Origin of the sequence: Pseudomonas sp. zbq_18 (genome assembly GCF_043102245.1) — a bacterium.
GTDB lineage: Bacteria > Pseudomonadota > Gammaproteobacteria > Pseudomonadales > Pseudomonadaceae > Aquipseudomonas.
Genome location: NZ_JBICIT010000005.1, coordinates 1 through 55,027 on the forward strand (window position 1 = coordinate 1; position 55,027 = coordinate 55,027).

The window sequence follows — 55,027 nt, forward strand, 5'->3', positions numbered from 1 at the left end:
ATTGGCGGGCTTTTTCTTACAGCTCGGCTCAGCGTTGATCACCACGCAACTGCGCCACCTGCTCCTGCAGTACCAGCCTGCCGGTGTCCGGCGGCAGCGGCTGGCCAGCGATCAGGTTGATCCGCGACCAGAAGCGCTTGAACAGGCCCTTGTGCGGAGCACGGCTGAAGAAGCTGCCCCACAACCCCTGCAACGCCATCGGGATCACCGGTACCGGGTTGGCCGCGAGGATGCGCTCGACCCCGGCCTTGAACTCGTCGATCTCGCCATTGGTGGTCAGCTTGCCCTCGGGGAAGATGCACACCACCTCGCCCTCCTCCAGGTACCTGGCAATACGCGCGAAGGCCGCCTCGAACACCTGCGGGTCTTCGTTGCGTCCGGCGATGGGCACGGTGCCGGCGGTGCGGAACACGAAGTTGAGCACCGGCAGGTTGTAGATCTTGTAGTACATGACGAAGCGCACCGGCCGGCGCACTGCGCCGCCGATCAGCAGTGCATCGACGAAGGACACGTGGTTGCACACCAGCACCGCAGCCCCCTCGTCCGGGATCACGTCCAGATTCTCGTGGCGCACCCGGTACATCGAGTGGCTGAGCATCCAGATCAGGAAGCGCATGGTGAACTCGGGCACGACCTTGAAGATGTACAGGTTCACCGCGATGTTCATCAGCGAGATGGCCAGGAACAGCTGCGGGATGGTCAGCTCGGCCACGCTCAGGAACAGAATCGAAACAATGGCCGCCGCCACCATGAACAGCGCATTGAGGATGTTGTTGGCAGCAATCACCCGCGCCCGCTCATGCTCCTCGGTGCGCGACTGGATCAGGGCGTACAGCGGCACGATGTAGAAGCCACCAAACATACCGATACCGAGAATGCAGCCAAGTACCCACCACGCCTGCCCCACGCCGAGCAGGCTGAGCCAATCGTAGCTGGCCGCCGCTGGCGGAAAGCCGCTGGAACATGCCCACAGCAGGATACCGAACAGGCTCAACCCCGCCGAGCCGAACGGCACCAGACCGATCTCCACCTTGTGCCCGCTCATCCGCTCGCACAGCACCGAGCCCAGGCCAATACCCACCGAAAACACCGCGAGAATCAGTGTCACCACGCTCTCGTCACCGTGCAGCAGCTCCTTGGCAAAGGCCGGAATCTGCGTCAGGTACACCGCGCCGAGAAACCAGAACCACGAGTTGCCCACCAGCGAGCGCGACACCGCCGGACGCTGCCCCAGGCCCAGGCGCATGATCTGCCAGGTCTGGCGGAAGATGTTCCAGTCCAGCTGCAGACCGGGCAGCCCCGCCGCCGCCGCCGGGATGGCGCGGCTGGCCAGGTAGCCGAGCACCGCTACCAGCACCACGCTCCCCGCCACCAAGGAGGCATAGCTGTCACTGGCCAGCAACACGCCGGCGCCGATGGTGCCGGCGAGAATCGCCAGAAAAGTGCCCATCTCCACCAGGGCGTTGCCGCCGACCAGCTCGTGCTCTTCCAGCGCAGCCGGCAGGATCGAATACTTCACCGGGCCGAACAGCGCCGACTGGGTGCCCATGGCGAACAGCGTGGCCAGCAGCAGCGGCAGGCTGCCGAGCAGAAAACCGGCCGCACCGAGCAGCATGATCAACACCTCGGCCAGCTTGATCTGGCGGATCAGACGGTCCTTGGCGAACTTCTCGCCGAACTGGCCGCCCAGCGCCGAGAACAGGAAGAACGGCAGGATGAACAGCAGTGCACAGAGGTTCACCAGCAGGTCGCGGTCGGCAAAGTCGATCAGCGACTGGCTGTCTTCTTCGAGGCTGAGGCGGAACAGAATCGCGAGGATCAACCCCTGCTTGAACACGTTGTCGTTGAACGCGCCGAGCAGCTGAGTAATGAAGAATGGCAGGAAGCGCCGGGTGCCGAGCAGGGCGAATTGCGAGTGTTGGGTCATCGTCCTTGTACCTGTCTGAGGCCAAACGGCCGTCCTGCATTGGACTCCATCTGGCCTGCGCAAAGCCACACCCGAATGCAGCTTTTGCGCAGTGACAGGCTCAGATCGGCAGCTGCCCCAGTGCCCAGCGCAGCAGGAAGAACACCAGCAGACCGCCGCCGATGGTGGCCAGTAGATGACGGGTCAGCGCCGCGATGGCGATGGTCGCCAGGCCAGCCAGCAGGTAGGCGTTGTCCAGGCTCAACGCCCAGTGCTGGCCGTCCGGCAGGAACATGCCGGGCACCACAATGGCGGTCAGCACGGCGGTCGGCACATAGTGCAGGCCCTGGCGCACCAACGGTGGGAAGCGCAGGTCAGGGAAGGCGAACAGGCTGTAGCGGGTGGTGAAGGTGATCGCCAACATGCCCAGGATCAGTATCCAATTGTCCATCACAGCTCCTTGTCCAGCAGCAGGCGATAGCGCTGTTCCAGCACCACGCCGACAATAATTCCGGCCGCCGCCGCAGCCATCAGGCCGAGCTTGTACGGCAAGCCATGGCAAACCAACGCTACCGCACCCGCCACCAGCGCCGCCGCAATCTGCGGGCGATTGCGCAGCATGGGCACGACGATGCCGATGAAGGTCGCAAGCATGGCGAAATCCAGCCCCCAGGCGCCGATGTTCGGCACCGCCTGGCCAAACAACAGGCCGATCAGGGTGCAGGCCAGCCAGTTGCTGTACATGGCCAGACCGGCGCCGAGGAAATACCAGTGCTTGTAGGGCGACGCATCGGTCTCGGCATAGCGGTGCTGGACCACGGCAAACGCCTCGTCGGTCAGCCAGAAGGCCAACGGCACGCGCCAGCGCTTGGGCAGGTGGCGCACGAAAGGCTGCAGGGTGGCGCTATACAGCGCATGGCGCAGGTTGACCACCAGCGTGGTCAGCCACAGCACCAGCAGCGTGGCACCGCCACTGAGCAGGCTGATGGCAATGAACTGGGCGGAGCCGGCGAACACCAGCACCGACATGCCGAGGGTCTGCCAGGGCGTAAGGCCAGCAGCGCCGGCCAGGCTGCCATAGATGATGCCGAACGGCATGGCGCCGAGCAGCATCGGCAGCATGTCGCGCAGGCCTTGGAAAAACTCGTGTTGACGGGACATGTAACCTCCTTGAGCCGCGGAGGTTAACCAATAGGTCAGGTTGGGTCTTGAACAATCTTGCGCATATTAAGAACGCCTGCCGAGGACAGCGGCAGGATGGCGTTGCGTTTCAGCGGAATGAGCTGCAAGGAGTCGCGGTTAAGCCGCACACAAAAGCATGGCCCACATGATCCGCTCCGCGACCAAGGCCCCTCCTAGCAGTTATCTCTAGCTTGAGTGGGAGCGGTTGGGCGGCACTCCGCTTCGGCCGCGATTTAGGTGAGGCTTGATGAAGATAGGTACCCGCGCGGCTGAGTCATCAACCTGCACAGGCGCTGCGATACTCGCCCGGCGCCACGCCATAGGCCTGCTTGAACTGGCGGGTGAGATGGCTCTGGTCGGCATACCCCAGTTGCAGGGCCACGTTCAACGGCGTGCAGCCACTTTTCAGCAGCGCCCGCGCCTGCTCCAGGCGGCGTTGTTTGAGCCAGGCATGCGGCGGTAACCCCGTAGCGCGGCGGAACACTCTGGCGAAGTGGAAGGGCGACAGATTGACCCCCGCCGCCAGCGCTTCGAGCGATGGCGGCTCGGCCAGGCTGGCCGCCAGCAGCTCCTTGGCCCGCACCACCGCGCCCGGCTCTCTTCCGGCCGGGCGCGTCGAGGGCACCCGGGCATAGCGCTGCAACAGAAGCAGCATGGCCTCGCGCCAGAACGTCTGGCGCTGCAGCGCCGAGCTGTCCGGGCTCTCCAGCAGGCGGTGCAACTGAATCAGCAGCGCCACCAGCTCGGCGTCACGATGCACGCTGTCAGCGAACATGGGCACGGAGCCATGAGGCAGTTCGAGCTCCGCCAACAATTCGCAGAACTGCTCCGCACGTGGATAGTAGACACGATAGCGCCAGCCCTGGTCGCTGGCCTTGGAGCCGGTATGCACCTCGCCCGGGTTAAGCAGGGCGATACTGCCCGCCGCCGCCAGGTGCTCGGCGCCACGGTAGCGATAGCGCTCGGCACCCTCCTCCAGCACGGCAATGGCGTAGCCTTCGTGCAGATGAGGGTCGAAGCTGTGCTCGATGAAGTGTGCGGAGAGCAGCTCCAGCCCCTGCAGATCGGTTACTGAACTGAAACGAGACTGTTCGCCGGTCATGCGGCTCAGGCGCCGAAGCGCACTTCCAGGCCCAGTTTCACCTGCGGCCACTCGCCATCGGTGATGCTGAACATCACGCTGTCATCGAGACGGCCGTCGGCCAGGCGCCGGTGGTTGCGCAGAACGCCTTCGCGTGTCGCGCCGAGCTTGGCGATGGCGGCCTGGGAGCGCAGGTTGCTGCCGGCGGTTTTCAGCTGCACGCGTACCAGCTGCCACTCCTCGAAGGCGTGGCGCAGCATCAGGTACTTGATCATCAGGTTCAGGCCGCTGCCGTGTTGGCGTGCATCGAGCCAGGTGTAGCCGATCTCGGCAGCCGGCAGCACCGGGTTGAAATCGAAGAAGCGCGTGGTGCCGACCAGCTCGCCAGCCAGGCGAATGGCGAACACCACGGCGCGACCCTCGCGCTGATCGAGCAGTGCGGCGCGATACCAGTCCGGGCGCTGGGTACCGCTCATGTACTGCTGGTTGTCCCGGTTGACCTCGGCCAGTTCCAGCAAGGTCGGAAGATCCGCCTCGGTCAATGGTTCCAGACGCAGCGCGCCGTGCTGCAGGGTGATGGGGAGGGGCTGGAACATCGGAACAGCTCTTCTTGAAACGAAAACGGCCAACCACGCTATCAGCCCGCAGCGCCCGTCTCAAGCGTCCTGCGACCTTGGTCGCCCCTGACGAACGGCACGCTCCGTGCGAGACTTAGCACAAGCTGCCCCCACTGTTGGAGCCCGCATGTCGCTGTCCGGCGGATTGATCGCCTTTGTCGCCCTGGTCTACATGGCCATTCTGTTTGCCATCGCCTTCTACGGCGACCGCCGCCGTGCGCCGCTGCCGCCACGGATGCGCGCCTGGGTGTACAGCCTGTCGCTGGCGGTGTACTGCACCAGCTGGACCTTCTTCGGCGCGGTAGGCCAGGCCGCTGGAGAACTGTGGTCGTTCCTGCCGATCTACCTGGGGCCGATCATTGTCCTGCTCTTCGCGCCCTGGGTGCTGGAGAAGATGGTGATCATCAGCAAGCAGGAAAACATCACCTCCATCGCCGACTTCATCGCCGCCCGCTACGGCAAGTCACAGAGCCTGGCGGTGGCGGTGGCGCTGATCTGCCTGGTCGGCGTACTGCCCTACATCGCCCTGCAGCTCAAGGGCATCGTCCTCGGCGTCAACCTGCTGATCGGTGCCTCGCCCAGCCTCAAGGGTCAGGACACCGCCCTGATCGTGTCGCTGATACTGGCCGTATTCACCGTGCTGTTCGGCACCCGCAACCTGGATGTTACCGAGCACCACCGTGGCATGGTTCTGGCGATTGCCTTCGAGTCGCTGGTCAAGCTGCTGGCCTTCCTGGCCGTCGGCGTCTTCGTCACCTGGGGCCTGTATGACGGCTTCGGCGAGCTGTGGAGCGAGGCCCGCCAGACCCCGGAACTCAACGAGTTCTGGGCACATACCGTGAGCTGGCCAGCCATGCTGGTACAGACCGGCCTGGCGATGGCGGCCATCGTCTGCCTGCCGCGCCAGTTCCATGTCAGCGTGGTGGAAAACAACGACCTCAGCGATCTGCGTCTGGCGCGCTGGGTGTTTCCCGCCTACCTGCTGCTGGCCGCACTGTTCGTGGTGCCTATCGCCCTGGCTGGCCAGCTGCACCTGCCCCGAGGCGTGCTGCCGGACTCCTTCGTGATCAGCCTGCCGCTGGCCGAAGCACACCCGGCACTGGCCATGCTGGCATTCATCGGCGGCGCCTCGGCCGCTACCGGCATGGTCATCGTCGCCTCGGTGGCGCTGTCGACCATGATTTCCAATGACATGCTGCTGCCGCTGCTACTGCGCCGGCAGAGCACCGAGCGCCCCTTCGAGGCCTTCCGCCACTGGATGCTCAGCGCCCGCCGGGTAAGCATCCTGATCATCCTGCTGCTGGCCTATGTCTGCTACCGCCTGCTCGGCACCAACGCCAGCCTGGCCACCATCGGCCAACTGTCGTTCGCGGCCATCGCCCAGCTCGGCCCAGCCATGTTCGGCGCACTGGTATGGAAGCACGCCAACCGTCGCGGCGTGTTCGCCGGCCTCGGCGCCGGCAGCCTGGTGTGGTTCTACACCCTGGTACTGCCGCTGATGGCCGGCGGCATGCGCTGGTCGCTGGACCGCTTCCCGCTGCTGCCGGAGCTGCTGTATTACCCGGTCGGCATCGAGATCGACCCGCTGACCCGCGGTGTACTGCTGTCGTTGGCGGCCAACTGGGCGATCTTCGCCCTGGTGTCCTGGTTCTCCCGAACCCGCGTCTCCGAGCACTGGCAAGCCGGCCGCTTCATTGGCCAGGACTTCGGCAGCCGCCCCGGCGGACGCAGCCAGCTGGCCGTACAGGTGGCAGACCTGATGGAACTGGCAGCCCGTTTCGTCGGCGAAGAGCGTGCCCGGCAGAGTTTCGTGCGTTTCTCCTATCAACAGGACAAGCCCTTCAACCCCAGCCAGAATGCCGACAGCGAGTGGATCGCCCATACCGAGCGCCTGCTCGCTGGCGTGCTCGGTGCCTCCAGCACCCGCGCCGTGGTCCGTGCCGCCATCGAAGGCCGCGAGATGCAGGTCGAGGACGTGGTACGCATCGTCGACGAAGCCTCGGAAGTGCTGCAGTTCAACCGTGCCCTGCTGCAGGGCGCGATCGAGAACATCACCCAGGGCATCAGCGTGGTCGACCAGAACTTGCGACTGGTGGCCTGGAACCACCGTTACCTGGAGTTGTTCGAGTACCCCGAAGGCCTGATCGGCGTCGGCCGGCCGATTGCCGACATCATTCGCCACAATGCCGAACGCGGCCTGTGCGGCCCGGGCGAAGTGGAAAGCCACGTGACCCGCCGCCTGCACTGGATGCGCCAGGGCAACGCGCACACCTCCGAACGCCTGTTCCCCAACGGCCGGGTCATCGAGCTGATCGGCAATCCCATGCCCGGCGGCGGCTTCGTCATGAGCTTCACCGACATCACCGCGTTCCGCCAGGCCGAGCGCGACCTCAAGGACGCCAACGAAGGCCTGGAGCAACGGGTCGCCGAACGCACCCAGGAGCTGTCGCAGCTGAACCAGGCGCTGAGCGATGCCAAGGCCAACGCCGAAGCGGCCAACGCCTCCAAGACCCGCTTCCTGGCCGCCGTCAGCCACGACCTGATGCAGCCGCTGAACGCCGCCCGCCTGTTCTCCGCCTCCCTCGCCCACCAGCAGGAGGCCCTGCCGCGCGAGGCCCGCGAGCTGGTGCGCCACCTGGACAGCTCGTTGCGCTCGGCAGAAGACCTGATCACCGACCTGCTGGACATCTCGCGCCTGGAAAGCGGGCGCATCACCCCGGAGCGCCACGTCTTCCCGCTCGGCCAGCTGATCGACGCCCTGGGCGCCGAATTCAAGGTGCTGGCCCAGGAACAGGGCGTGGATTTTCGTCTGGTCAGCAGCCAGCAACGCATCGACAGCGACCCGCGCCTGCTGCGTCGGGTACTGCAGAACTTCCTCACCAACGCCTTCCGCTACGCCAGGGGCCATGTGCTGCTCGGCGCCCGCCGCGAAGGCCAGTACCTGCGCCTGGAAGTCTGGGACCGCGGGCCCGGGATTCCCGAGGACAAGCGCAAGGTGATCTTCGAAGAGTTCAAACGCCTGGACAGCCACCAGACCCGCGCCGAGAAGGGACTGGGCCTGGGCCTGGCGATTGCCGACGGCCTGTGCCGGGTGCTCGACCACCGCCTGGAAGTGCGCTCCTGGCCCGGCAAGGGCAGCGTGTTCAGCGTGCGCGTGCCGCTGGTGCGCGGACCTGCCCCGCAACCTCAGCCGGTGCTCTCCGCCAGCGAGGTCAATGGCCACAGCCTGGGCGGCGCCCAAGTGCTGTGCATCGACAACGAGGACAGCATCCTCACCGGCATGCACAGCCTGCTGTCGCGCTGGGGCTGCCAGGTGTGGACGGCGCGCAACCGCCTGGAATGCGAGCATCTGCTGGACGAGGCGGTGCAGCCGCAGCTGGCCCTGGTCGACTACCACCTGGACGAGGGTGACACCGGCACAGAGCTGATGGCCTGGCTGCGCACACGCATGGGCCAGCCGCTGCCCGGCGTGGTGATCAGCGCCGACGGCCGCCCCGAACTGGTGGCCGCCGTTCATGCGGCGGGCCTGGACTTCCTGGCCAAACCGGTCAAGCCTGCGGCCTTGCGCGCACTGATCAGCCGCCACCTGCCACTCAGCTAGGCTCAACCCAACGCACAAATAATTTATTTAGTCGATATTAATGGCCGGTTTTTTGCGCTTTTTATCAGCAATAAATCGATAGATCATCCCCTCCACATCCTGCGGCGCACTCTGGCGCCCAGGCCACGGAGCCATCAACATGATCGACGTACGCCCCTTCGCCTCCCTCGGCCACGCCGACCACGGCTGGCTGAATGCCCGCCATCATTTCTCCTTCGCCGAATATCGCGACCCGGAGCGAGTCAACTGGGGACGCCTGCGCGTCTGGAACGATGACGAAATCGCCGCCGGCTCGGGTTTTCCGCCGCACCCGCACCATGACATGGAAATCATCACCTACGTCCGCGAAGGCGCCATCAGCCACCGCGACAACCTGGGCAACCAGGGCCGCACCGAGGCCGGTGACGTACAGGTGATGAGTGCCGGTACCGGCATCGCCCACTCCGAGTACAACCTGGAAGCGGTGACCAGCAAGATCTTCCAGATCTGGATCATCCCGGATCAGCAGGGCGAAGCACCGTCCTGGGGCGCCAAGCCGTTTCCCAAGGGCGAACGTGCCGGCCAGTTCGTCATCCTGGCCAGCGGCCACGGGAGTGACGAAGATGCCCTGCGCATCCGCGCCGATGCGCGCCTGGCCGCCGCCACCCTGAATGCCGGGCAAAGCGCCGAGTATCCGCTGGGCCATCTGCGCAAGGGCTACCTGGTGGCCGCCAAGGGCCGCATCGAGGTCAACGGCGTGGCGGCCGACGAGCGCGACGGCGTGGCCATTGCCGATGAGGCGGTGGTACGCGTGACCGCCCTCGAAGACAGCGAGGTGGTGCTGGTCGACGTGGCTTGACCTGGAGCAAGCGGCAGGACGCCGCGAGCGGCTAGACTGCGCCCATCGGCCAGCCGAAGGAACGACCATGCCAGCCAGTCTCGAACTTGTCCTCGATATTGCCACCGCACTGGCTGCCGGCCTGCTGATTGGCGCTGAGCGGGGTTGGCGCGCTCGCGCCAGTGACGACACCCATCTGGTCGCCGGCATCCGCACCTTCGGCCTGGTCGGCCTGCTGGGCGGCCTGGCCGCCCTGCTCGGCCAGCAGTTCGGCATAGCCAGCTGGATCGCCGTTCTGGTGGTGGTCGGCCTGCTGGCGCTGGCCGGCTACCTCGGTGAGGTCAAGCGCAGCGGCGACCTGGGGCTGACCAGCGAGATCGCCCTGCTGGTCACCTTCCTTCTCGGCAGCCTGGCGCTGGTCCACGAGCGCAGCCTGACAGCAGGCATCGCCGTGGCAGTGGCCCTGTTGCTGAGCCTCAAGGAGCCCCTGCACAGCGGTTTGCGTCGGCTCTCCGAGGCGGAGCTGTCCGGCGCACTAAAACTGCTGTTCATCTCCCTGGTTCTGCTGCCGGTGCTGCCCAATCAGGGCTATGGCCCCTGGCAGGCCTTCAACCCCTACGCGGTGTGGTGGATGGTGGTGCTGATCGCCGCCATCGGCTTTGCCGCCTATGTGGCCATCCGCGTCATTGGCACTCGCCACGGCATGCTGGTCACCGCGCTGCTCGGCGGCATCGTCTCGTCTACCGCCATGACCATGACCCTGTCGCGCCTGCATGACGGCCGACAGCTGCGCGCCCTGCTGGCCTGCGCGCTGCTGGCCACCTCGGCGCTGATGTTCCCTCGGGTGCTGCTCGAAGTCGGGGTGGTCAACCCGGAGTTGCTGCCCTCCCTGCTACTGCCGCTGAGCCTGGCCGGACTGGTGTATGCGGCCGGCGCCCTGGTGTTCTATCGGATTGCCGACGGCGAGCTGCGCGAAGCGATCGAGCCACCGCTGAAAAACCCTTTTGAGTTGGGCCCGGCGCTGCGTTTCGCCGCCCTGCTGGCCGTGATCCTGCTGCTGATCGAGGCCGCACGGACCTGGTTTGGCGACGCCGGGGTGTGGGGCGTAGCCATCCTCTCCGGTCTGACCGACGTGGATGCCATCACCCTGTCACTGGCCCGCAGCGCCAAGACAGACATGGCCGCCGAGCTGGCCGTGCAGGGCATTTACCTGGCCGCTTTCAGCAACAGCCTGGTCAAGGCTGGGCTGATCGCCCTGATCGGTGGCCGCGAGCTGGCCCTGCGCACACTGCCGGTGATGGGCCTCGGCCTGCTGCTCGGCCTCGGCGCGCTGTTGGCACTCTGAGGCAGGTCCCACATGCGCCTGAAGCTCGAGCAGATGCCGAAGGAGCCCTGGCCGCGACGCTTTTGCGCGGTCTGAGTCGCCGCCAAGGCCGCTCCTACAAGCTGTACATTTTTTGTGGGAGCGGCTAGCGCGCGAAACCCACCACCCCTCGCCCCCGCGGTCTCGCCCAGCAGACCGCCTACTCCTCAGCCTCGTCCAGTTGCGGCACGCCGGCGGCACGCTCGATCAGCTCCGGCGGCAGGCTCTTGCTGGCACGGGCGCCAAGCAGCTTGAGATTCTCGACCCGGTTGATCAGGTTGCCGCGCCCTTCGCAGAGCTTGTTGCGCGCCGCATCGTAGGCCTTGTCCAGCTGCTTGAGGCGGCTGCCGACCTCGTCCAGGTCGCCGATGAAGGCAACGAACTTGTCGTACAGCTGGCCGGCACGCTCGGCGATATCGCGGGCGTTCTGGCTTTGGCGCTCCTGCCGCCACAGGCTGTCGATCACCCGCAGGGTGGCCAGCAGGGTGGTCGGACTGACGATCACGATGTGCTGCTCGAAGGCCTCCTGGAACAGGCCCGGGTCGGCCTGCAGGGCGGCGGCGAAGGCTGCCTCGATGGGCACGAAGAGCAGCACGAAATCCAGGCTGTGCAGACCCTCCAGGCGCTGGTAGTCCTTCACCGAGAGGCCCTTGAGGTGGCTGCGCAGGCTCAGCACATGCTGCTTGAGCGCCGCGGCGCGGGCGTCTTCGTCCTCGGCGGCGAGCAGCGCCTGGTAGGCAGTAAGGCTGACCTTGGCGTCGACCACCACCTGCTTGTCGCCGGGCAGCTGGATCAGCACGTCCGGCTGGAAGCGCTCGCCGTCGGCACCCTTGAGGCTGACCTGGGTGTGGTACTCGCGGCCCTTCTCCAGGCCGGCGTGCTCCAGCACCCGTTCCAGCACCAGCTCACCCCAGTTACCCTGGGTTTTCTGGCCCTTGAGTGCGCGGGTCAGGTTGGTCGCTTCGTCACCCAGGCGCTGGTTCAGCTGCTGCAGACGCTCCAGCTCCTTGGCCAGGGAGAAGCGCTCGCGGGCCTCACTCTGGTAACTCTCCTCGACGCGCTTTTCGAAGGCCTGGATGCGCTCCTTGAGCGGGTCGAGCAGCTGGCCCAGGCGCTGCTGGCTGGTCTCGGCGAAGCGCTGCTCACGCTCGTCGAAGATCTTTCCGGCCAACTCGGCGAACTGCGCGCGCAGCTCGTCGCGGGCGGCCTGCAGGTCGGTCAGGCGCTGCTGGTGGTGTTCCTGCTGCTCGCGTAGCTCGGCGGCCAGGCTGGCGCGCTGGCTTTCCAGCTGGCGCAGCTGGCCTTCCTTCTGTTCACGCTCGCGACTCCAGTCCTGCGCCGCCTGCTGCGCCGTCTCGCGCTCGCGACTCAGCAACTCACGCTCACGGCGCAGCGCGGCCAGCTCGGCCTGCTGGCCGCTGTTGTCCTGCTGCAGGGCGCGCAAATCGTCCTGCAGGCCGTCGATCTGTACGCTCAGCCCCTCCTGAGCCAGGCGCGCCTGGGTCAGGCGCTCCTCCAACAGCAGGCGTTCGGCGGCCTGGGCCGCCTGCGCGCTCTGCAGACGCCAGGCCAGCGCGGCCAGGGGTACGGCGCCCAGCAACAGACCGAGTAACAGGTTGGGGAGATCAGGAGCAAAGGACAGAGGCACGGGCACACTCGCAGCGGGTTAAGAACTGTCCGGCAGTATACCCATGGGGCGCTCAGACCTCAGGGCTTGAGAAGCGAGCACTACGCACGAAAGGCCTGATAGGCCATGCAGTTTCTCTGTGAGAGCGACTTTAGTCGCGATGCCCTTGTACTGACCTGATCGCGACTGAAGTCGCTCCCACAACGCTTGTCCCGGCACAGCCCCTGCGATTAGGGGGAGCCCATCAACACATGGGACGAGCCAATAAAGACTGTGGCTGCTACGCGAGCTTAGATAGCCGGCACTCAGGGTAGGCGCTTGAGCAGACGCACGGCCTCATGGGAGCCCTGGGCAGCCGCCATCTCCAGCCAGTGGCGCGCCTGTGCGAACTCAGCCTGACGCGGCTGACTGTAATAACGCGCCAGCTCCAGCTGCGCACGCAGATCACCTGCCCGGGCAGCCTGGCGCAGCAGCTCCAGACCGATGCGACGGTCACGGGTGTTGCCGCAATCGCGGCACAGCAGTTGCCCCAGACGACTCTGTGCCACGACAACCCCCTGACGGGCAGGCTGCTTGAGCATGCGTCCGGCGATGCGTTTGACACTGGCGTGATGTCCCAGGCGTGGGCGATCGAGCAGCCACAGGGCCAGGCGGGTGGGCAGGCGAGTGCCGGCGTCGGACGGGTGCTGGGTGGCGTGGAGAGCGCGAGACTTCATGTAGGCTTTGGCTGACATCGGGGCGCGCCACTCTACTCTCTTTTTTCGCCGGGTAAAGACTTGCAAAATTCGGCGGCCTGCGTTCTAGAGCGAGGACTCTAAACAGTCCACAGAAGCTGTGGATAACTCCGTGGATAACTTGGTGAAAATCTGTCTCAACCCCCGTCCGCTGGGGTTCACAGACAAACTGTCGATTTTTTCACCAGCAATAAAAATCTATATTTTTCAATAACTTAAAAATTGAATAAGAAGAATCAAGCAGTTACGACGGATTGTGACACTAGCTTGACAAGCTGCGCCGCCAATGTGCACAAGTGCTGCGCTCGCATGGCCGCCGTGCTCCTTTTCAGAGCGCTTCGGGTGCGACATTGCGACCACCTGCGGCAAGTGACCGCACGCCCCTTGAGCTGCTAGATTTGCTCGCCATGAAGCTCAGCCCATTACATCGCGCCGCCACCGCCTGGATGCTCTATGTGTGCATCCTGAGCAACCTGCTGGCCTGCGCCATCGCCCACGGCCAAGATGCCGGGCTGCAACTGAGCGGCATAGGCGGGCTGTACTGCTCGACGAGCGGCAACGCCGGCATCGGGTTCGCCGATGACTTCAGCGGCAGCGACAGCGCCAGTATGAGCAACCCCTTCACCTGCGCTCTGGGTGCCAATGCCGTGGTCAGCCTCGGGCTGCTCTTTGTCCTCGCCTGGCTGCTACGCCCTGCCCGCACACCGCGCGCCCTGCGCGAGCAACAGAGCAAGGCCCCTCCCCGCTATTTCTGGCCCTCGGCCAATCCCCGCGCCTCTCCCCAGTTCTGATCCCGGCCGCCATCCCGGCCACTGGTAATTCATCTCTGCCATTCACGAGTGCAACGGCACGCTTGCCGTGCCTCGCCGTACCGGATCGGAACCATGACAAGAACCACAGACGTACTCCTGCGCCCTCTCTTCGTGCCCACCCTGCTCGCCCTGAGCCTGGGCTTCGCCCAGCAGACCAGCGCCGCGCACAGCCTGGAACTGGACAGCACCCATATCGAAGGCCGTCAGGCCAGTGACCCCACAGCCCCCAGCCTGGCCGAGAAACAGGCCGAGTTCGCCCACATTCCCGGCGGCGCCGAGGTGGTGGATGCCGAACGCTATAAGAATGGCCGCGCCAGCAATCTGCAGGACGCCCTCGGCCTGGCCACCGGCGTGTTCATCCAGCCACGCTTCGGCGCCGAGGAGGCACGCCTGTCGATTCGCGGCTCGGGCCTGCAACGCACCTTCCATGGCCGCGGTCTGCTGCTGATGCAGGATGGCGCACCGATCAACTCGCCCGATGGCAGCTTTGACTTCCAGAGCATCGAGCCGTTGGCCACCGACCATATCGAAGTGCTGCGTGGTGCCAACGCCTGGCGTTACGGCGCGGCCAACCTGGGGGGCGCGATCAACTTCGTCAGCCCCACCGGCAAGAGCGCACCGCCAGTCACCCTGCGCATGGAAGGCGGCAGCTTCGACTACCAGCGCCTATACGCCGCCTTCGCCCAAGACTTCGGCGCCTGGGACGCCTTCATCAGCCTCAACGACTATGCCCAGGACGGCTTTCGCGACCACGCCCACCAGGACAACCAGCGTTACTTCGCCAACCTCGGCGGGCGCATCAACGAGCGCCTGTCCACACGCTTCTACCTGACCCATGTGGAAACCGATTCGGACCTGCCGGGCAACCTGACCAAGGCCCAGCTACGCGACAATCCGGAGCAGGCTACCTCCCTGGCCCAGGACCAGCAGCGCGATTTCACCCTCAACCGCCTGGGCAATATCAGCGTGCTGGAACTGGACGGTGGCCATAGCCTCGAACTGGCCACCTACTACAGCGAGAAGTCGCTGTTTCACCCCATCTTCCAGGTACTGGACGTGGACTACGAAGACTACGGCCTGCGCCTGACCCACAAGTGGCAGAGCGACACCGGCTGGCGTTGGCAGGGTGGCCTGGACAGCAGCCACGGCCGCGCCTGGGACTCGCACTACGCCAACCTGGGCGGACACCGCGGCAACAAGCTCAATGAGCTGCACCAGACCGCGCGCAACCTCAACCTGTTCGGCGAGCTGGAAATCCCGCTAACCGAGCGTTGGGCGCTGATCACCGGTGCGGCCTGGCAGCACCAGGAGCGCGATGTGGACGACCGCTTGCGCTGCAACGCCTTCGTCACCGGTTTCTGCCTGCCGCAGGACGAATCCTTCAACAAGACCTACATCGGCCGCAGCGAGCGCATCGGCCTGCGCCATGACCTGAGCGACGAGCTGCAACTGTTCACCAACTTCAGCCAGAGCTTCGAGCCGCCGACCTTCAGCGAGCTGTCCGGCGGCGCCATCGTCAGCGAGAACGACGCACAGAAGGCCAACACCCTGGAAGCCGGTCTGCGCTGGAATCGCGACCACCTGGATATCGACCTGGCGGTCTACCGCAGCGAGATCCGCGACGAGCTGATTGGTTACACCGACCCGACTCGCCCCAGCAACGTGATCACCACCAACGCCGACCGCACCATCCACCAAGGCATCGAGCTCGGCGCGGCCTGGACCCTGGGCGACTTCGTGCTGCGCGGTCAGTACCTGTTCAACGATTTCCGCTTCGACAATGACGAAACCTACGGCGACAACCGCATCGCCGGCGTGCCGCGTCAGTTCCTCAAGGGCGAAGCGCTGTGGCAGCGCGCCGGCTGGTACGCCGGCCCGACGCTGGAATGGGTGCCAACCCACTACGCGGTGGACCATGCCGAAAGCCTGTACGCCGAAGGCTACGCCATCTGGGGCCTGAAGGGCGGTTACCGGCCAGGCGAGGGCCTGGGCTTCTTCGTCGAGGGGCGCAACCTCGCGGACAAGCGCTACATCGCCACCACCGGCGTAGTGGCCAACGCCAACGGCCAGGATGCTGCACTGTTCCTGCCCGGCGATGGCCGCAGCCTGTATGTCGGCCTGGAGTGGCGGATGTGAGCTGGCGTCAGCGACTGCTGCGGCTGATGCCGTGGCACCGACGCCTGGCACTGCTGGCCTGCGTCGGCATCTTCACCTGGGCCGTCAGCGGCATGCTGCACCCTCTGATGAGCGCACTGCAGCCACGTCCGGCGCAGGTCATGGCGCCACGCCCGGCATTGCCGCTGGAGCAGTTGCGGGCACCGGCGCAGGTGCTGGCCGACGCGGGCATCGCCACGGTGGCAGGCCTGCGCCTGCTGCTGGTGGATGGCGAGCCCTATTACCAGGCGCGCCTACCCGGCCAGGCCGAGCCACGCTACTGGCATGCTCGCAGCGGAACGCCCACCGACCTTATCGCCCGTCATGCACAGGCTCTAGCCGCTCATTATCTGAGCAGCCAGGAGCCCCTGCGCTACAGCGGTAGTCTGACAGGCTTCGACAGCGAGTATGTGTTCATCAACCACCTGCTGCCGGCAGCGCGGGTCGATAGCGCGCGCGAGGATGGCCTGAGGCTGTATGTCGATCTCTATCAGGATCGCCTCGGCAGCCTGGTGGACGACCGCAAAGCCTGGTTCAGCCTACTGTTCCAGCAACTGCACAACTTCGCCTGGCTGCAACCCCTGGAGGGCTGGCGCATCGCCTTGATGCTGCTGTTGCTGGTCTGCGTAGCCCTCACCCTGGCACTGGGTATCGCCCTGTTCCTGGCCAGGCGACGCGCACCCACCCGTCTGCGCCGCGCGCATGGCTGGGGCGGCCTGCTGCTGGCCGTCGCCGCCTTCGGCTTCCTCTTCAGCGGCACCTGGCACCTGCTGCACAAGCAGACGGCTCCGGCTGCGTTGCAGGCATTCACCGCGCAACTGGCCAGCGCCAGCCTGATCGCCGCCCCCGACGCAGGCTGGCTCCCCGCAGGCAGCAGGCTGCGGCAGCTGAGTCTGGTCGAACTGGATGGCGAGCCCGCCTGGCGCCTGCAAACAGACAGCGGCCTGCACTACCGTAGCGCCAGCGGCCAGGCGCTGGATGAGGCTGCCGCCCAGCGCTATCTGCTGCAACGCCTTGCTCACTACGCGACACAGGCTGGGCTCGGCGAACCGCTGCAAGTCAGCCTGCAGACCGGCTTCGACCACGACTACGGCTTCATCTTCAAGCGCCTGCCGGTGTTCAAGGCCAGTTATGCCGATAATGGCAACACCGCGCTGTATATCGACCCACTGGATGGTGCCCTCGCCGCCCGTGTCGACGATGCCGACCGCAGTGAAGGCGCTACCTTCGCCTACCTGCACAAATGGGAGCTGCTCGGCCATCTGAGCAAGCCCGTCAAGGACCTGGCCCTGAGCCTGGCCGCCCTGGCGCTGGTAGTCTTGGCCCTCAGCGGCCTCTGGCTGTACGCCCGGCGACCGCGCCGTGCGCCTGCCACCTCATTCACTGCCCCACAAGGAGAAACACCATGAAAGCGCACAAGCTTCTGCTGTTGGCCGGCCTGCTGGTCTCGCCGCTGCTGGCCCAGGCTCACGACTACCAAGCCGGCCAGATCGAGATCGATCACCCCTGGTCGCGCGCGATGCCGCCGAGCGCGCCCAACGCCGCCGCCTTCTTCGTTCTGCAGAATCAGGGCGATACGGCCGACCGTCTGATCTCGGCCAGCAGCCCGCAGGCGCAGAAGACCGAGATCCACGAGCACGTGCACAAGGACGGCCTGATGAAAATGCAGCAGGTGCAAGGCGTGGATGTACCTGCCGGTGGCGAGGTGAAGTTCGTGCCCATGGGCTACCACGTGATGCTGTTCGGCGTGCAGAAACAGGCCCAGGATGGAGAGCGCTTTCCGCTTACCCTGCGCTTCGAAAAGGCCGGCGAGGTGCAGGTCGAGGTTGCCGTGCAAAAGGATGCTCCGGCCAGCGAGCACCAACACTGATCAGGCGGGCTGCGGCAGGCGCCCGTCCACCAGATAGAGATCAAGGGCAAACAGGCGCGGGATATCCGGCGCCTGGGCGCTCTTGAACGCCACATAGCCTGCCGTGGTCTCGCACAGCCAGGTCTGCTGGTTGCGCGGGCGCCGCTCACTGAACGCACTCGGCGCGTACAGCGCCACGTTGCTGCCCAGCAAGGGACAGCGTGCCGATGGATACTCGAAAGCCTCCACACCTGCCTCGCGCATGGCGCTACCCAGCGCCTGAGTGGCGGCGTAATCACTGCGGTGCATCAATGCCTCGCGAAAGCGATCAAAAGGCGGCATGTGCAGCCGAATACCATGCTCGACCTGATAGCGCGCCTCGAACGACGAATGCTCTGAGACAATCCGTCCACTCGGTGGCGGCTCGACCATGCCCTGCCAGAGCACAAAGCGGTAGAAAGCCGTTTCCGCCATCGCCGTTTCCAGGCGACAGGCGGCGTAGAACAGACTCGGCTCATGGCGCCGCCCGAAACGCGAGCCCCAGCGCAGCGGCGGATAACGAAACGGCGTATGCAGCAGGTAGTGCAGCGGTTCATCGCTACGCGGCAGCGGCGGCTTGCTGGTTTCCAATAGCTGCTCGAGCAAAGCCTGCTCTTCCAGAGTGTCCACCAACTGCAAGGTGGCGACCTGCTCCTGATTCTCCACCAACCGCACCAGCCGACCACGCAACGGAATGATCTGCTCGACGCCCGCGCAGGCTTGCCAGATGTCCATATCAAAACTCGCTTAGGTCGCCCAGACCATCAGACCTTGCCACGAATGGCATCGAGATACTCGACCACCCGCACCAGGCCCTGGACCTGGTTCATCTGCTCGAGCGGCACACCGGCCAGGTGACGATTCTCGGTGCGCAGAAAATGGCGCATGTCCTGAAGATTACCGCCGAACAAGGCGAACAGGGCGCGATAGGCACGAATCAGCAGCAGGGCCAACTCTCCCGTCTTGCTCTGTGGCCGCAACCCGCCACTCTCGCTCCAGCGACTGATGGCAGAACGGTTAACGCCCACAATGGCAGCCAGCTCCTGCTGGGTCAGCCCCAATTGTTCACGGGTATTGAGCAGGGCCTTGAGCAGAACAGCCTCGGCCTCGACTCCGGGTTTGCTGAGGGCACTCATGGCAGCCTCTTAAATGTTTGTTCAGCTCAAAAATAGCAGATAAAGAGCGAAACAAACACCAATGACTCGGTGTCAGCCAATTTTCCGGGACAACAAAAAACCCCTGGAACCAGTGATTCCAGGGGTTTCCATGAATGGCGGGAAGATAGGGATTTGAACCCTAGGTGCCATTGCTGACACAACGGATTTCGAATCCGTCCCGTTCGACCACTCCGGCATCTTCCCAAAGCGGTGCGCATGATACCAGTTGGCGAAACGTAGTCCAGAAATTTTTCTTGTTTGATCAGATGCTTGCGCCGCACCCATGAAAAAGGGCGCCGCAGCGCCCTCCTTCTACAACCCAATCACTCATTGAGTCAGACGAGTGAGCGCCTCGCGGTACTTGTCGGCGGTCTTCTGGGCGACGTCAGCCGGCACGGCCGGCGCTGGCGGCTGCTTGTTCCAGCCGGTCGACTCCAGCCAGTCGCGCACGAACTGCTTGTCGAAACTCGGCGGGTTGCTGCCTTCGGCGTAGCTGTCGGCCGGCCAGAAGCGGCTAGAGTCCGGGGTCAGCGCCTCGTCCATCAAGGTCAGCGTGCCGTCTTCATCCAGGCCGAACTCGAACTTGGTGTCGGCAATGATGATGCCGCGTGTCGCTGCGTATTCGACCGCGGCGCTGTACAGGGCGATAGCGGTGTCACGCACCTTGGCGGCCAGTTCCTTGCCGATGATCGCCTCGCACTGCTCGAAGCTGATGTTTTCATCATGGTCGCCGACGGCAGCCTTGGTCGACGGCGTGAAGATCGGCTGCGGCAGCTTGGCCGCCTCTTTCAAGCCAGCCGGCAACTGGATACCACAGACGGTGCCGCTCTTCTGGTACTCCTTCCAGCCGGAGCCGACGATATAGCCACGCACGATGGCTTCCACAGCTACCGGCTTGAGGCGCTTGGCGACTACGGCACGCCCTTCGACCAGCGGCAACTCGGCTGCCGGCACCACGTCCTCGACCTTGTCACCAGTGAAGTGGTTGGGGACCAAGTGCCCCAGCTTGTCGAACCAGAAGTTGGAGATAGCAGTGAGAATCTTGCCCTTCTCCGGAATCGGCTCGTTGAGAATCACGTCGAAGGCCGACAGGCGATCCGTGGCGACCATCAGCATGCGCTTGGCGTCGATCTCGTAGAGATCACGGACTTTGCCCGAATAGATTTTCTTCAGGCTCAGGGTGCTGGGAGTTGTCATGTCGAATTTCCGCCTGGTTTAAACGAAACAGGCGAAACCCACCGGGTTTCGCCTATCGATTGGCTGCGAGCACGGCGCTCAACTCAGCCGAGGTTGTCCTTGATCAGGGTCAGCACGCGTTGCGCCGTGTCTGCCGGAGCGGCCGTGTTGATGTCCTTCTCCACCGAGACCTGGACTTCGCCATTGGCACCGCTGGTCAGGCGCACCTGATAACGTTCGGCACGGGCGTCGATCTCTTCCTGGCTCGGCTCGCTGCTGAACAGACCGCTGATAAAGCCCTTCTTCTCTTCCGGCTTCTTCGCGCCTTCGGCCATGTTGACGTAGTACACGCCCAGACTGCGGTTAATGTCATCGATGCGCACATCCCCCAACTCCAGGGCGCGACCGACGCTGGACCAGGCACGATCAAAATCGGTGCTGAGGTTGAGCACCGGGTTGCCGGCACCATCGGTGGTCAGGTTGACGCGGTTGGGGGCGTCGTAGCTGCGCGCGGCCAGCAGAGAGACCGAACCGTGCTCGGCGGTGCTGCTCAGGTCGGCGAGCATGCCATCAAGCAACGAGGCTTCCAGGCTGGCGATGCCGGTACGCGCCGGGAAGGCGACATCGGCAGTGCTGTCCTCATCACGCTCGACACTGGCCACGAAGACTTCGCTGGTGCCGCGCACGACACCCGGCTCGATACGGACACGCACGCGGACCTGGTTGTCCTCATCGGACAGCAGGCTACCGACACGGCGCCCCATGGACGGAGCCAGCTCTGCCGGGGTTTGCCACTCGGTATTGAATTCGCCGGTTTGCGGGCGCTCTTCAGCGATGCGGAAGCCGTTGTTCTCGAAGTAGGAGCGGGCAACCGGCCAGACCGCCGACGGATCACGCTGAGCGACCAGCCAACGCGAGTCGCCGCTCTTCTGCAAGCTGAACTGGCTGGCTTCACCACTCACGCCCATCGGCTGCGGACGCGGCACTTCAAATTCCTGCGGAGTCTGTGTGCTGGTCGCGACATGCGCCGGTACCGGCAGCAGTGGATCGAGACGCTTGGCATCGACATCGGCCGGCAGCTGCATCGGCGCCGTCTGACGCGCGTCGAGGTAATCGGTAGAACGATCACGGAAGTAACCTTCGTCACCCCAGAGCCAGCCGCAGCCGCTGGTGCTGGAAATGATCAGGGCAAGGGTGGAAAGACCAGCCAGTCGCTTCATGCGTATTACTTCCTCGATTAAGCCAGGACGCCGGTCTGGCGCATGGCCTGACGCAGCGGTTCGTGACAGCGCGGGCTGAGCCAGGTCAGTGGCAGACGAATACCGTCGGCCATCAAGCCCATCTCGTGCAGGGCCCACTTCACCGGAATCGGGTTGGATTCGATGAACAGATTCTTGTGCAGCGGCATCAGACGGTCGTTGATGGCGCGGGCAGTGGCGGCATCACCGGCAATCGCGGCAGCACACAACTCGGCCATGGCACGCGGGGCGACGTTGGCGGTGACCGAGATATTGCCCTTGCCGCCCATCAGCATCAGCTCGACGGCGGTCGCGTCGTCACCGGAGTAGACCAGGAAGTCGGAGCTGACCCGGTCAAGGATGTCCTTGGCACGCTGCAAATCGCCAGTGGCTTCCTTGATGCCGATGATGTTGGCGATCTTGGACAGACGCTCGACGGTCTCTGGCAGCATGTCGCACACGGTACGGCCCGGTACGTTGTAGAGAATCTGCGGGATGGCCACAGCCTCGGCAATATGGCGGAAGTGCTGGTAGAGGCCTTCCTGGGTCGGTTTGTTGTAGTACGGGGTCACCAGCAGGCAGGCATCGGCACCGACGCTCTTGGCGTTCTGGGTCAGCTCGACGGCTTCACGGGTGCTGTTGGCGCCGGTACCGGCGATCACCGGGATACGCCCTGCAACCTGATCGACCACGCGACGAATGACTTCGACATGCTCGTGCACATCCAGCGTGGCGGACTCGCCCGTGGTGCCGACGGCAACTATTGCATTGGTGCCTTCCTGCAGGTGGAAATCCACCAGTTTGTGCAGGCCATCCCAGTCCAGACCACCCTGAGAATCCATGGGCGTGACCAGTGCCACCATGCTGCCCGAAATCATGCAACCGCTCCTGCCGGAAAAAGAGAGCAGTAATGGTACTGGCGCCACCTGTGTTGCACAAGCGAACCCGCGGGGCTGCCAGCATTCCCCTGAGCGGCGCTTTTCGCTACCCTTCCGGCTTTATCCGGTGCTGCTCGGGCACCCTCTCTCCCTTTTCAGGAAGGCTGCATGTCCACCCCCTCGGTTCGCGAACAATTCCTCGTCATCAGCGCCCTCGGCGCCAACCCCATGGAGCTGACCAGCGTGCTCTGCCGCGCGACCCAGGAGAACCGTTGCGGCGTGGTTAGCAGCCGCCTCACCCGCCACGGCGAATACAGCGCCCTGACACTGCAGGTCAGCGGCAACTGGGACGCCCTGGCCCGCCTGGAAGGTGCGCTACCAAGCCTGGCCAAGCGCCACAGCTTCAGCGTTAACATGACCCGCAGTGCCGCGCTCGATGTGCGCCCCAACGCCCTGCCTTATGTGGCCTATGTCAGTTGCGCCTATCGCCCGGACATCCTCAACGAGCTGTGCCAGTTCTTCGCCGATCATCGCGTCGAGCTGGAAAACATCACCTGCGACACCTACCAGGCGCCACAGACCGGCGGCACCCTGCTGAATGTCACCATCACCGTGACGCTGCCCGCCGGCACCCAAATCAGCTGGCTGCGTGACCAGTTCCTCGACTTTGCCGATGCCCTCAACCTGGACGCCCTGATCGAACCCTGGCGCCCGCAGAATCCGTGATAGATAGAAGGAGCAGACGATGGCCGTAACCCTTGACCAACCGGTTGCCGATTTCAGCGCCGCCGCCACCAGCGGCCAGCAGGTGAGCCTGAGCGCCCTCAAGGGCCAGCAGGTCGTCATCTATTTCTACCCGAAGGACAGCACGCCAGGCTGCACCACCGAAGGCCAGGGCTTTCGCGACCACTACCCGGCGTTTCAGGCGGCCAACACTCAGGTCTTCGGGGTGTCACGCGACGGCATGAAGTCTCATGAGAACTTCAAGTGCAAGCAGGCCTTTCCCTTCGAGCTGATCAGCGACAAGGATGAAGCGCTCTGTCAGCTGTTCGATGTAATCAAACTGAAGAAGCTGTACGGCAAGGAATACCTGGGCATCGACCGCAGCACCTTCCTGATCGATGCCAAGGGCGTGCTGCGTCACGAATGGCGCGGCGTGAAAGTGCCGGGTCATGTCGAAGAAGTACTGGCAGCCGCACAAGCCCTCAACCAAGCCTGACCCACATAAAATGAAGGCCGCAACCGCGGCCTTTTTCGTCAATGGGATCAGGCTTTCTTCAGCCAATAGCGGAATACGCCCCCCTCATCCTCCTCGCGCAACAGTTCATGGCCCGCCAGCCGGGCGAAAGCACGAAAGTCACGTTGCGAGCCAGCATCGGTGGCCGTCACCTTGAGCACCGCGCCGCTGGCCAGACGATTCAGTTCCAACTTGGCCTTGAGCAGCGGTAGCGGACAGCTCAGGCCGCTGGCGTCGAGCTCGGCATCGCAGGCAGGGATATCAGTCATGGGCATCTCCTCGAAGGCCGGCAAGGATACCGCACAAGCCTGGCCAGCGGCCCACCGAGCCAGCTAGAGTAACGACTTTGTCCAAGCCAGAGCCTCTGCATGAATTTTCTGCGCCCGACCCTGCTTGCCCTTGCCTGCCTGACGCTGCCAGCAGGCGCCAGTGATCTGCCCTCATTGGGCGACGCCAGCTCCTCCATCATTTCACCCGAGCAGGAGCACCGCCTCGGCCGGGCCTGGCTCAGCATGCTGCGCGGCCAGGTCGATCAGCTGTCCGACCCACAGCTCAAAGACTTCGTGGAAACCAGTGTTTACCGCCTGGCCGAAACCAGCGAGCTACAGGACAAGCGTCTTGAGTTCGTTCTGCTCAATAGCCCGCAGATCAACGCCTTTGCCGCCCCCGGCGGCATCGTCGGAGTCAATGGTGGCCTGCTGCTCAATGCCAAAACCGAAGCCGAGTACGCTTCGGTGATGGCCCACGAACTGGCTCACCTTTCCCAGCGCCACTTCGCCCGCGGCGTGGAAGCGCAGCAGCGTATGCAGGTACCAGTCATGGCGGCCATGCTCGCCGGCATCGTCGCGGCGGCGGCCGGCGCAGGCGATGCCGGCATTGCCACCATGATGGGTGCTCAGGCTGCAGCCATTCAGGAACAGCGGCGCTTCTCTCGACAGAACGAACAGGAAGCCGACCGCATTGGCCTGCTCAACCTGGAAAGAGCCGGCTACGATCCACGCGCCATGCCGAGCATGTTCGAACTGCTGATGCGCCAGTACCGTTACGATTCGCGCCCACCGGAGTTCCTGCTGACCCACCCGGTGACCGAATCGCGTATCGCCGATACGCGCAACCGCGCCGAGCAATTCCCGGCAGGCGGTATCGTAAACAGCCTGAACTACCAGCTGATGCGTGCGCGCACCCAGTTGCTCTTCGAGGAAACACCCGGGATTGCCGCCAAGCGCTTTCGCGCCATGCTCGATACCGATCCCACACTCGAAGCCGCCCGCTATGGCCTGGCGATCGCCCTGATCAAGGGCGGCCAGCACGAGCAGGCCCGCAAAGAGCTGAACGAGTTGCTGAGTAAGTCGCCCAACAACCTGCCTTACAACCTGGCCATGGTCGATGTGGACAGCGCCACCAAACGCCTCAGCGACGCACAGCGCCGTATCGAGCGCTTAGGCGAGCTGTATCCGGAGAGCTATCCACTGGAGCAGGCACGGATCGATCTGCTGCTTAAACAAGGCCAGAACCAGCAGGCCGAAGCGGCTCTCGATCAGCTGCTCAAGCAACGTGGCAATGACCCGGACGTGTGGTATCAGGTTGCCGAAGTGCGCGGCCTGACCGGCAACATCATCGGCCTGCACCGTGCACGCGCCGAGTTCTTCGCCCTGGTTGGCGACTACGACCAGGCCCTGGAACAACTCGACCTAGCCAAGCGCCGCGCCAGCAGCAACTTCCCAATGGCCTCACGCATCGACGCTCGCCAACAGCAACTGCAGGAAGAGAAGAACGCTATCGACAAGATGATGCGCTAATAACTCGTACCATGAAAAAAGCCCGGCGCTTGGCCGGGCATTTTTTGTTTGCATGGGCAATCAGGCGTTGCCGCTCAGCTTCATCCGCGCCGCCTGTGTGAAATCCAGCATGCGCTTGAGCGGTCGCACTGCCCGCGGAATCAGCGCAGGGTCGACCAGAATCTCGTTGCTCCCCTCGCGCAGGCACTGCAGGGTGCGCTGCAGGGTGTTCATGGCCATCCAGGGGCAATGTGCGCAGCTGCGGCAAGCAGCACCATTACCCGCCGTGGGCGCCTCGATGAACGCCTTGTCCGGGCACAGCTGCTGCATCTTGTAAAAGATGCCGCGGTCAGTGGCGACGATGAAGGTCTTGTTCGGCAGGGTTTGCGCAGCCTTGATCAATTGGCTGGTGGAACCCACTGCATCGGCAAGCTCGATCACCGCCTCGGGAGACTCTGGGTGGACCAGCACGGCGGCATCCGGATAGAGCGCCTTCATGTCCTGCAACTGCTTGGCCTTGAACTCCTCGTGAACGATGCAAGCCCCGTCCCACAGCAGCATATCGGCACCGGTTTCACGCTGGATATAGCGCCCCAGATGCTGGTCCGGCGCCCAGAGAATCTTCTCGCCGTTGTCCATCAGGCTCTCGACGATCTCCAGCGCGCAGCTGGAGGTCACCACCCAGTCAGCACGCGCCTTCACTGCCGCCGAGGTATTGGCGTAAACCACCACGGTACGGTCCGGATGCTGGTCGCAAAAAGCCGAGAACTCATCCACCGGGCATCCCAGGTCCAGCGAGCAAGTGGCGTCCAGCGTCGGCATCAGCACACGCTTTTCCGGGTTGAGAATCTTCGCCGTCTCACCCATGAACTTGACGCCAGCGACCACCACGGTCTGCGCCTCGTGCTGATTGCCGAAGCGGGCCATTTCCAGGGAGTCGGATACGCAACCACCGGTTTCCTCGGCCAGCGCCTGAATGACCGGGTCACAATAATAGTGGGCCACCAACACGGCGTTCTGCTTCTTCAACTCGGCAGCGATTTCGCTGCGGTAGAAGGCTTCCTGTTCTGGCGTCAGTGCCACCGGCTGCTTGGCATCGAGATGCGCCTGAACCAGAAGGCGTTCGGAAATCTGCGTCATATCATCAAACCTGCGGGCGCTCATACGCGAGCGGCGAGTATACACCCAGGCCCCGGCAGCCGGCTGGGGAGCCGACCTGGCGGCATCTTTTCGCGGGGCAAAAAAAAGCCAGTCTTGCGACTGGCTTTGCGATCTGGTGGGTCGTGTAGGATTCGAACCTACGACCAATTGGTTAAAAGCCAACTGCTCTACCGACTGAGCTAACGACCCAACGCGGGACGTATAATACTGATTTAATTCAGGAAATCAACACCCTACGAAAAAATTAAACGTAGCGGGTCGGGTCAGCCACGCCCGCCGCGACAAAACCGGCGGCGCGCAGGCGGCAGCTGTCGCACTTGCCGCAAGCGCGCCCCTCATCATCAGCCTGGTAACAGGAAACGGTCAGGCTGTAATCCACGCCATGACGCAGCCCGACCTCGACGATCTGTGCCTTGCTCAGGTTCTGCAACGGCGCCTGGATACGGAAGCCATCGCCTTCGACACCCTCGCGAGTCGCCAGGTTGGCCATCCGCTCGAACGCTTCAATAAAAGCTGGCCGGCAATCCGGATAACCCGAATAGTCCACCGCATTGACTCCGATAAAAATGTCCCGCGCTCCCAGCACCTCGGCCCACCCCAGCGCCAGGGAGAGGAAGACCGTGTTGCGCGCCGGCACATAGGTCACCGGAATACCCTCGGTCGGGGCTTCGGGCACGGCAATGGAGGTGTCGGTCAACGCCGAACCACCAATGCCGTTGAGATTCAGACCGATCACCTTGTGCTCGACCACCCCCAGTTGCCGTGCCACTCGCTCGGCAGCCTGCAGTTCGGCACGATGACGCTGACCATAGTCGAAGCCCATGCTGTAACAGGCAAAGCCCTCGGCCTTGGCCTGCGCCAGGATGGTAGCGGAATCAAGGCCACCCGAGAGCAGCACCACGGCTTTCTTGTCGCTCATATCACTACCCTCCTCAGTGCCCTGGCTCGTCATTCCACAGAATTTTGTGTAACTGCATCTGGAAGCGTACCGGCAGATTGTCGGCAACTATCCACTCGGCCAACTCACGCGCACTCACTTGCTGGTGACTGGGCGAAAACAGCACTTCACCCACCCGCTCATCGAGACGATATTCGATCAGCTTGGAGACCGACCAGTCGTAGTCTTCACGTGAGCAGATGACGAATTTGACCTGATCATTCGCGGTAAGCGCAGCGATGTTGCTGTACAGATTTCGCGAAACCTCAGCCGAGCCCGGGGTTTTCAGATCGACCACGCGACTGACGCGCGGGTCGGTCGGTGCAATGTCCATCGCACCACTGGTTTCCAGGGAAACCCGGTAGCCGGCATCGCATAGACGCGCGAGCAAAGGGATGCAGTTCGGTTGAGCCAGCGGCTCACCACCTGTGACACAGACATAACGCGGCTTGAAACTGGCGACCCGGGCACAGATCGCCTCCAGGGTCATGATCTCGCCACCACTGAAGGCATAGGCGGTGTCGCAGTACTGGCAGCGCAGCGGGCAACCAGTCAGGCGAACGAATACCGTGGGCAGGCCACTGGTACGCGTCTCGCCCTGCAACGAGTAGAAAATCTCGGTAATGCGCAGGGTTTCTTGCATATAGGCACCGGGCGTGACGGCGAAACAGGCCATCCGCCTCCGTTGCGGTTGAATAAGGCCAGCGATAGTAACGAAAAAGCCCGCGGCGAGCGCGGGCTTTCTGGTCGACCGGGAATTCTTACTGCAAGCGCTGTAAATCGCGCTGCGCCAGCTGAGCGGCCGATGTGCCCGGGTACTGGGCAACCAACTGCTGCAAAATACCCTTGGCGTTGGCGGTATTACCCATGCGCTGCTCGACATCAGCCAGTTTAAACAGGGAGTCCGGCACCTTGGCATGGGTCGGGTAGTTGGCGCTGACCAAGGCAAAGGCACGCCCTGCAGCCTGTAGGTCACCCTTGGCCAGGTTGACTTCGCCCAGCCAGTACTGCGCGTTACCGGCGTACTGGCTTTGCGGGAATTTGCGCAGGAAACCGTCGAAAGCCTGACTGGCCTTGTCGAAGTCCTTGGCCTTGATCAGATCGAAGGCAGCGTCGTAATACAGCTTTTCCTTCGCCGGATCGGCAGGTTCATTGCTCGCCGCCGGAGCCTGCTGGCTCGGTGCGCTAGGCGTGCCGGCCGCATTGATTGCACCGGACTGAGAATTCTGGGCAGGTGCCTGAGCACCGGCAGTACCGCTTTGCAGGCGGCCATCGAGATCCTGGTAACGCGCCAGGCTTTCCTGCTTGAGGCGCTGAATCTCGTTTTGCTGCTCTTCAACCATGCCACGCAGCTGAGCAATCTCTTGCTGCATCTGCTGCAGTTGCATGAACAGCTCGCCCTGCGCCGAGGTCGGGGTTACAGCCCCGCCCCCGGCGTAGGCGCCACTCGTACCGTAACCAGCAGGTGGGTAGCTACTGCCGTAACCGGCACTGCCATCCACCACGGGAACCTCAGCCCAGGCCGCGAGCGGCAGGGCCAATACCAGAGAGGTCAGGATACGAGGGCACTTATGCATAGCGAATTACTTACGCAGTTCTACGCGGCGGTTCTGAGCCCAGGAGGACTCGTCGCTACCAGTAGCAACCGGACGCTCTTCGCCATAGGAAACCAGTTCCAGCTGAGCCGGGGAAACGCCCTGCAGTACCAGGTAGCGCTGAACGGCCTGAGCACGACGCTCGCCCAGAGCCATGTTGTACTCGCGGGTGCCGCGCTCGTCGGTGTGGCCTTCCAGAACGACGCGAGCGCCGTTGCCTTTCAGGTCCTTGGCGTGTACGTCCAGAGCGCGCATGGCTTCCGGCTTCAGGTCGGAGCTGTCGTACTCGAAGTAGAAGGTGGTGATGGCGCGCAGAGCGGCTTCTTCGCTCAGAGCACCGTCAACGCCGCTACCGCCAGCGTTGTAGCCAGCGTTCGGGTCTACAGCGCCTTCGCCGGAGGTGTCGCCGCCTTTGGAGGAGCAACCTACAGCCACGGCCAGAGCCAGGCTCAGAGCAGCAAATTTGCCGAATTTAAGCATATCCATGATGGACTCCTAATGATCCCAGGTGTGTTTAAGAAAGTGTTGGTTCTGATACCGCATCAGTTCAGGTATGGGGACCACGAAGGCTCTCGGACATCGCCTTGAGCGGTAGGAATTGGGAGCCTAACGCGCCCATTGGTGGACACGAGCATCAAGACTCCCCGGCCCTGCTGGCGGGTGGCGTAGATTAGCATGGTGCCATTTGGCGCAACAGTGGGCGAATCATCCAGACTGGTCTCGGAGAGGATGCGTAAACGACTGGTTACAAGATCCTGAGCCGCCACTTTGAAGTTGGTAAAACCATCCTGACGATGAATCATTACCAGGGTCTTCTCGTCGGCGGAAAGTTTCGGGTTGGCGTTGTAGTTGCCGGTGAAGGTTACTCGTTCGGCTCCGCCACCGATCCGCTGCTTATAGATCTGCGGCTTGCCGGCGCGGTCAGACGTGAAATACAGAGTCTGTCCATCCTTGCCCCAGAACGGTTCGGTATCGATGGCATAGTGGTTGGTCACGCGCTGCAGTTGACGAGTTCCCAGATCCATCACGTAGATCTCCGGGTTACCGTCCTTGGACAGCACGAAGGCCAGGCGGTTGCCATCCGGCGAGAAGGCCGGCGCACCGTTGAGCCCCTCGAAATTGGTGATCTGCTCGCGGCGACCGGTATCGACATGCTGAATGAAGATGCGCGGGCGACGCTGCTCGAAGGACACATAGGCGATGCGGCGACCATCTGGCGCATAACGTGGCGACAGAATCGGTTCGCGCGACTGCAGCAAGGTCACGCCACGGGCACCGTCATAGTCGGAGCGCTGCAGCGTGTAACGCGTATTGTTGACGCCAAAACGCTCGGCAGTAACGTAGAGCATCTTGGTGGAGAAAGCGCCCTTGACCCCAGTGAGTTTCTCGAAGGCCTGATCGGCAGCGTAGTGCGCCATATCACGCAGTTGATCGGTGGTACCGCCAACGGTACCCGCCATTACCTGCTGCTGAGTTGCCACGTTGAACAGGGCATATTGGGCCTGCAGGCGGGCGCCGTTGGGCACAATGCTGCCGACCATCACGTACTGGGCGCCGATGGCCTGCCAATCACGGTAGATGATCTCGGCGGCCGAGGTCGGCAGGCTGATCATGTTCTGCCTCGGAATCGGCTCGTACATCCCGGTGTTACGCAAATCGTTACCGATGATGGTGGCCAGATCCTCCGGCAATACGGTGCCGCCCTGCCAGCCAAACGGCACCACCGCGATAGGGATGGCCCGATCGGCACCACTGGTCACCAGAATGTTCTTCTCTTCGGCCATGGCCAGACTGGCAACACAGCAAAGCGTCAGCAGCAGGCCTCGAAACATAGTGATCACAGATCCAGATCCTCTGGGGTAAAGGTCATCTTGAACGAACGATAGGCATTGAAGTCACTCGGGTTCATGCCACTCATCTCCGGTATGCGGCCCACATTACGCACTGCAGTGACCGCCGAACTGTCGAAAGCGCCATCGCCACTGGAACGCGATACGGCTGCGTTGGTGATGGTGCCGTCGGGCAACATGTTGATCTGCACCACTACACTCATCCCGTTACGCGCTGATGGCGGGCGACTCCAGTTCTGCGATACCAGCTGGCGGATCAGATCATCATAGTTACCTGCCACCTGATCGCCGACCTCATCGGCCAACGCCTGCTGGCGCTCAGTGGTATCCGAGAGTAGCTCGGCCAGGGCCTGCGCCTTCTTCTCTTCCGCCGACTTGCGCGCCGCTTCGGCAGCTTTGCGCTTCTGCTCGGCTTCCGCTTTCTTCTTCGCCTCTTCAGCCTTCTTCTTGGCTTCCTCGGCTTTTTTCTTCTGCGCCTCGTAGGCCTTCTTCTTGGCCTCTTCGGCGGCTTTCTTCTTCTCTTCTTCCGCTTTCTTCTTGGCGATCTCAGCCTGCTTCTTCTGCTCGGCTTTTTTCGCTTCCTCGGCTTTCTTGGCCTCAGCCTGTTTTTTCGCTACCTCGGCCTGTTTGGCCGCCTCAGCTTTCTTTTGTTCCGCAGCCTGTTGTTTCTGCTGCTCTTCCTTCTTTGCTTCCAGCTGCTCGACCTCGAACTGGCGTGCAGCCGTTTTCTTGGCTTCGCCGGCGATTTTCTGGTTGGTCTGGGTAGTTGCCTGGCTCTGCGACTTGAGCTGGTAAAGCGTTGCCTGAACGATTGGCTTGCTCGGCGGCAGCTCTGGCGCGAAATGGAAGCTGACGAACAACATGGCGAACATCAGGGCGTGCAATGCCACAGCCCAGATGGTTGGCCAGAAGTAGCTTTCCGAAGAGGAGCGCGTGCTCTGCTGCTGCATCAGGGCGCCTCGGTGATCAGCCCGACGTTAGCCACGCCAGCCTCTTGCAGGCCGCCCATCACCGCCATCACGGAGCCGTAGTCGACCGCCTTGTCACCACGCACGAAGACCTGCACCTTCTTGCCCTGACTGGCGTTCTGATTGAGGATCGCGCCAACCGTCTGCACCAGTTGCGGCAGTGCAGTCGCGGTTTCGCTGGCCTTACCCTGGTCCGGGTCGACTTCCTCACCCATGTTCCAATAGTAGGTCTTGTCGGCCTTGATCGAGATGGTCAGCACGCGGGAGTCGTTATCCTGCGGCAACACCTCACTGGAAACCTTGGGCAGATCGACTTTCACACCCTGATTGAGCATGGGTGCGGTCACCATAAAGATCACCAGCAGCACCAGCATGACGTCGATGTAGGGCACGACGTTCATCTCGGCGACCGGTTTGCGTCTGTTGCGAATTCGGGCCATGGGCTAGATCTCAGTCGTCCGAGGTGTGGACCTTGCGGTGCAGGATCGCCTGGAATTCGTCGGCGAAGGTGTAGTAGCGACCAATCAGACGCTCGCCCTGTGCAGAGAAACGGTTGTAGGCGATCACCGCCGGAATTGCGGCGAACAGGCCAATGGCAGTGGCGATGAGTGCTTCGGCAATGCCCGGCGCCACGGTCGCCAGGGTGGCCTGCTGCACGGCGCCCAGGCCACGGAAAGAGTTCATGATGCCCCACACGGTGCCGAACAGACCGATGTACGGGCTGGTAGAACCAACAGTGGCAAGAAATGGTAGAGCGGTTTCCAGCTTTTCTTCCTCGCGAGAAATGGCCACACGCATCGCACGGGCAACGCCGTCCATCACGGCATCCGGATCGACACCGGACTGCTGACGCAGGCGGGAGAATTCCTTGAAACCGGCACGGAAGATCTGCTCCACACCGCAATCGGGGTCCGGATTGCTACCGGCCTGGCGATAGAGCTTGGACAGGTCGATGCCCGACCAGAAGCGCTCTTCGAACACCTCCAGGGACTTCTTCGCGGCACGCAGCATGGTGCTGCGCTGGAAGATCATGATCCAGGACACCACCGAAGCGGCGACCAGGCTCAGCATGACCAGTTGCACCACGAAACTGGCGTTGCTGATCAGGCTCCACATCGACATATGGTCAACGGTGTTGGCTGCTTCCACGCTTACTCTCCTACTGGAACGGAAGCCGCACCGACGAAGGCCGCACGCAGCGCCTCGGGTATGGCACGGGGTTTCAAATTGTCGGCACGTACGCAGGCCACCAAAAACTGCCCCTCGCAGAGCAGCGCCTCATCCGTCGCCCGCCTTACCTGTTGACGGAAGCGAATACTGGCACGGTTCAACTCCATCACCTCGGCACTGATAGAAATCTCGTCGTCCAGCTTGGCCGGGGCGTGATAGCGCGCCTCGGCGGAATGCACGACGAACAGCAGGTTCTCGTCGACCAGCTGCGACTGGGCGAAACCCAGGTGCCGCAAGCGCTCGGTACGAGCCCGCTCCATAAACTTGAGGTAATTGACGTAGTAGACGATGCCACCGGCGTCGGTGTCTTCGTAATACACCCGACTGCGGAGGACGAAAGGCTTGGCCTCGTTTTGTGCGCGCATACTCTAGTGCTAGCTCCATGGGTTGCCAATTGGGGTCGGCAACTATTTTTTGTTACTCGTCGCTGCCGCCGAACAAGTCGGCGGTCGGCGTATCGAGCAGGCGCTTGGGCAGATTCAAGCCGAAGTGCAAATATGCGTGTCGAGTGACCACCCTGCCCCGCGGCGTACGCATGATGTAACCCTGCTGGATCAGATAGGGCTCGAGCACATCCTCGATGGTGCCTCTCTCCTCACCGATGGCCGCCGCCAGGTTATCGATGCCGACAGGCCCGCCATCGAACTTGTCGATCATGGCCAGCAGTAGACGTCTGTCCTGGTGGTCGAAGCCACGCTCATCCACATCCAGCATGTTCAGCGCCTGATCAGCCACGGCGCGACTGATTTGCCCACCAGCACGCACCTCGGCGAAGTCGCGCACCCGGCGCAGCAGACGGTTGGCGATACGCGGCGTGCCACGGGCGCGGCGGGCGATCTCGAAAGCCCCCTCGGCATCGATGGCCAGCCCGAGAATGGCGGCGGAACGACTGACGATGGTCGCCAGATCGGCATTGGAGTAGAACTCCAGGCGCTGGACGATGCCGAAGCGGTCACGCAGCGGATTGGTCAGCATGCCCGCGCGCGTGGTCGCACCGACCAGAGTGAAGGGCGGCAGATCAAGCTTGATCGAACGCGCCGCAGGGCCCTCGCCGATCATGATGTCGAGCTGAAAGTCCTCCATGGCCGGATACAGGACCTCCTCAACCACCGGCGACAGGCGATGGATCTCATCGACGAACAGCACGTCGCCGGCTTCCAGGTTGGTCAGCAGTGCGGCCAGATCGCCCGGACGCTCCAGCACCGGGCCCGACGTACTCTTGATCGAGACGCCCATTTCCTGAGCAATGATATTGGCCAGCGTGGTCTTGCCCAGGCCCGGCGGGCCGAAGATCAGGGTGTGATCCAGTGCCTCCTGACGATTCTTGGCGGCCTGGATGAACAGCTCCATCTGCTCGCGCACCACGGGCTGGCCGATGTATTCGGCCAGCTTGAGCGGGCGAATGGCACGATCGAGTTGCTCGTCGCGGTCACGACTGCTGGCTGTGATCAGGCGGTCGGCTTCGATCATCGGGACTTACACCATTCCTTTCAGGGCGCGGCGGATCATTTCTTCGCTGCTCAACCCGTCTTCCTTGATCGCCGCCACGGCCTTGCTGGCCTCCTGCGGCTTGAAGCCGAGGGCGATCAATGCACTCAGGGCATCGCTCTCCGCGCTTGAGACTGCCACACCGGCGCGAGGTTCCACCACCAGTGGGGCGATGGTCGGCATGCTCTCCCAGGCCTTGAAGCGATCCTTGAGCTCGACCAGCAGGCGCTCGGCGGTTTTCTTGCCGACGCCCGGAATCTTCACCAGGGTCGAAGTGTCCTGGGCTTGAACGCAGCGCACCAGCTCGTCCACTTCCAGCCCGGACATCAGCGCCAGCGCCAGCTTGGGCCCGACGCCATTCAAACGGATCAGCTCGCGAAACAGTTCGCGCTCGCGCTTCTCGAAGAAGCCATAGAGCAGATGGGCGTCCTCGCGCACCACCAGGTGGGTGTGCAAGGTCACCGGCTCGCCGACCGATGGCAGGCGATAGAGGGTGGTCATCGGCACCTCCAGCTCATAGCCGACTCCATTCACATCGAGAACCAGGTGTGGCGGCTGCTTTTCCGCCAAAGTGCCTCTCAGGCGTCCGATCACGATTTCGTTTCCTTTTCTTACAAACGCAGGCGACCGCTACGACGCTTGGCGCCAAGCAGGCCGTGGGGAATCAGGCTTTGTCGGTGGTGGGCATGACAGAGGGCGATGGCCAGGGCATCGGAGGCGTCGATTTGAGGCTTCTGCACCAGCTTGAGCAGGTGCATGACCATCATCATCACCTGCTGCTTGTCGGCGCCGCCGGTGCCGGCGATGGCCTGCTTGACCTGACTGGCGGTGTATTCGCTGACCTCCAGCCCTGCCTCGATGCCGGCGACGATGGCCGCGCCACGGGCCTGACCGAGCTTGAGCGCCGAGTCGGCGTTCTTGGCCATGAACACCTGCTCGATACCCATGGTTACCGGCCCATGCAGGCGAATCACCTCGCTGACGCCACGAAATACCTTCTGCAGACGCTCCGGCAGGGCGCCCTCACCCGTGCGAATGCAACCCGAGGCGACATACTCACAGCCCCGACCGGTATCACGCACCACGCCATAGCCAGTGATGCGCGAGCCGGGGTCTATGCCGAGAATCAGGGTCATGCCGCCGTGCGCTCCATAACCGGTCAAGGCCGGCATACTGTCTATTTATCCAGCCGCGAGTATACGGAGTGGCACCGATATAAAAAAGCCGGAAGCACCTGAGGCGACTTCCGGCTTCTGAAGCACAGACGCAATCAGTCCAGCTGCTCCATGATCTCGTCCGGAATCTCGGCGTTGTGGTAGACGTTCTGCACGTCATCCAGGTCTTCCAGCATGTCGATCAGCTTGAGCACCTTCTTGGCAGTCTCCAGGTCGGCAACCGGCGCACTGATGGAAGGCACCATCGCCACCTCGGCTTCCTCACCCTTGAAACCGGCAGCGTTGAGCGCCTCGTTGACCGCCAGAAAGTCGGCGAAGCTGGTCGAGACCAGCGCCGAGCCGTCCTCACCCATCTCCACATCGTCGGCGCCGGCTTCCAGAGCCGCTTCCATGAGCGCATCTTCATCCACGCCCGGAGCGAAACTGATCTGCCCCTTGCGGTCGAACATGTAGGCCACGGACCCGTCAGTACCGAGGTTACCGCCGCACTTGGTGAAGGCATGACGCACTTCGGCCGCGGTACGGTTACGGTTATCGGTCATCGCCTCGACGATGATCGCCACGCCACTGGGCGCGTAGCCCTCATAGCTCAGCTCGGTCATGTTGTCGGCTTCGGTGTTACCGGCGCCACGGGCGATGGCGCGGTCGATTACCTCGCGGGACATGTTGGCCGTCAGCGCCTTGTCCACCGCCAGACGCAGGCGCGGATTGTCCGCCGGGACCGGGCCACCATGTTTGGCCGCCACGGTCAGCTCGCGAATCAGCTTGGTGAAGATCTTGCCGCGCTTGGCGTCCTGGCGCCCTTTGCGGTGTTTGATGTTGGCCCATTTGGAATGACCAGCCATAACTCACTCCGTCTCTTTCTACTCAGGTTTAACGGGGCATGGCCCCATAACGAAGAAGCCTGGAAATCCAGGCTTCTTGTACCGATTTACTCAGCCTTGGGCTGTTCGCGCAGGCGAATATGCAGCTCGCGCAGCGACTTGTTATCCACCTCGCCCGGCGCCTGGGTCATGACGCAGGCAGCGCTCTGGGTTTTCGGGAAGGCAATGACTTCGCGGATCGAACTGGCGCCAGTCATCAGCATCACCAGGCGATCCAGACCGAAGGCCAGACCACCATGGGGCGGCGCGCCGTACTTCAGCGCGTCAAGCAGGAAGCCGAACTTCTCCTGCTGCTCTTCTTCACTGATACCCAACACGCGGAACACGGTCTGCTGCATGGCCTTGTCGTGGATACGAATGGAACCGCCGCCCAGCTCGGTGCCATTGAGCACCATGTCGTATGCGCGCGAAAGCGCGGCCGCCGGATTGGCTTCCAGCTCGGCCGGCGTGCACTTCGGCGCGGTGAACGGATGGTGCATGGCCGTCAGGCTGCCATCGTCGTTTTCCTCGAACATCGGGAAATCGACCACCCACAGCGGCGCCCACTCGCAGGTGAGCATGTTCAGATCGTGACCGAGCTTGATACGCAGGGCGCCCAGTGCTTCGGAAACGATCTTGGCCTTGTCGGCACCGAAGAACACGATGTCGCCGTCGACCGCACCGACGCGGTCGAGAATCACGTTGATGTTGTCCAGCGGGATGTTCTTGACGATCGGCGACTGCAAACCCTCAACACCCGCGGCGCGCTCGTTGACCTTGATGTAGGCCAGGCCCTTGGCGCCGTAGATACCGACGAACTTGGTGTAGTCGTCGATCTGCTTGCGCGGCATGCTCGCCCCGCCCGGCACGCGCAGCGCGGTGACGCGGCACTTCGGATCGTTGGCGGGACCGGCAAAGACCTTGAATTCGACGTCCTTGAGCTGGTCTTCGACATCCACCAGTTCCATCGGGATACGCAGGTCGGGCTTGTCCGAGCCGAAGCGGCGCATGGCCTCGGCCAGGGTCATGTGCGGCAGCTCACCGAACTCGACACCCAGCACTTCCTTGAACAGGTTGCGCACCATGGTCTCGGTGATGTCCATGATGTCTTTTTCATCGAGGAAGCTGGTTTCGATGTCGATCTGGGTGAATTCCGGCTGACGGTCGGCGCGCAGGTCTTCGTCGCGGAAGCACTTGGCGATCTGGTAGTAGCGGTCGAAGCCGGCCACCATCAGCAGCTGCTTGAACAGCTGCGGCGACTGCGGCAGGGCGAAGAAGCTACCGGCGTGGGTGCGGCTCGGCACCAGATAGTCGCGCGCGCCTTCCGGGGTCGCGCGAGTCAGGATCGGGGTTTCCACGTCGAGGAAGCCGTTCTCGTCCAGGTAGCGGCGGATGCTCGAAGTGATGCGCGAACGCAGCTTGAGCTTCTCGGCCATTTCCGGGCGACGCAGATCGATGAAGCGGTAACGCAGGCGGGTTTCTTCGCCCACATCGGTGTATTCGTTGAGCGGGAACGGCGGGGTCTCGGCCTCGTTCAGTACTTCCAGCTCGTAACCCAGCACTTCGATGGCGCCGGACGCCATGTTGGCGTTGCGCGCGCCTTCGGGACGCAGACGCACCTTACCGGTGATCTTCACCACGTACTCGCTGCGTACGCGGTCGGCCTTGGCGAAAGTTTCGGCACGATCCGGGTCGAAGACCACCTGGGCCAGGCCTTCACGGTCGCGGATATCGAGGAAAATCACGCCACCATGGTCACGACGGCGGTGCACCCAGCCGCAAAGGGTGATTTCCTGACCGTCCAGGCTCTCGTTCAACTGGCCGCAATAGTGGCTGCGCATCATGATCGTGTTCGCTTCTCTAATCAGTCTGAATTTGGGCCCAGGCATCTTGCAGGCATTTTCTGAGAATCTGAGACGAAAATGCGCGAATACTCGATCAGCGGCGCCATAGCGCCCGACTGGCACGATGCCGTGCCCAGGACAAGGGGCGCGATTATATATGGTTAATCGCATCGACGCAGCCGCCCACCACAGCAGGGAAGCTCGACCTCTCTATACTGAGAGTCCAGCCACGCGGAGAGCTTTGCAATGGCCCTAGCACGCCCCGCCGACATCCCTCAGGATCTACTTGAGGACTTTCGCCTCGACACCCACGAGCAATTGCCGCGCTGCGAACAGCTCCTGATCGAACTGGAGCAGCACCCGGGCGACAGCGCGCGCCTGCGCGAGCTGTTCCGCCGAATTCACACCATCAAGGGCAGCCTGGGCTATGTCGGCCTGAATCAGCTACTGCCACTCCCCCAAGCGATCGAGGATGTGCTGGGCAGCCTGCGCGAAGGTGACCTGCAGTTCGACAGCCTGCTCGGTGACATTCTGCTGCTCAGCCTCGATCAACTACGCAAACTGATCGACGCCACCCTGGGCCTTGTCGAAGCCCCCTCGCCGCAGCAGATCAGCAGCCAGTGCCAAGCCCTGCAGGCACTGGCCAACGCACCCGCCTCACGCCAGAGTGAAATTCGCCGGACGCTGCTGCAGCACCTCGACCCCAGCACTCGGCTGCAGCCTGTCGCAGTCGGCAACGCCTCTCTCCAGCAGTTACTGGAGAGCCACGGCGTAGCCATGGACGCCGACCTGCTCTTTTTCAGCGAACTGATGAGCGCCGGCGAGCACCGCTCTCCCTACTGGCACGGTCGAGGCTTACGCCTGCTCGACCTGGCGCTGAGCATGAATGAAATAGCCGGCAGCCCAGTAGAACCCGAGCAATTGGCCGCAGCCGTCTGCCTGCACGACCTGGGCATGGCCTTCCTTCCGCTCGAGCTCCTGCACAAGGAGAGCGAATTGAGCCGCGAAGAACGGCGCCAGATGCAAAGCCATCCACGCCAGGCATACGAACTGCTCAAGCGCATGCCGGCATGGAACACGGCCAGCGAGATCATTCTGCAGCATCAGGAGCACGCAGATGGCAGCGGCTACCCCAAGGGCCTGAGAGAAGCGGAAATCCACCCCGGCGCCTTGCTCCTGAATGTGGCCGACACCTTCGACGCCCGCACCCATGAGCGCGCCCACCAAACCCTAAGCAAGCGCCCACGGCTACGCGCAATCCTGGAGATCAACAATCTGTCAGGCCAACAGTTCAGCCATAAATGGGTGGATATTTTCAACCAAACCCTGCAAGCCAGACCCGAACTGGCGAAACTCTAGGAAGACCAACACCCACTCATAGCCTCCAGGCATGCCCCCAATTGACACAAGACAATCCGGGCAGAAGCCCGCCTGTGATAGGCTCCGAACATCAAGGGGAGCGTCTACCCCGGCCACCTGAGAGGAGATACCGGCATGGAAATCAACATCGGCATTGCTGAGCAAGATCGCGCCGCCATTGCGGAGGGTCTGTCCCGGCTGCTAGCTGACACCTACACCCTGTACCTGAAAACCCACAATTTTCACTGGAACGTCACCGGACCAATGTTCAACACCCTGCACCTGATGTTCGAAGGGCAGTACACCGAACTGGCGCTGGCCGTGGACGCAATCGCCGAGCGCATCCGCGCCCTGGGCTTCCCTGCACCGGGCACTTACGCAGCCTACGCCCGCCTCTCTTCGATCAAGGAAGAGGAAGGCGTACCTAGCGCCGAAGAGATGATCAAGCTCCTGGTCCAAGGCCAGGAAGCCGTCGTGCGCACTGCCCGCAGTATTTTTCCGCTGCTGGACAAGGTCAGCGACGAGCCCACCGCAGACCTGCTTACCCAGCGCATGCAGGTGCACGAGAAAACCGCCTGGATGCTGCGCAGCCTGCTCGCTGCCTGAAGCGCGTCCAGCCAAGGCCCGTCCAAGACGGGCCTTTTGCTAGGCACCCGCCCTGCAACTACTCTATTCTTTGCCCATACCACCATCCGCCACAGTGATGTGCATGAGCCAGCAGCCGAAAGCCCCCTCTATCCTCGAACAGTATCCGGAAGAAACACGCGAGGCTGCAGAGCTGCTCAAGCGTGCCGTACCCCACATGGTCCGGCACGACATCCCACCGAACCCCATCCACTACGCGCTCTGGTACAACTATTGCCGGGGAGACGAACCCGAACTGAACCGTCGCCTCGACAAGATCGTCGCGGATTTCTCCAGCTTCCCACCGGAAACCGCCGCCAAACTGTTTCGTGATTACATCATTCGCGGCGAGCTTGAAGAAGCACGCTGCGGGCAGCAGCAAGTCATCGAACTGGTCGACGATATTGAGGGCGACGTACAACGCAGCGTAACCGGCAGCCAGCATTATCAGGACAGCCTCTCCCAAGGCCTGGCGGCTCTGCAGGAGCCCATCGTCGACGACCTGCCTGCGGTGCTCAACGAGCTACAACTGAGCACCCAGCAAATGCACGATCAGCAAGAGAAGTTCCTCTACCGGCTACGCGCCGCCCAGGGTGAAATCCAGAGCCTGCGCAGCCAGCTGGAACGCGCCCAGGCCGCCGCAACACTGGACAGCCTGACTCACGTGTTCAACCGTCACGCCTTCACTCGCCTGCTGGAGCAGGCACTGGCCAACGACACCGACGGCCTGGCCCTGATCATGCTGGATATCGACCACTTCAAGCAGTTCAACGACCAGTACGGCCACCCCCTGGGCGACCGGGTTTTGCAGCATGTAGGCCAACTGCTGCGCGATCTGCTGCCTGCGCGCGGCGTGGCAGCCCGTTACGGCGGCGAAGAATTCTGCATCATCCTCAAGGACTGTTTCGACCTGGCCACCGCCAGCACCTTCGCCGAACAACTACGCCTCAAGATTCAGGCCTTGCGCGTCAAGGTTCGTAGCACCGACAAGGTTCTCGACACCATCACCGCCTCCTTCGGCCTGGCACTGGCCGTACCTGGCGACACCTTCGACACCCTGGTCACCCGGGCAGACGATGCGCTGTACCAGGCCAAACGCAACGGCCGTAACCAGATCAGCCCCACCACTTCCGAGCCAGCCCTGAGCGCCTGATTTGAGCGCCCCTCCCCTTTGCGGTTAAATACGCCGGCGCTGCCCTTGTAGCGCCTGGCGGTCAGGCCGGTTATTCGAGCCCATTCATCGGGCTTGCGTCGGTGCTGCCAGCATGCTCAAGCCAAATAGTGAAATAAGTGAGCTCATTACCCATGTTGAAGATCGTCCACCTGATCACAGGCGGCGGCGCTCTGCTGCTGTCCTTCCTTCCCAGCCTACGAAACGAAGCCCTTCCCTTCCTGCAACAACCGGATGCGCTCTATCTGGCATTGTTCGGCCTTAGCAACCTGTTCATGGCCCCCCTCCCAGCCCTCCCGCAAGGCGCACGCAACCAGCTGCAAGTACTGGTCAGCGCACTCATGGTGTTTGCTACTGCACTGCAAACACTCGTGCTGCTTGCCCCGCTCCCACAGATCGGCAACCAGCCAGCAGTTTTCCTCAGCCTGATTATTCTGGTAGCAGCTGCCGTCCTGCATCTGAGCATCAGCCTGAGCAAGGCAACCTCCACCCCGCGCAGCAACCCGCCCAGCCGCACCCCGAGCGAAAACCGCGAGACCGGCACGGTCAAATGGTTCAACACCTCGAAAGGCTTCGGCTTCATCTCCCGCGACAGTGGCGATGACATCTTTGTGCACTTTCGTGCCATTCGCGGCGAAGGCCATCGCGTATTGGTAGAAGGCCAGCGTGTTGAGTTCTCCGTCATGAACAGAGACAAAGGCCTGCAGGCCGAAGACGTCATAGTCGCACTCCCCGGCTACCGCTAAACCCAAATGAAAGAAGCCCGCAAACGCGGGCTTCTTCATATTCAGTAGTGCGGTGGCAACGCATCACCTTCGGCCAAACCGAACTGATTAGCCCCCTCTTCCAAACGCCGAGCCAATTCCTTCATCTGCACCTGCATGCGCTCAATCAGCCGCTGCTGCTCCACTAGCTCATCATTCAACGCGGCAATGGTGTCGTCCTGAAACGCCAGCCGGCTTTCCAACTCCACGACCCTCTGCTCCAGATCCATATCAAACCTCCAACCACTGAAAGTCACTCGTCAACACCAGACGCAAGCGTTCACGCATGGCTCTCAGCTGCTCTTGCGAATAAGGCACTGCGGGCTGACGCCCCCAGACCGGAGCTGGCCAGGCCGCATCATCGCGATGACGCACCACCACATGCATATGCAACTGACTCACCACATTACCTAGCGTCGCAATATTCATCTTGTCAGCCACGAAGGCATCCTTGAGCGTCTCGGCCAGCAGCGTAGTCTCTCGCCAGAGTTGCTGCTGTTCATCTGCAGCCAGCTGAAATACCTCGCTAACGGCCTCGCGGCGCGGCACGAGAATGAGCCAGGGATAAGTGGAGTCATTCATCAGCAACAAACGACACAAGGCAAAATCACCCAGCCCCAGGGTGTCCTGCTGCAAACGCGGATCAAGACTGAACATTCGAACCCCTCCAGCTCAGCTCACATGATTCTTCGGGCGCGCAGCATAGCGGGAAGGCATGGGCCGCTCACCCACCAGGCCCCAAAAACAGGCATACACCCCCGACTCTTGCGCCTACAAGGAAACGAACGCCCCATAAGTGGGCAAAAAAGTGGCAGATACGCCCACAAATCGACCAAGCACACCGACAAAAGCGTTACCGCGAAGCCAGGCACGCTCGCACCATCGTACCAACCCGAATCAAAGACGCCACCCCACACACCAGAATGTACCCAACACAATGCAGAACAAGCCTCTCAGTCGCAGAGGAAACTGCCACAGAGGATTTTTCTCACTCCCCAGGCAACTTGTGCACGGAATTTGCTTTGGTACTGCCACCGTCGGCACCGCAGGGGCTTTTGGTTCAGCGCAAATGACCGCTTAACGTCGTAAGCGCTTGGATTGATAGCTTTTTCAAGGTGACTCGCACGGAGAAAGCAGCGGCAAAAACCTACATAAAAGCGACATCGCAGATGCAAATTTGCGACAAGCTCACTAACTAAAGCGTAGGGAATCAATGATATCTGTCGCCAACTTAAACCTCCGTGCTATAAGTTAGCGCCGACACAAAAAGAAAGAGCCGCCCATATAACAAAATGCTGGGCAGCACAACTCTTCTAAACCAAAGGAGCAATCACAATGCAAGTGATGAAGTGGAGCGCACTGGCCCTGGCCGTGACCGCCGCAACTACTCAACTGGCTTTCGCCAGCGCGCAGTCCGAGTCCAACGGTCTGATTGAAGATACCAGCTTCGACATCTTCAACCGTGTTCTGTATATGAACCGCGACTACAAAAATCGCTACAACGACGGCAAGAACACCGCCGGCACTGGCGATAATGGCTATCGTGAAGAAACCGGCTACGGCCTGCGACTGCTGCTGGAGTCCGGATTCACTCAGGGCACTGTTGGCGTAGGCTTCGACGCCCACTCCCTCTCCAGCATCAAGCTTGACAGCGGTAGTGGCCGCTACGGCACTGGCCAGTTCGATAAAGACAGCGATGGCAATGGCGCAGATACACAGACCGAAGTTGGTGGCGCCATCAAATTCCGCGTTTCTGACACCGTTCTTAAGTACGGCAACCAGTTCGTCGGCAGCCCAGTATTCTCCACCGACGACAGCCGCATCCTACCGGAAGTCGCCACTGGCACCTACATCGTCAGCAATGAAATCGAAGGCCTTGAGCTGAGCGGCGGTCACTTCACTGCAGGCAGCAGCCAGACCTCTACCGACCGCGACACTGCAGGCCTCAAGTCTGCCGACATCGTGGGTATCAGCTATCAGTTCACCGACAACTTCAGCGCCGCATTCCACGCCTCTGACGTCGAAGACTACTGGAAAAAGTACTACGGTAACCTGAACTACACCCTAGGCGACCTGAACTTCGACTTCAATATCTACCAGACCGATTACGAGAAAGAGTATTCGGCTGACGAGTTCGACGACAACACCATCTGGAGCCTCGGAGCATCCTACAGCCTGGGCGCACACACCTTCACTCTGGGCTACCAACGCTCTACCGGCGACCATGGCTATGATTACGGCGTAGATGGCGGCGGTACCGTTTGGCTGACCAACTCGGTTCAGTACTCCGACTTCAACGGCGAAGACGAGCGCTCCTACCAAGCTCGCTACGACCTGGACATGACCGAATACGGCGTGCCGGGCCTGAGCTTCATGACTCGCTACATCACCGGTGACAACATCACCACCGACTCTGGCGATGAAGGTAAAGAGCACGAGTGGGATATCGAAGCCAAGTATGTGGTTCAAGAAGGTGCCGCCAAGGACCTTTCCTTCCGCGTTCGTCACGCTGTATGGCGCGCCAACGACGCCTATAACGCCCAGTACGATGACTCTGACCTGAACGACACCCGTCTGATCGTTGAGTACCCGCTGGACGTGCTCTAAGTCCTAGCGATGCTGCAATCAGTGCAAAAGAACCCGGCCTAGGCCGGGTTCTTTTTTATCTACCGAAGAAACTCAAAGAGGCAAAGCGTAGGTTCCCGTGACATGCGCCACTAATTCCCCCTCCCCTCCTTGTGAATAAAGCTGCACCTCACACACCGCTTGACGCCGCGAAAGGCGCAAGATTCGCGCCTCGGCAACCAGATCAACAGGCTTGGGCTTAGCCAGGAAGTTGATGTTCAGGTTGGCCGTCACCGCCATCTCAACCCTGCCCAAACGCCCCAGCACCACCGCATACATGGCCGCATCGGCCAGCGACATGATGGTCGGTCCTGAAACGGTGCCGCCCGGCCTCACCAGCTTGCCGTGAAATGGCACTCTGGCCACCGCCTTATCGGCATCCAGGTGATCGATCCTCAGGTCGATATCTTCCGCCATGGGCACGCCGGCACGAATCAATGCCTGAACCTGGTCAGCTGTCAGCTCCGCCATATTCACTTCCGCTCCATCCTGTACGCCACCTGGCTTGCCCCGTACAATGCCGAGTCATTATTTGCCCTCGCAACCGACAGAACGGCCAAACATGCGTACCAGTCAGTACCTGCTCTCGACCCTCAAGGAAACTCCCTCCGACGCGGTGGTGATCAGCCATCAGCTCATGCTGCGTGCCGGCATGATCCGCAAACTGGCCTCGGGCCTGTACAACTGGATGCCAATGGGGCTGCGCGTATTGCGCAAGGCCGAGGCCGTGGTACGTGAGGAAATGAACGCCGCTGGCGCCCTGGAAGTGATGATGCCGGTCGTGCAGCCTGCCGAACTGTGGCAGGAGTCCGGCCGCTGGGAGCAATACGGCCCCGAACTGCTGCGCATCAAGGACCGCCATGACCGCGCCTTCTGCCTAGGCCCGACCCATGAAGAAGTCATCACTGATCTGGCCCGCAACGAGCTGAACAGCTACAAGCAGCTGCCGATCAACATGTACCAGATCCAGACCAAGTTCCGCGACGAAATCCGTCCGCGCTTCGGCCTGATGCGTGGCCGTGAATTCCTGATGAAGGACGCCTACTCCTTCCACATCGACCAGGCCTCGCTGCAGGAAACCTACGACCGCATGCACCAGGCCTACTGCAACGTGTTCACCCGCCTGGGCCTGAACTTCCGCCCGGTGCAGGCCGATACCGGCTCCATCGGCGGTACCGGCTCCCACGAATTCCACGTTCTGGCCGAGTCCGGTGAAGACGATATCGCCTTCAGCGACAGCTCCGACTACGCCGCCAACATCGAAAAAGCCGAGGCCATTCCGCGCGAAAAAGAACGTGGTGCCGCTACTGAAGAGCTGCGCCTGGTCGATACGCCGGACGCCAAGACCATCGAAGAGCTGGTCAGCCAGTTCAACCTGGCTATCGAAAAAACCGTCAAAACCCTGGTCGTGCATGCCGCCGAGGAAGGCAAGCTGGTTGCACTGATCGTGCGCGGCGACCACGAACTCAACGAAATCAAGGCCGCCAATCACGAACTGGTCGCCAGCCCGCTGGTATTCGCCTCCGAAGCCGAAATCCGTGCCGCGATCGGTGCCGGACCAGGCTCGCTTGGCCCGCTGAACCTGCCGATCACTTGCGTGATCGACCGGAGCGTCGCCCTGATGAGCGACTTCGGCGCCGGCGCCAACATCGACGGCAAACACTACTTCGGCCTCAACTGGGAGCGCGACCTGCCGCTGCCTGCCGTTGCCGACCTGCGAAATGTGGTCGAGGGCGACCCCAGCCCGGACGGCAAGGGTTCCCTGGTGATCAAGCGCGGCATCGAAGTCGGCCATATCTTCCAGCTCGGGACCAAATACAGCGAAGCCATGGGCTGCAAGGTACTCGGCGAAAGCGGCAAACCCGTCACCCTGATCATGGGCTGCTACGGCATCGGCGTCTCCCGCGTGGTCGCCGCAGCCATCGAGCAGAACTGGGACGAGCGAGGCATCCTCTGGACCGACGCCCTGGCGCCTTTCCAAATCGCCATCGTGCCGATGAAGTACGAAAACGAAGCCGTGCGCGAAGCCACGGACAAGCTATACGCCGAATTGACCGCCGCCGGTTACGAAGTGCTACTGGATGATCGCGACAAGAAGACCAGCCCCGGTGTGAAGTTTGCCGACATGGAGCTGATCGGTATTCCGCACCGCCTGGTCGTCAGCGAGCGCGGCCTGGCCGATGGCAACCTGGAATACAAAAACCGCCGCGAAAGCGATAGCCAGCAGGTTTCGGCAGCCGACATCCTGACTTTCCTTGCCGAGCGCATCGCCCGCTGACCTCAGACCCAGTAACCCACATGTACCAGCGAAACACCCTTCGAATTGGCGCCGCCCTGCTCGGCGCCCTGATGCTCGGCGGCTGCGCCAACCAGCTACCGCAACGCAGTGAGCACGAGGAGCGCCTTGAACGGCGTTTGCTCGCTCACAGCCTGCAGATTGATGTTGGCGAGCCTCGCGTGCTGGCCTTGCCGCAGCGCCGCGTGCGCATCCACGAGCAAAAGACCTTCGAGGTCACTGCCTTCGAAGTTTCCCGCCGCTACGACCGCTACACGCCTTACCAGCCCTGGCGCGAACTGTACGAAGTGCCGTTGGGTGCCGTGGCGGTCGTGGCCGGGATTGGTGCCAACATCGTCAACGTGGTGATGCTCGGCCGCCTGCCGGACAGCGTGACCAAGGACTGGATCAACTATGGTTTCGCCGGCCTCAACCCGGCGATGAACGTCGAATCCAATGGTCGCTCGGAACAGAACCTGGCCAAGATCGACGAGGTTCAGCAGGACAAGCGTACCGAGTATTCGAGCCTGCCCTGGGCTGAACGCCCCGTGCTGGTCAAGGCTGGCAAGGAAACCCATGAACTGAGTACCGACCGCGCCGGCGTGCTGCGCCTGAACCTGCTCGACGGCCCCTTCGCCGACCACGACGCCAGTCAGATCGGCACATTGCTACTCAGTGTCGAAGACCCGCAGGATGGGACCCGCGCCGATGCCACCCTGCTGGTCAGCCGCGATCTGCGCGGCAAACTGCGCGAAGCGCACGCGTTGATCTACGACGATCTTGAAGACGACGAAGTGTCGCACTGGGTACATCGAGTCAAGCGCCTGTCCGACCTCGGCCTGGAGGAGGAAGCCAGCGAACTGGAGCAGAGCCTGATCGAACTGACTCGTAACGACCCGGAGTTGCAGCAGGAATTTCTCCACGCCCTACTCAAGGATGCTGGTCGCCTGGCGGCAGACCCTGGCGAGGACTGATCAGCGCCGGACCAGAAAACCTGCGATCCCCTGCAGCGGCTGCTCCTCCAGAGCCAGGCCGCTGACCTCAGCCCGCTCCGGGCCATGCTCCAGCCAGGCCGTCAGCTCACGCACGGCCTGTTCCTCACCTTCGAGCAGGACTTCCACACGGCCGTCAGCCAGGTTGCGCACCCAGCCATCGAGATCCAGCCGCTCTGCCTCTTCCTGGGTGCGCTGACGAAAATGCACACCCTGCACCTTGCCGCTGACGAAACCGTGCAGACAGATACGCATGATCCTTACTCCCGAGATTGCCAGTGGGCCAAGCGCGCCTGCAGGCCCGCCGCCGTTTGCTCGCCAACCAGGCGCTCACGCAACCGGCCATCGGCACCGATGATATAGGTCACCGGCAACACGTCGTTGCGCGGCAGTTCGAGCCGTGTAGCCGGGTCTGTTGCCAGCACGGTAAAGCGAATGGCAAAGGCATCGGCCGCCCGAGCCAGATCAGCGCCTTGCAGGGCGTCGAAATTGACGCCCAGCACCTGCGCACCAGTGCCATTCAGCTGCTCACTCAGCTGATTCAGCTCGGGAATTTCCGTGCGACAGGGCTTGCACCATTCGGCCCAATAATTGATGACCAACCACTGGCCATCGAGCTGCTCAGCCGTTACCTTTCGTCCATGCTGATCGAGGCCCCAATCCTCGGCGCAGCCGGCCAGGAGAAGCGCGGCAATGCAACCCACCATCATCCGAAGTGACCTTCCCATGCATTCGCTCCTCGTGCGCGCGGGGTTGTTATGACGCTGGATGCCCTGCATCTTGAAGTGCCGGACATACTCGACGAGAACGCCACGTCACTCAGCGACCTCAATGAACGCCTGAGTGGCGCGCGCCAATTGCCCGCCGAGGAAGGCCTGCAGCAGTTGCTCGAACTGCTCTTCCGCCTCAACCGCAGCGCCATGACCTTACTGGAAAGGCAGCGTGCCCTGCAAAGCTTCTGCGAGGAATACCGCCATTACAGTGCCCCCCTGCTGAGCAGCAAGCTGCCCTCCGCCAGCTTTGTCCACTTGTGCAACGAGCTGGCCTGCGGCTTCAAGCGCCTGCTACTGCAGATCCTTCAGGGACGCCAGCCATCGCGGCCACATCTGGCCTGGTGTCTGTACATGGCAGAGCACTTCCTGGCGCAGAGCCTGTTACGTCACTATCAGCTGTACCAGGAACCCAGCGAGTCGCTGTGGAGTGACAGCCACCTGCTGTACTGGATTGGCGAACACCAGGACTGCCTGGACGAACATGTCGCCGCCCCCTTCCAGCCAACGCCTGCCAGCACGTTGCGCGGCCTGTACCAGCAAATGCTGCTACTTGCCCTGAGCAGCCCCTTCCACCTGGCCAGCGGCGAATGCGTCGTACTGTTTGGTGCACTTACACCACTTGCAGAACTCGCGCGCCTGCTGCCCTGGGAGGAGGATGACGATAGCGATGGCCCGTTGATAGACCTGAGCCAATCGCTACCCTGCCTGCCTTACGAAGCCCCGATCAAAGGCACAGCAGATTACCTGCGCCGCCTCGAGCTAGGCGCCCTGCTGGTAGCACTGCACGAACCGGCACCACTACAGAGCACCCTCGAACGCGAACTGCTGGAACGCGTTCGCCAACACTGGCACGGACGCCAGCAGCGCCGCCATCCGCGTGCGGATTTCAGCGCAGACTGCAGCCTGGTCGTCGGGCTGACGGCTATTCACGACCACCTGCTGGAAAAGCGCCCGCAGAGCAGTACAGCCCAGATGCTCGATGCAAGCCCAGGGGGCACCCGCCTGCGCTGTCCCAACGAGCTGGGTAACCAACTGCCGGTCGGCCAGCTGGTACTGGTGCTGACGCACAGTGGCACGCCGACTCTGGCGCTGGTGCGCTGGCGTCATCTCAATCAACAGGGGCTACACCTTGGCCTGCGCTACCTCAAGGGCCTGCCCAGACCGGTCTGGCTGCGCCGCGCCCCCAGCGCCCAGACTCATCCAGGAGTTCTGCAGAGCACGCCCGAGCCGGGCGCCGGCTGGCATCACGGCTTATGGTTGCCACGCGGGCAGTTCGTTGAAGGAGAAAACCTCTGGCTGCAGCTGGCCAACGTGAATAATCAGGCCGTGATCCTTCTGCCTGGCGCCAATCTCGACACCCCCAGCGTGGTTCGTCACCCGCTGCGTCTGGCCTGAACAAACCGCCAGGTTCTGCGAAGAAAGTCTCAACTAACGCCGCTGCAGTGCACAGTTTGCGTGCACCTCACCTGCCTATAATCGCCCCATATCTATACCAACACGTTCTGCCGGAGCCCCATCCATGTCCCAAGCCAATGACAAGCTGATCGGTCCCGTTCCCTCCAGCATCGTCAACAGCGCACGCAGCAACGTAACGCCCTACGAGGGGCGTGTGGCGGAATACAACGTGGCTGCCTGGCTGCATCTGCCAGGCCTGGCCAACCTGCCGGTTTCGCTGATGGTGCGTTATCGCGACGGCAATCAGGTGCGTGACGTGGCCGTCGATCACGGTAAGGTCAACAGCCATAACAAAGTCATGCTTTCGGGCATCGCACGCCTGCCGATGAAAGGCAAGATTGAGGACATGCAGGTACGCCTGCGCTCGGCAGTCCCCACGCAGTCGTTGATCGTCGAAGAACTTTTCGTCCAGGCGGTAGAGCTACAGGAAAGCGCCAATCGCCAGGCCATGGCCTGATAGCCAGACTGCTTATGCAAACCCCGCTTCGGCGGGGTTTTGCTTTGTGGGCTCAGAACACCCCGAAACGCACAACCGAACTGGGCTTTTCCGGCTCGCTCTCTTCACCGGCCTGACGCGCCAGTGCCGCCAGTGACTGTGGCCAGCGCACAAAACGCAGGCCGGTAATGCGGTTGAGCCGCTCCAGCGCTTCATCGGTATCGCGCGGCTGCAACGGCACTACTTTGTTCTTGCTACTGCTCATCCACTCGACTTCCCTGAGTCTCAGGCCGCCGGCACTCTGCCAGCATATAGCTGGAAGATAGCCAGAAGCGTGCCAGCCTTCCCGGGCCGGAATTGCTGCGTTTGCTCGCCTTTATAGCAGCGCGGAGCCGACTGCACCCCGCACTAAACTGACTTTTTTCGTCACTTCTGACCAGCCCCATCCAGCCACTGGGCCAGACTGCCGGCAAACAGCTCAGCCTGCTGCTGGTGAAGCTGCTCCAGCGCCTCACGTACCGAGGGGTACCAGGCCTCCTCGAACTGCTCGGGTAACTGCCCCGGCCGCGGCAGCGGCCAGGGGCTGCTCATCAGCAGTTGATAAAGGCTGTAGTGCTGCAGATCCCGGCACAGCACCCAATTTCCGCCACTGGTACGACAGATCAGTTGCTCACCGGCGAGAAACTCGGTCAGCTCGGCCCATTCGTCCTCAGGCAGCAACCAGCCTTCACGCTGTATCTCCGCATGGCTCACCGCTCGTCCCTGCTGCTGTCGTTGATGAAAGACCCGCAACACGCCAAGCAATACCAGCACCCGTGGCAAAGCACGCCGCCGCCAGAGGCGAGAAGAGGACAGGTTGCACACCAGCTCGGCGCCGAACAGCACGATCAACCAGGACAGATAGATCCACAGCAAAAACAACGGCACCGTGGCAAAAGCGCCATAGATCAGCTGGTAACCGGGAAACAGGCTGACATAGAGCCCGAACAACCCCTTGGCCAGCTCGAACAGCACGGCGGTGAACAGCCCGCCTGCGAAGGCATGGCGCAGCGGCACGCGGGCGTTCGGCACGCTGGAGTAGAGCAATGTGAACGCTGCCACACTGGACAGCAAAGGCGCGAAACCGAGCAGCGTCTTGGCACCGACCAGCGCATCCGGCCCGGACAGCAGCGACAGCGAGGTGATGTAGGTGGTCGCGGCAAAGCCCGCACCCAGCAATATCGGCCCCAGGCTGAGAATCGCCCAGTACAGCAGAAAGCTGGAGATGCCACGACGCGGCTGACGCACGCGCCAGATGGTGTTGAAGGCTTTCTCGATGGTCACCAGCATCATGAATGCCGTCACGGCCAGCAACACCACACCGACCCAGGTCAGCTTACGTGCCTGGGTGGTGAACTCGCGTAGATATTCCTGCACCGTCTCGCCGGACGATGGCACGAAGTTGTTGAAGATGAAGCTCTGGATCTGCTCACCGGTCCCCTGAAACGCCGGGATAGCCGAAAGCATGGAGAAGGTCACGGTCATCATCGGCACCACGGCGAACAGCGTGGTGTAGGTCAAGGCCGCCGCACTGTTGATCGCGCGATCGGCCAGAAAACGCCGGAACAGGAAGCCCCAGAACTCCACCCAGTCATCCAGCCGCCGTCGCATGCCCTCTCCTTAGCCGTTTCGCGCTCTTGGCGGCTAGAATAGCGCCCTCATTCGCCAATGGGCACCCGCCATGACCGACCTGACCCTCTATCACAACCCGCGCTGCTCAAAGTCTCGCGGCGCGCTGGAGCTGCTCGAAGCCCGCGGCCTGACACCCACCGTCGTACGCTATCTGGATACGCCGCCCAGCGCCGATGAGCTGCGTACCCTGCTCGGCAAGCTGGGTATCCCGGCCCGCCAGCTGCTGCGCAGCGGTGAGGACGAATACAAAGAACTGGGTCTAAGCGACTCCAGCCTGAGCGACGAGCAACTGATCGCCGCCATGGCCAGCCACCCGAAACTGATCGAACGCCCCATCCTGATCGCCGGTGAACGTGCCGTGATCGGCCGCCCACCGGAGAAAGTGCTGGAGCTGCTGGTATGAGTACGCCCTACATCCTGGTGCTCTACTACAGCCGCCATGGCGCCACGGCGGAGATGGCCAGGCAGATTGCCCGCGGCGTCGAGCTGGGCGGCCTGGAAGCACGCCTGCGTACCGTCCCCACGGTTTCCAGCGAGTGCGAGGCCGTCGCTCCGGCGATTCCTGCGGAAGGTGCGCTGTACGTCAGCCATGACGACCTCAAGGGTTGCGCTGGCCTCGCGCTGGGCAGTCCGACCCGCTTCGGCAACATGGCCGCGCCAATGAAGTATTTCCTCGATGGCACCAGCAGTCTGTGGCTGACGGGCGAACTGGTAGGCAAACCGGCCGGCGTGTTCACCTCGACCTCAAGCCTGCACGGTGGCCAGGAAAGTACCCTGTTGTCGATGATGCTACCCCTGCTGCACCACGGCATGCTGATCTGCGGCCTGCCCTACAGCGAAGGCGCCCTGCTCGAAACCCGGGGCGGCGGCACGCCGTATGGCCCCAGCCACCACGCCGGCGCCGATGGCAAGCGTTCCCTGGATGAACATGAAATCGCCCTGTGCCGCGCCCTTGGCCAGCGCCTGGCGAGCACCGCAGCCAAACTGGAGTCCCCACGTGGCTAAAACGCCCAAACCCCTGCCCAGCCTGGAATGGCTGACCCCGCGCCTGCGGCTCAGCCGCGCGCTCAGCCTGTTCAGTTTCCTCGCCTTGCTGGCACTGCTGCTGGTCTGGAACCTCGTTTTCGCCGACCTGCACGGCGCACGCACCTGGGTCGTCCTGAGCATTCAGCTGTTACCACTGCTCTTGCTCGCTCCAGGCCTGCTGCTGGGCAACGCCCGCGCCCATGCCTGGGCCTGCTTCGTGGTCAACATCTACTTCATCCAGGGCGTATTGGCCGCCATCGATCCGGCCCGCGCACTGTTCGGCGCCCTGGAAACCGTGATCAGCCTGGGCCTGTTCTGCAGCGCCCTGCTCTATGTGCGCTGGAAGTTCCAGTACGACCGTAAGCTGGCCGGCGAGTAAGTCGACCCCCTGGGCCTTACCAGCCCAGGGTTTCCTTGAGAAAGGGAATGGTCAGCTTGCGCTGGGCCTGCAGGGATGCCTGGTCGAGGCGCTCCAACAACTCGAACAGACCGCTCATGCTGCGCTCGCCACGGGTCAGGATGAAACGCCCAACGTCATCGGTCAGGTGCAGGCCACGGCGCGAAGCACGCAACTGCAGGGCGCGCAGCTTGTCTTCATCTCCCAGCTCATGCAACTGGAACACCAGCGCCAGGGTCAGACGCGATTGCAGGTCAGGCAGCTGCACCGGCAATTCGCGCGGTGAAACGGTGGCCGCCAGCAGCAGGCGCCGACCGGAGTCGCGCAGGCGGTTGAACAGGTGGAACAACGCCTCTTCCCAGTCCGCGCGCCCGGCCACGGCGTCGAGATCATCGAGACAGACCAGCTCGGACTGGTCCAGGCCATCGAGCAGCTCAGGGCCGTACTCGGCCACTTCGCCCAAGGGCAGATAGACCGCCGCCTCACCACGCTGCTCGAAACGCAGGCAGGCCGCCTGCAGGAGATGGCTGCGCCCCACGCCTTCACCCCCCCAGAGGTAGATCAGGCTCTCGGTCCAGCCGGCATCGGCCTCGCATAGGCGCTCGACATAGCCGAGAGCCGCCGCGTTGGCGCCGGGGTAGTAGTTCACAAAGGTGGCGTCGTCGCGCAGGCGCACGCCAAGAGGTAGCTGGACTGGTTTCATGCACTGGACGGCGGTTCTTGCGAATCGCCGGAAGACTCTCCGTAAAGGTCGGAAAGTTTATAGAAATCATGGGCATGGCGCAGCAAAACCATGATCACCGCGGCCACTGGCAAGGCCAGCAGCACGCCGGTGAAGCCGAACAGCTGACCACCGGCAAGGATGGCGAAGATCACGGCTACCGGGTGCAGGCCAATGCGATCACCGACCAGCAAGGGAGTCAGTAGCATGCCTTCGAGCAGCTGACCGATGCCAAAGACCACGGCAATGCCGATCAGAGGATAGAGCTCAAAGCCGCCATGCTGAAACAGCGCGGCGACCACGGCAGCGCCAAAACCCACGATAAAGCCCATGTACGGCACGATGCTGGCCAGTCCCGCCAGCAAGCCGATCAGCAGTCCC

Annotated in this window: 58 protein-coding genes, 2 tRNA genes and 2 pseudogenes (1 of these 62 cut by a window edge); 23 read left to right on the forward strand and 39 right to left on the reverse strand. The window is 62.5% G+C overall.

Annotation, left to right across the window (positions count from 1 at the left end):
* Window positions 1-28: 28 nt before the first annotated feature.
* The 5 genes from ACF8C6_RS03105 to ACF8C6_RS03125 form a co-directional block, all read right to left on the reverse strand.
* Window positions 29-1,927, reverse strand: a complete 1,899-nt coding sequence (locus tag ACF8C6_RS03105) for an MFS transporter (RefSeq protein ID WP_392497964.1) — start codon at window positions 1,925-1,927, stop codon at window positions 29-31.
* Window positions 1,928-2,027: 100 nt separating this feature from the next.
* Complete coding sequence (locus ACF8C6_RS03110) at window positions 2,028-2,357, reverse strand: AzlD domain-containing protein (RefSeq protein WP_392497965.1); 330 nt, start codon at window positions 2,355-2,357, stop codon at window positions 2,028-2,030.
* Complete coding sequence (locus tag ACF8C6_RS03115) at window positions 2,357-3,067, reverse strand: AzlC family ABC transporter permease (RefSeq protein WP_392497966.1); 711 nt, start codon at window positions 3,065-3,067, stop codon at window positions 2,357-2,359. The genes ACF8C6_RS03110 and ACF8C6_RS03115 overlap by 1 nt, the downstream gene beginning before the upstream one ends.
* A gap of 298 nt (window positions 3,068-3,365) precedes the next feature.
* Window positions 3,366-4,190 (reverse strand): AraC family transcriptional regulator, encoded by an 825-nt coding sequence (locus ACF8C6_RS03120; protein WP_392497967.1) that lies wholly within the window; start codon window positions 4,188-4,190, stop codon window positions 3,366-3,368.
* A 5-nt stretch (window positions 4,191-4,195) separates the two neighbouring features.
* Entirely contained in the window at window positions 4,196-4,765 is a 570-nt protein-coding gene (locus ACF8C6_RS03125; protein WP_392497968.1) for a GNAT family N-acetyltransferase, read from the reverse strand.
* A 148-nt stretch (window positions 4,766-4,913) separates the two neighbouring features.
* On the opposite strand from ACF8C6_RS03125, the gene ACF8C6_RS03130 reads away from it, so the two are divergent.
* The 3 genes from ACF8C6_RS03130 (at window position 4,914) to ACF8C6_RS03140 (ending at window position 10,549) form a co-directional block, all read left to right on the forward strand.
* Complete coding sequence (locus tag ACF8C6_RS03130; protein WP_392497969.1) at window positions 4,914-8,387, forward strand: NahK/ErcS family hybrid sensor histidine kinase/response regulator; 3,474 nt, start codon at window positions 4,914-4,916, stop codon at window positions 8,385-8,387.
* Window positions 8,388-8,526: 139 nt separating this feature from the next.
* Window positions 8,527-9,225, forward strand: coding sequence for a pirin family protein (locus ACF8C6_RS03135; RefSeq protein WP_392497970.1), 699 nt, complete (start codon window positions 8,527-8,529; stop codon window positions 9,223-9,225).
* Window positions 9,226-9,292: 67 nt separating this feature from the next.
* Window positions 9,293-10,549 carry an MgtC/SapB family protein gene (locus tag ACF8C6_RS03140; RefSeq protein ID WP_392497971.1) on the forward strand — a complete coding sequence of 419 codons (1,257 nt, stop codon included), beginning with the start codon at window positions 9,293-9,295 and terminating at the stop codon, window positions 10,547-10,549.
* Between the two features lie 178 nt (window positions 10,550-10,727).
* Here the strand turns inward: ACF8C6_RS03140 and rmuC are convergent, their stop codons facing one another.
* Both rmuC and ACF8C6_RS03150 read right to left on the reverse strand, forming a co-directional pair.
* A complete protein-coding gene (rmuC, locus tag ACF8C6_RS03145) occupies window positions 10,728-12,089 on the reverse strand; it encodes a DNA recombination protein RmuC (RefSeq protein ID WP_392498169.1) in 1,362 nt (453 codons plus the stop codon).
* A gap of 410 nt (window positions 12,090-12,499) precedes the next feature.
* On the reverse strand, window positions 12,500-12,910 hold the full coding sequence (locus ACF8C6_RS03150; RefSeq protein ID WP_277688758.1) for a tetratricopeptide repeat protein: 411 nt from the start codon (window positions 12,908-12,910) through the stop codon (window positions 12,500-12,502).
* A gap of 425 nt (window positions 12,911-13,335) precedes the next feature.
* Here ACF8C6_RS03150 and ACF8C6_RS03155 point away from each other — a divergent pair, with 425 nt between their 5' ends.
* From ACF8C6_RS03155 to ACF8C6_RS03170, 4 genes are all read left to right on the forward strand, one after another.
* Complete coding sequence (locus ACF8C6_RS03155) at window positions 13,336-13,719, forward strand: DUF2946 domain-containing protein (protein ID WP_392497972.1); 384 nt, start codon at window positions 13,336-13,338, stop codon at window positions 13,717-13,719.
* A gap of 93 nt (window positions 13,720-13,812) precedes the next feature.
* A complete protein-coding gene (locus ACF8C6_RS03160; RefSeq protein WP_392497973.1) occupies window positions 13,813-15,876 on the forward strand; it encodes a TonB-dependent receptor family protein in 2,064 nt (687 codons plus the stop codon).
* On the forward strand, window positions 15,873-17,303 hold the full coding sequence (locus ACF8C6_RS03165) for a PepSY domain-containing protein (protein WP_392497974.1): 1,431 nt from the start codon (window positions 15,873-15,875) through the stop codon (window positions 17,301-17,303). The genes ACF8C6_RS03160 and ACF8C6_RS03165 overlap by 4 nt, the downstream gene beginning before the upstream one ends.
* Complete coding sequence (locus ACF8C6_RS03170; protein ID WP_392497975.1) at window positions 17,300-17,764, forward strand: copper chaperone PCu(A)C; 465 nt, start codon at window positions 17,300-17,302, stop codon at window positions 17,762-17,764. The genes ACF8C6_RS03165 and ACF8C6_RS03170 overlap by 4 nt, the downstream gene beginning before the upstream one ends.
* On the opposite strand, the gene ACF8C6_RS03175 is transcribed toward ACF8C6_RS03170, so the two are convergent.
* The 6 genes from ACF8C6_RS03175 to dapA all read right to left on the reverse strand — a co-directional run bounded on the left by ACF8C6_RS03175 (window position 17,765) and on the right by dapA (window position 22,231).
* Entirely contained in the window at window positions 17,765-18,517 is a 753-nt protein-coding gene (locus tag ACF8C6_RS03175; protein ID WP_392497976.1) for an RES family NAD+ phosphorylase, read from the reverse strand.
* A 29-nt stretch (window positions 18,518-18,546) separates the two neighbouring features.
* On the reverse strand, window positions 18,547-18,918 hold the full coding sequence (locus ACF8C6_RS03180) for an antitoxin Xre/MbcA/ParS toxin-binding domain-containing protein (RefSeq protein ID WP_392497977.1): 372 nt from the start codon (window positions 18,916-18,918) through the stop codon (window positions 18,547-18,549).
* A 135-nt stretch (window positions 18,919-19,053) separates the two neighbouring features.
* A tRNA-Ser gene (locus tag ACF8C6_RS03185) sits at window positions 19,054-19,143 on the reverse strand.
* 123 nt (window positions 19,144-19,266) lie between these two features.
* Window positions 19,267-20,136, reverse strand: coding sequence for a phosphoribosylaminoimidazolesuccinocarboxamide synthase (locus ACF8C6_RS03190; protein ID WP_277688721.1), 870 nt, complete (start codon window positions 20,134-20,136; stop codon window positions 19,267-19,269).
* Window positions 20,137-20,219: 83 nt separating this feature from the next.
* Window positions 20,220-21,335: an outer membrane protein assembly factor BamC gene (gene bamC / locus ACF8C6_RS03195; RefSeq protein WP_392497978.1), complete on the reverse strand. Its 1,116-nt coding sequence runs from the start codon at window positions 21,333-21,335 to the stop codon at window positions 20,220-20,222.
* A 17-nt stretch (window positions 21,336-21,352) separates the two neighbouring features.
* Window positions 21,353-22,231, reverse strand: coding sequence for a 4-hydroxy-tetrahydrodipicolinate synthase (gene dapA, locus ACF8C6_RS03200; protein WP_392497979.1), 879 nt, complete (start codon window positions 22,229-22,231; stop codon window positions 21,353-21,355).
* Window positions 22,232-22,399: 168 nt separating this feature from the next.
* On the opposite strand from dapA, the gene ACF8C6_RS03205 reads away from it, so the two are divergent.
* Together ACF8C6_RS03205 and ACF8C6_RS03210 are read left to right on the forward strand one after the other, a co-directional pair.
* On the forward strand, window positions 22,400-22,957 hold the full coding sequence (locus tag ACF8C6_RS03205) for a glycine cleavage system protein R (RefSeq protein ID WP_392497980.1): 558 nt from the start codon (window positions 22,400-22,402) through the stop codon (window positions 22,955-22,957).
* 19 nt (window positions 22,958-22,976) lie between these two features.
* Entirely contained in the window at window positions 22,977-23,450 is a 474-nt protein-coding gene (locus tag ACF8C6_RS03210; protein WP_392497981.1) for a peroxiredoxin, read from the forward strand.
* 47 nt (window positions 23,451-23,497) lie between these two features.
* Here the strand turns inward: ACF8C6_RS03210 and ACF8C6_RS03215 are convergent, their stop codons facing one another.
* A complete protein-coding gene (locus ACF8C6_RS03215) occupies window positions 23,498-23,737 on the reverse strand; it encodes a sulfurtransferase TusA family protein (protein ID WP_392497982.1) in 240 nt (79 codons plus the stop codon).
* Between the two features lie 99 nt (window positions 23,738-23,836).
* Here ACF8C6_RS03215 and ACF8C6_RS03220 point away from each other — a divergent pair, with 99 nt between their 5' ends.
* Window positions 23,837-25,267, forward strand: coding sequence for a M48 family metalloprotease (locus ACF8C6_RS03220; RefSeq protein WP_392497983.1), 1,431 nt, complete (start codon window positions 23,837-23,839; stop codon window positions 25,265-25,267).
* A gap of 60 nt (window positions 25,268-25,327) precedes the next feature.
* On the opposite strand, the gene nadA is transcribed toward ACF8C6_RS03220, so the two are convergent.
* The 16 genes from nadA to aspS form a co-directional block, all read right to left on the reverse strand.
* Window positions 25,328-26,386 carry a quinolinate synthase NadA gene (gene nadA / locus ACF8C6_RS03225; protein ID WP_277688714.1) on the reverse strand — a complete coding sequence of 353 codons (1,059 nt, stop codon included), beginning with the start codon at window positions 26,384-26,386 and terminating at the stop codon, window positions 25,328-25,330.
* Window positions 26,387-26,520: 134 nt separating this feature from the next.
* Window positions 26,521-26,596 (reverse strand) — tRNA-Lys (locus ACF8C6_RS03230).
* A 55-nt stretch (window positions 26,597-26,651) separates the two neighbouring features.
* Window positions 26,652-27,326 (reverse strand): 7-cyano-7-deazaguanine synthase QueC, encoded by a 675-nt coding sequence (gene queC / locus ACF8C6_RS03235; protein ID WP_392497984.1) that lies wholly within the window; start codon window positions 27,324-27,326, stop codon window positions 26,652-26,654.
* Between the two features lie 13 nt (window positions 27,327-27,339).
* Entirely contained in the window at window positions 27,340-27,987 is a 648-nt protein-coding gene (queE, locus tag ACF8C6_RS03240) for a 7-carboxy-7-deazaguanine synthase QueE (RefSeq protein WP_392498170.1), read from the reverse strand.
* 118 nt (window positions 27,988-28,105) lie between these two features.
* Window positions 28,106-28,921: a tol-pal system protein YbgF gene (gene ybgF, locus ACF8C6_RS03245; protein ID WP_277688712.1), complete on the reverse strand. Its 816-nt coding sequence runs from the start codon at window positions 28,919-28,921 to the stop codon at window positions 28,106-28,108.
* A gap of 6 nt (window positions 28,922-28,927) precedes the next feature.
* The gene (gene pal, locus ACF8C6_RS03250) at window positions 28,928-29,425 is read right to left on the reverse strand and encodes a peptidoglycan-associated lipoprotein Pal (RefSeq protein ID WP_277688711.1); all 498 of its coding nucleotides are present in this window, start codon (window positions 29,423-29,425) and stop codon (window positions 28,928-28,930) included.
* Window positions 29,426-29,481: 56 nt separating this feature from the next.
* Window positions 29,482-30,723: a Tol-Pal system beta propeller repeat protein TolB gene (tolB, locus tag ACF8C6_RS03255; protein ID WP_392498171.1), complete on the reverse strand. Its 1,242-nt coding sequence runs from the start codon at window positions 30,721-30,723 to the stop codon at window positions 29,482-29,484.
* A gap of 53 nt (window positions 30,724-30,776) precedes the next feature.
* Window positions 30,777-31,739 carry a cell envelope integrity protein TolA gene (tolA, locus tag ACF8C6_RS03260; RefSeq protein ID WP_392497985.1) on the reverse strand — a complete coding sequence of 321 codons (963 nt, stop codon included), beginning with the start codon at window positions 31,737-31,739 and terminating at the stop codon, window positions 30,777-30,779.
* On the reverse strand, window positions 31,739-32,197 hold the full coding sequence (tolR, locus tag ACF8C6_RS03265; protein ID WP_277688709.1) for a protein TolR: 459 nt from the start codon (window positions 32,195-32,197) through the stop codon (window positions 31,739-31,741). Before tolR ends, tolA begins: the two co-directional genes overlap by 1 nt.
* 10 nt (window positions 32,198-32,207) lie before the next feature.
* Window positions 32,208-32,879 carry a protein TolQ gene (gene tolQ, locus ACF8C6_RS03270; RefSeq protein ID WP_392498172.1) on the reverse strand — a complete coding sequence of 224 codons (672 nt, stop codon included), beginning with the start codon at window positions 32,877-32,879 and terminating at the stop codon, window positions 32,208-32,210.
* Between the two features lie 29 nt (window positions 32,880-32,908).
* Window positions 32,909-33,352: a tol-pal system-associated acyl-CoA thioesterase gene (gene ybgC / locus ACF8C6_RS03275; RefSeq protein WP_392497986.1), complete on the reverse strand. Its 444-nt coding sequence runs from the start codon at window positions 33,350-33,352 to the stop codon at window positions 32,909-32,911.
* A gap of 52 nt (window positions 33,353-33,404) precedes the next feature.
* Complete coding sequence (gene ruvB / locus ACF8C6_RS03280; protein WP_392497987.1) at window positions 33,405-34,457, reverse strand: Holliday junction branch migration DNA helicase RuvB; 1,053 nt, start codon at window positions 34,455-34,457, stop codon at window positions 33,405-33,407.
* Between the two features lie 6 nt (window positions 34,458-34,463).
* Window positions 34,464-35,069, reverse strand: coding sequence for a Holliday junction branch migration protein RuvA (gene ruvA / locus ACF8C6_RS03285; RefSeq protein WP_392497988.1), 606 nt, complete (start codon window positions 35,067-35,069; stop codon window positions 34,464-34,466).
* Window positions 35,070-35,086: 17 nt separating this feature from the next.
* On the reverse strand, window positions 35,087-35,611 hold the full coding sequence (gene ruvC / locus ACF8C6_RS03290; RefSeq protein WP_277688706.1) for a crossover junction endodeoxyribonuclease RuvC: 525 nt from the start codon (window positions 35,609-35,611) through the stop codon (window positions 35,087-35,089).
* A 134-nt stretch (window positions 35,612-35,745) separates the two neighbouring features.
* The gene (locus tag ACF8C6_RS03295) at window positions 35,746-36,495 is read right to left on the reverse strand and encodes a YebC/PmpR family DNA-binding transcriptional regulator (protein WP_392497989.1); all 750 of its coding nucleotides are present in this window, start codon (window positions 36,493-36,495) and stop codon (window positions 35,746-35,748) included.
* 86 nt (window positions 36,496-36,581) lie between these two features.
* Window positions 36,582-38,357: an aspartate--tRNA ligase gene (aspS, locus tag ACF8C6_RS03300; protein WP_392497990.1), complete on the reverse strand. Its 1,776-nt coding sequence runs from the start codon at window positions 38,355-38,357 to the stop codon at window positions 36,582-36,584.
* A gap of 246 nt (window positions 38,358-38,603) precedes the next feature.
* On the opposite strand from aspS, the gene ACF8C6_RS03305 reads away from it, so the two are divergent.
* The 5 genes and pseudogenes from ACF8C6_RS03305 to ACF8C6_RS03325 form a co-directional block, all read left to right on the forward strand.
* Window positions 38,604-39,716, forward strand: coding sequence for an HD domain-containing phosphohydrolase (locus ACF8C6_RS03305; RefSeq protein WP_392497991.1), 1,113 nt, complete (start codon window positions 38,604-38,606; stop codon window positions 39,714-39,716).
* A gap of 135 nt (window positions 39,717-39,851) precedes the next feature.
* Complete coding sequence (locus ACF8C6_RS03310; protein WP_277688702.1) at window positions 39,852-40,322, forward strand: Dps family protein; 471 nt, start codon at window positions 39,852-39,854, stop codon at window positions 40,320-40,322.
* Window positions 40,323-40,425: 103 nt separating this feature from the next.
* Window positions 40,426-41,493, forward strand: a complete 1,068-nt coding sequence (locus ACF8C6_RS03315; protein ID WP_392497992.1) for a GGDEF domain-containing protein — start codon at window positions 40,426-40,428, stop codon at window positions 41,491-41,493.
* 152 nt (window positions 41,494-41,645) lie between these two features.
* A pseudogene (locus ACF8C6_RS03320) lies at window positions 41,646-41,963 on the forward strand (cold shock domain-containing protein membrane protein); the annotation flags it as partial.
* 75 nt (window positions 41,964-42,038) lie between these two features.
* Window positions 42,039-42,257 (forward strand): annotated as a pseudogene (locus ACF8C6_RS03325) (cold-shock protein); the annotation flags it as partial.
* Between the two features lie 41 nt (window positions 42,258-42,298).
* On the opposite strand, the gene ACF8C6_RS03330 reads toward ACF8C6_RS03325, so the two are convergent.
* Together ACF8C6_RS03330 and ACF8C6_RS03335 are read right to left on the reverse strand one after the other, a co-directional pair.
* A complete protein-coding gene (locus ACF8C6_RS03330; protein ID WP_392497993.1) occupies window positions 42,299-42,505 on the reverse strand; it encodes a SlyX family protein in 207 nt (68 codons plus the stop codon).
* 1 nt (window position 42,506) lies between these two features.
* Window positions 42,507-42,932 (reverse strand): HIT domain-containing protein, encoded by a 426-nt coding sequence (locus ACF8C6_RS03335; protein ID WP_392497994.1) that lies wholly within the window; start codon window positions 42,930-42,932, stop codon window positions 42,507-42,509.
* Between the two features lie 678 nt (window positions 42,933-43,610).
* On the opposite strand from ACF8C6_RS03335, the gene ACF8C6_RS03340 reads away from it, so the two are divergent.
* On the forward strand, window positions 43,611-44,882 hold the full coding sequence (locus ACF8C6_RS03340; RefSeq protein WP_392497995.1) for an OprD family outer membrane porin: 1,272 nt from the start codon (window positions 43,611-43,613) through the stop codon (window positions 44,880-44,882).
* 72 nt (window positions 44,883-44,954) lie between these two features.
* Here ACF8C6_RS03340 and ACF8C6_RS03345 read toward each other — a convergent pair whose 3' ends face one another.
* Window positions 44,955-45,362, reverse strand: coding sequence for a PaaI family thioesterase (locus ACF8C6_RS03345; RefSeq protein ID WP_277688754.1), 408 nt, complete (start codon window positions 45,360-45,362; stop codon window positions 44,955-44,957).
* Between the two features lie 100 nt (window positions 45,363-45,462).
* Here ACF8C6_RS03345 and ACF8C6_RS03350 point away from each other — a divergent pair, with 100 nt between their 5' ends.
* Together ACF8C6_RS03350 and ACF8C6_RS03355 are read left to right on the forward strand one after the other, a co-directional pair.
* Complete coding sequence (locus ACF8C6_RS03350; RefSeq protein ID WP_392497996.1) at window positions 45,463-47,178, forward strand: proline--tRNA ligase; 1,716 nt, start codon at window positions 45,463-45,465, stop codon at window positions 47,176-47,178.
* Window positions 47,179-47,198: 20 nt separating this feature from the next.
* Complete coding sequence (locus ACF8C6_RS03355; protein WP_392497997.1) at window positions 47,199-48,149, forward strand: hypothetical protein; 951 nt, start codon at window positions 47,199-47,201, stop codon at window positions 48,147-48,149.
* Here ACF8C6_RS03355 and ACF8C6_RS03360 read toward each other — a convergent pair whose 3' ends face one another.
* Together ACF8C6_RS03360 and ACF8C6_RS03365 are read right to left on the reverse strand one after the other, a co-directional pair.
* Complete coding sequence (locus ACF8C6_RS03360; protein ID WP_392498173.1) at window positions 48,150-48,425, reverse strand: acylphosphatase; 276 nt, start codon at window positions 48,423-48,425, stop codon at window positions 48,150-48,152.
* Window positions 48,426-48,427: 2 nt separating this feature from the next.
* Entirely contained in the window at window positions 48,428-48,895 is a 468-nt protein-coding gene (locus ACF8C6_RS03365; RefSeq protein ID WP_392497998.1) for a TlpA disulfide reductase family protein, read from the reverse strand.
* A gap of 30 nt (window positions 48,896-48,925) precedes the next feature.
* On the opposite strand from ACF8C6_RS03365, the gene ACF8C6_RS03370 reads away from it, so the two are divergent.
* Window positions 48,926-50,335 (forward strand): PilZ domain-containing protein, encoded by a 1,410-nt coding sequence (locus ACF8C6_RS03370; protein WP_392497999.1) that lies wholly within the window; start codon window positions 48,926-48,928, stop codon window positions 50,333-50,335.
* 124 nt (window positions 50,336-50,459) lie between these two features.
* Window positions 50,460-50,852: a hypothetical protein gene (locus ACF8C6_RS03375; protein ID WP_392498000.1), complete on the forward strand. Its 393-nt coding sequence runs from the start codon at window positions 50,460-50,462 to the stop codon at window positions 50,850-50,852.
* A gap of 52 nt (window positions 50,853-50,904) precedes the next feature.
* Here ACF8C6_RS03375 and ACF8C6_RS03380 read toward each other — a convergent pair whose 3' ends face one another.
* Entirely contained in the window at window positions 50,905-51,096 is a 192-nt protein-coding gene (locus tag ACF8C6_RS03380) for a hypothetical protein (RefSeq protein ID WP_392498001.1), read from the reverse strand.
* Between the two features lie 161 nt (window positions 51,097-51,257).
* Window positions 51,258-52,481 carry a virulence factor BrkB family protein gene (locus tag ACF8C6_RS03385; RefSeq protein WP_392498002.1) on the reverse strand — a complete coding sequence of 408 codons (1,224 nt, stop codon included), beginning with the start codon at window positions 52,479-52,481 and terminating at the stop codon, window positions 51,258-51,260.
* 70 nt (window positions 52,482-52,551) lie between these two features.
* On the opposite strand from ACF8C6_RS03385, the gene arsC reads away from it, so the two are divergent.
* The 3 genes from arsC to ACF8C6_RS03400 are packed head-to-tail and all read left to right on the forward strand — an operon-like array spanning window position 52,552 to window position 53,907.
* Window positions 52,552-52,905, forward strand: a complete 354-nt coding sequence (arsC, locus tag ACF8C6_RS03390) for an arsenate reductase (glutaredoxin) (RefSeq protein ID WP_392498003.1) — start codon at window positions 52,552-52,554, stop codon at window positions 52,903-52,905.
* Window positions 52,902-53,507, forward strand: a complete 606-nt coding sequence (gene wrbA / locus ACF8C6_RS03395) for an NAD(P)H:quinone oxidoreductase (protein ID WP_392498004.1) — start codon at window positions 52,902-52,904, stop codon at window positions 53,505-53,507. The genes arsC and wrbA overlap by 4 nt, the downstream gene beginning before the upstream one ends.
* On the forward strand, window positions 53,500-53,907 hold the full coding sequence (locus ACF8C6_RS03400; protein WP_392498005.1) for a DUF2069 domain-containing protein: 408 nt from the start codon (window positions 53,500-53,502) through the stop codon (window positions 53,905-53,907). Before wrbA ends, ACF8C6_RS03400 begins: the two co-directional genes overlap by 8 nt.
* A gap of 16 nt (window positions 53,908-53,923) precedes the next feature.
* On the opposite strand, the gene hda is transcribed toward ACF8C6_RS03400, so the two are convergent.
* Window positions 53,924-54,628: a DnaA regulatory inactivator Hda gene (gene hda, locus ACF8C6_RS03405; protein ID WP_277688688.1), complete on the reverse strand. Its 705-nt coding sequence runs from the start codon at window positions 54,626-54,628 to the stop codon at window positions 53,924-53,926.
* Window positions 54,625-55,027, reverse strand: the 3' end of a protein-coding gene (locus ACF8C6_RS03410; protein ID WP_277688687.1) for an AI-2E family transporter. It continues 692 nt past the right edge of the window; the window shows 403 of its 1,095 coding nt (coding positions 693-1,095); its start codon lies beyond the right edge, outside the window — the gene reads right to left on this strand; the stop codon is at window positions 54,625-54,627. The genes hda and ACF8C6_RS03410 overlap by 4 nt, the downstream gene beginning before the upstream one ends.

Coding starts and splice junctions, on each gene's coding strand:
- ACF8C6_RS03370 (WP_392497999.1), top strand. CDS start 48,926: ATGACGCTGGATGCCCTGCATCTTGAAGTGCCGGACATACTCGACGAG.
- hda (WP_277688688.1), bottom strand. CDS start 54,628: ATGAAACCAGTCCAGCTACCTCTTGGCGTGCGCCTGCGCGACGACGCC.
- ACF8C6_RS03335 (WP_392497994.1), bottom strand. CDS start 42,932: ATGTTCAGTCTTGATCCGCGTTTGCAGCAGGACACCCTGGGGCTGGGT.
- ACF8C6_RS03305 (WP_392497991.1), top strand. CDS start 38,604: ATGGCCCTAGCACGCCCCGCCGACATCCCTCAGGATCTACTTGAGGAC.
- ACF8C6_RS03110 (WP_392497965.1), bottom strand. CDS start 2,357: ATGGACAATTGGATACTGATCCTGGGCATGTTGGCGATCACCTTCACC.
- ACF8C6_RS03115 (WP_392497966.1), bottom strand. CDS start 3,067: ATGTCCCGTCAACACGAGTTTTTCCAAGGCCTGCGCGACATGCTGCCG.
- ruvB (WP_392497987.1), bottom strand. CDS start 34,457: ATGATCGAAGCCGACCGCCTGATCACAGCCAGCAGTCGTGACCGCGAC.
- tolR (WP_277688709.1), bottom strand. CDS start 32,197: ATGGCCCGAATTCGCAACAGACGCAAACCGGTCGCCGAGATGAACGTC.
- ACF8C6_RS03175 (WP_392497976.1), bottom strand. CDS start 18,517: ATGGACATCTGGCAAGCCTGCGCGGGCGTCGAGCAGATCATTCCGTTG.
- ybgC (WP_392497986.1), bottom strand. CDS start 33,352: ATGCGCGCACAAAACGAGGCCAAGCCTTTCGTCCTCCGCAGTCGGGTG.
- ACF8C6_RS03170 (WP_392497975.1), top strand. CDS start 17,300: ATGAAAGCGCACAAGCTTCTGCTGTTGGCCGGCCTGCTGGTCTCGCCG.
- ACF8C6_RS03180 (WP_392497977.1), bottom strand. CDS start 18,918: ATGAGTGCCCTCAGCAAACCCGGAGTCGAGGCCGAGGCTGTTCTGCTC.
- tolB (WP_392498171.1), bottom strand. CDS start 30,723: ATGGCCGAAGAGAAGAACATTCTGGTGACCAGTGGTGCCGATCGGGCC.
- ACF8C6_RS03135 (WP_392497970.1), top strand. CDS start 8,527: ATGATCGACGTACGCCCCTTCGCCTCCCTCGGCCACGCCGACCACGGC.
- queE (WP_392498170.1), bottom strand. CDS start 27,987: ATGCAAGAAACCCTGCGCATTACCGAGATTTTCTACTCGTTGCAGGGC.
- ACF8C6_RS03330 (WP_392497993.1), bottom strand. CDS start 42,505: ATGGATCTGGAGCAGAGGGTCGTGGAGTTGGAAAGCCGGCTGGCGTTT.
- ACF8C6_RS03140 (WP_392497971.1), top strand. CDS start 9,293: ATGCCAGCCAGTCTCGAACTTGTCCTCGATATTGCCACCGCACTGGCT.
- ACF8C6_RS03205 (WP_392497980.1), top strand. CDS start 22,400: ATGTCCACCCCCTCGGTTCGCGAACAATTCCTCGTCATCAGCGCCCTC.
- tolQ (WP_392498172.1), bottom strand. CDS start 32,879: ATGTCGATGTGGAGCCTGATCAGCAACGCCAGTTTCGTGGTGCAACTG.
- ACF8C6_RS03190 (WP_277688721.1), bottom strand. CDS start 20,136: ATGACAACTCCCAGCACCCTGAGCCTGAAGAAAATCTATTCGGGCAAA.
- tolA (WP_392497985.1), bottom strand. CDS start 31,739: ATGCAGCAGCAGAGCACGCGCTCCTCTTCGGAAAGCTACTTCTGGCCA.
- ACF8C6_RS03215 (WP_392497982.1), bottom strand. CDS start 23,737: ATGACTGATATCCCTGCCTGCGATGCCGAGCTCGACGCCAGCGGCCTG.
- ACF8C6_RS03220 (WP_392497983.1), top strand. CDS start 23,837: ATGAATTTTCTGCGCCCGACCCTGCTTGCCCTTGCCTGCCTGACGCTG.
- ACF8C6_RS03130 (WP_392497969.1), top strand. CDS start 4,914: ATGTCGCTGTCCGGCGGATTGATCGCCTTTGTCGCCCTGGTCTACATG.
- ACF8C6_RS03375 (WP_392498000.1), top strand. CDS start 50,460: ATGTCCCAAGCCAATGACAAGCTGATCGGTCCCGTTCCCTCCAGCATC.
- dapA (WP_392497979.1), bottom strand. CDS start 22,231: ATGATTTCGGGCAGCATGGTGGCACTGGTCACGCCCATGGATTCTCAG.
- ruvC (WP_277688706.1), bottom strand. CDS start 35,611: ATGACCCTGATTCTCGGCATAGACCCCGGCTCGCGCATCACTGGCTAT.
- ACF8C6_RS03315 (WP_392497992.1), top strand. CDS start 40,426: ATGAGCCAGCAGCCGAAAGCCCCCTCTATCCTCGAACAGTATCCGGAA.
- pal (WP_277688711.1), bottom strand. CDS start 29,425: ATGGATATGCTTAAATTCGGCAAATTTGCTGCTCTGAGCCTGGCTCTG.
- ACF8C6_RS03105 (WP_392497964.1), bottom strand. CDS start 1,927: ATGACCCAACACTCGCAATTCGCCCTGCTCGGCACCCGGCGCTTCCTG.
- nadA (WP_277688714.1), bottom strand. CDS start 26,386: ATGACGCAGATTTCCGAACGCCTTCTGGTTCAGGCGCATCTCGATGCC.
- aspS (WP_392497990.1), bottom strand. CDS start 38,357: ATGATGCGCAGCCACTATTGCGGCCAGTTGAACGAGAGCCTGGACGGT.
- ACF8C6_RS03125 (WP_392497968.1), bottom strand. CDS start 4,765: ATGTTCCAGCCCCTCCCCATCACCCTGCAGCACGGCGCGCTGCGTCTG.
- ACF8C6_RS03150 (WP_277688758.1), bottom strand. CDS start 12,910: ATGAAGTCTCGCGCTCTCCACGCCACCCAGCACCCGTCCGACGCCGGC.
- ACF8C6_RS03210 (WP_392497981.1), top strand. CDS start 22,977: ATGGCCGTAACCCTTGACCAACCGGTTGCCGATTTCAGCGCCGCCGCC.
- ACF8C6_RS03350 (WP_392497996.1), top strand. CDS start 45,463: ATGCGTACCAGTCAGTACCTGCTCTCGACCCTCAAGGAAACTCCCTCC.
- ybgF (WP_277688712.1), bottom strand. CDS start 28,921: ATGCATAAGTGCCCTCGTATCCTGACCTCTCTGGTATTGGCCCTGCCG.
- ACF8C6_RS03365 (WP_392497998.1), bottom strand. CDS start 48,895: ATGGGAAGGTCACTTCGGATGATGGTGGGTTGCATTGCCGCGCTTCTC.
- ACF8C6_RS03340 (WP_392497995.1), top strand. CDS start 43,611: ATGCAAGTGATGAAGTGGAGCGCACTGGCCCTGGCCGTGACCGCCGCA.
- ACF8C6_RS03155 (WP_392497972.1), top strand. CDS start 13,336: ATGAAGCTCAGCCCATTACATCGCGCCGCCACCGCCTGGATGCTCTAT.
- ACF8C6_RS03120 (WP_392497967.1), bottom strand. CDS start 4,190: ATGACCGGCGAACAGTCTCGTTTCAGTTCAGTAACCGATCTGCAGGGG.
- ACF8C6_RS03380 (WP_392498001.1), bottom strand. CDS start 51,096: ATGAGCAGTAGCAAGAACAAAGTAGTGCCGTTGCAGCCGCGCGATACC.
- ACF8C6_RS03160 (WP_392497973.1), top strand. CDS start 13,813: ATGACAAGAACCACAGACGTACTCCTGCGCCCTCTCTTCGTGCCCACC.
- wrbA (WP_392498004.1), top strand. CDS start 52,902: ATGAGTACGCCCTACATCCTGGTGCTCTACTACAGCCGCCATGGCGCC.
- ACF8C6_RS03355 (WP_392497997.1), top strand. CDS start 47,199: ATGTACCAGCGAAACACCCTTCGAATTGGCGCCGCCCTGCTCGGCGCC.
- ACF8C6_RS03385 (WP_392498002.1), bottom strand. CDS start 52,481: ATGCGACGGCGGCTGGATGACTGGGTGGAGTTCTGGGGCTTCCTGTTC.
- bamC (WP_392497978.1), bottom strand. CDS start 21,335: ATGAAGCGACTGGCTGGTCTTTCCACCCTTGCCCTGATCATTTCCAGC.
- ACF8C6_RS03295 (WP_392497989.1), bottom strand. CDS start 36,495: ATGGCTGGTCATTCCAAATGGGCCAACATCAAACACCGCAAAGGGCGC.
- queC (WP_392497984.1), bottom strand. CDS start 27,326: ATGAGCGACAAGAAAGCCGTGGTGCTGCTCTCGGGTGGCCTTGATTCC.
- arsC (WP_392498003.1), top strand. CDS start 52,552: ATGACCGACCTGACCCTCTATCACAACCCGCGCTGCTCAAAGTCTCGC.
- ACF8C6_RS03310 (WP_277688702.1), top strand. CDS start 39,852: ATGGAAATCAACATCGGCATTGCTGAGCAAGATCGCGCCGCCATTGCG.